Genomic DNA, 54,876 nt, shown 5'->3' with positions numbered 1-54,876 from the left:
TCGATCACCGTGGGCGAGGTCCGAACCTCCCCTGACCTGCGGGTTGCAACCGCCTATGTGCTGCCCCTTGGCGGGCAGGGCCAGGACGAGGTTCTGAAGCTGCTGGCCCGCAACAAGGGGGAACTGCGTCGGGCGGTGTCCAAGAAACTGGCACTGAAGTTTGCCCCGGACCTGCGCTTCCAACTGGATGATACGTTTGACCGCATGGACGATACACGCAGGATGCTGAACCAGGACGCGGTCCGCCGCGACATCGAAGGGTGAAGCGAATTGTCGCCTCCCTGCTGACCCTTCTGATGGCCCCGGTCGCCGCAACGGCGCAGGATTGCCGCGATATCGAACATGGCGGCAACGGCTATACGGTCTGTGACATCGACATGACGCAGGCCGACTTGCGCCTGTTTCTCCAAGACGACACCGGCGCGTTGTACGGGCATTTTTCCAGCATCGACTCCGCACTTGCCGGATCGGGCAAACGGCTCGCCTTTGCGATGAACGCGGGCATGTATCACGATGACCGCACGCCGGTGGGTCATTATCTCGAGAATGGTATCGAGACAAAACGCGTGATTACCAATGAGGGGCCCGGGAATTTCGGGCTTTTGCCGAATGGCGTGTTCTGCATTCGCGAGGGCCGCGCGGATGTGTTCGAAACGCTGGCCTTTGTCGAGGCGCAACCAGCCTGCAAATATGCCACGCAATCCGGACCGATGCTGGTCATCGACGGAGAGTTGCACCCGCGGTTTCTCGTCGACAGCACGTCGCGCTATGTCCGCAATGGCGTCGGAACCAGCGCCGATGGCAGCCGGGCCGTGTTCGTCATTTCACGGAACGCGGTGACATTTCATGAATTCGGCAGCATGTTTCGCGATGCTCTGAACCTGCCCAATGCCCTCTATTTCGACGGCAACATCTCGCGCCTGTATGCCCCGTCCATCGGTCGCAATGACCTGGGTTTTCGGCTGGGGCCGATTGTCGGGCTGGTGGTGGACGCGGAATAGGCGTTCAGAGCGGCCCGAGCACGATACCGCCGACGCCGACGAGCACCACAACGATCCAGGGGGGCGCCTTCCAGACGGTGAGCAGCAGGAACCCCGCAAGCGCCAGCGCAAAGTCGCGTGGAGACAGGATGGCGCTGGTCCAGACCGGATCATAAAGCGCCGCGCCGAGGATCCCCACCACCGCCGCATTGGCCCCGCGCATCGCCGACTGCGCCGCAGGGCGCACGCGAAACACGTTCCAGAAGGGCAGCGCGCCAATGAGCAACAGGAATCCCGGCAGAAAGATCGCCACCAGCGCGACGGCCGCCCCGGCGATCCCGCCAGGCGGCGTTCCCATGATCGCGCCAAGATAGGCAGCAAAGGTGAACAGCGGCCCCGGAACCGCCTGCGCTGCGCCGTAACCGGCAAGAAAGGCATCGTTGGACACGCCGCCAACGCCCGCCACTTCGGCCTGAAGCAGCGGCAGCACCACATGCCCTCCGCCAAAGACCAGCGCCCCGGCGCGATAAAAGCCATCGAACAAGGCCAAGCCCGGCGCGCCTGAGGCCACGAATGGCAACAGAACCAGAAGCGCGACGAAAAGGACGAGTGACAGGATGCCCGCCCGCTTTGAAACGGCAAAGGCCAGATGCCCCTGCACAGGGGCCTGCGCCTCGCGGCACAGGACCAGACCCGCCGCAGCGCCGGCCAGAATGGTGGCGATCTGACCCTGCGAGCCCCCCACAAACACCACGAGAAGCACGGCGGCGAGCGCGATCCCGGCCCGCGCGCCATCCGGCGCAAGGCTGCGCGCCATGCCCCAGACCGCCTGCGCGACCACCGCAACCGCAACCACCTTGAGGCCATGGATCAACCCAGCCCCCACCGGTCCGTCAAAGGCAGCAGCCCCCAGCGCAAACAACACCAGTATCAGCGCAGAGGGGAGCGTGAACGCCACCCACGCGGCCAGCGCCCCCAACGGCCCGCCACGCAACAGACCGAGCGCGAAACCGACCTGGCTGCTGGCCGGGCCGGGCAGAAACTGACACAGCGCCACGAGATCGGCATACCCCGCCTCGTCGATCCACTTGCGCCGCGTGACCAGTTCGTCGTGAAAGTAGCCAAGATGGGCAACCGGCCCGCCGAACGAGGTCAGGCCCAGCTTGAGAAAGGCCCGAAAAACCTCGCCCGGTGACCCGCCAGGCTTGGTCTGCCCGATCACGGTGGTGGCATGTTTCGTCATTGACCCTGTCGCTTCTTCAGGCATCTCCGGTACCGGATCTAGAATTGCCTGATCCCGGGCGCAACCGGACAGATGCGTCAAACACGAGGTAAAGTTTCGTCCGCATCTTGCGCCGGCATCCGGCGGGGTTTGACAGCCCTGCCCGTCTCGGCTACGCCGCCGCATCCTGAACCACGCAGAGGCACCATGGGACGCAAACGCAAAGGCCGCGACATTTCGGGCTGGCTGGTCATCGACAAGCCCGCCGGGCCGACCTCAACCGCTATCGTGAACAAGGTCCGCTGGGCGATGAACGCGCAAAAGGCGGGGCACGCGGGGACGCTTGATCCGGCGGCGACCGGCGTGCTTGCCATTGCGCTTGGCGAGGCGACGAAAACGGTGCCTTACATAACCGACGCGCTCAAGGCGTATACATTTACCGTCCGGCTTGGGCAGTCGACCAATACCGACGACGCCGAGGGCGAGATCATCGCACAAAGCGACCTGCGGCCCACCGATGAAGAGATCAAGAATGCGCTGAACGCGTTTGTCGGCGATATCCAGCAGGTGCCGCCGCAATTCTCGGCCGTCAAGATCGACGGGGAACGCGCCTACAAGCGCGCGAGGGACGGGGAAGACATGGAACTTGCCGCCCGTCCGCTCTGGGTCGAGCAGCTGATCCTGACAGACCGGCCCGATGCCGATCACGTCACGCTGGAAATGACATGCGGCAAGGGCGGTTACGTGCGCAGCATCGCGCGCGATCTGGGCAAGGCGCTCGGGTGTCTGGGGCATGTCGTGTCGCTGCGGCGCATCTGGTCGGGGCCGTTCAATGCCGAGGACGGCCTGTCACTGGAGCGAATCGAGGAACTGGCGCGGACGCCTGAACTAGACGCCCATCTGCAACCGCTCGAAGTCGGCCTCTCCGAACTGCCCGAACTGCGCTGCACCCCCGAAGGAGCGACGCGGTTGCGCAACGGCAATCCCGGCATGGTCTTTGCCTCGGATGTGGAATACGGCGACGACGCCTGGGCCTCGCAGGATGGCAAGGCGCTGGCGGTGGGAGTCTACAAATCGGGCGAACTGCACCCTGCCCGCGTGTTCAACCAATCATGAGATCCGGCAGCAAGAGGCCACCCGGGCTCTTTTCCCGTCGGTTCATTCTGGCTAAACCCGCGCTATGATAACCCGATCTCACACCAAGGGGGATGCCCCCTCGACCGCCATCTATTCCGATTGCGAACGCTATCGCTATAGCCTCACGCGGGTCTGGGATGCAGCGGGCAAGCGGGCGCTGTTCGTGATGCTGAACCCCTCGACCGCCACCGAGATTCAGAACGACCCCACCGTCGAACGCTGCGAAAGGCGGGCACGCGCGCTTGGTTTCGGCGCGTTTCAGGTGACCAACATATTCGCCTGGCGCGACACCGATCCCCGCGCCATGCGCGCCGCCGAGGATCCCGTCGGGCCGGAAAACGACGCGGCGATCCTGGCCGGGGCCGCATGGGCCGATCAGGTGATCGCCGCCTGGGGAACGCACGGCGCGCACCTGTCACGCGGCGATACGGTTGCCACATTGCTGCGCGGTACGGGACGCCCTCTGTTTCACCTCGGGCTGAGCAAGACCGGACACCCGAAACACCCGCTTTACATCGCCTATAGCCAACAACCGGAACCGTGGATCTGATAACCCGCGCTTAACCCTGAGGTCAGCTTTGCTTTGACCCGGACCCCACCGGCATGTCCTAATTCACCGGACGTATTCTGTGGAGAGTTCCGATGTTGATGTTGGCTGGGTTGCTGGGGTTGCTTGCGGTCGGCGGCGCGGCCATGGTCGTTGATCTGTCTGCTGAACCCGACGAAGAGTCCGGGGAGGACATGGGGCCGGAAACCGAAGATGTCGCAACCGGTGAATCCACCGCTGAAATCGTGCCGATCGACCAGATCCTGTCAGGCGGCTCGGCGGCTGAACAGATCGCTGGCGACACCGGGAACGATCAGATCAACGGATATGGCGGGGCCGATTCGATTCATGGCGGTGCCGGAGATGACGACCTGCACGGTGCTGCGGGTGACGACACCCTCTTTGGCGGTGACGGCAACGACACTCTGCATGGCGAGGACGGTCAGGATATGCTCAGCGGTGACATGGGTGCGGACCTGCTCTTTGGCCATGGCGGTGATGACCTGATGCGGGGCGGCGAAGGTGAGGATGTCCTGCAGGGTGGTGACGGCGACGACCTTCTGCATGGCAACGGGGACGACGATGCGTTGCATGGCGGCATGGGCGATGACGTATTGGTCGGCGGTGACGGACAGGATACCCTGTTTGGCGGTTTCGGCGACGACCTTCTCATCGGGTCCGATCACGAAGATCTTGCGGATGACGAAACCGTGGATTACCTCAACGGCGGCGATGGCGACGACACGCTGATCGGAGCTGGTGGAGATGTGTTGTCCGGAGGGGACGGGGCGGATCGCTTTGTCCTTGATGCGCATGACACCGCCGGGGATGGGCAGGAGTCCGAGGCCATCCGCGTGATGGATTATGAGGCCGACGACGACCAGATAATGGTGATGTCCGATCTCGAACAGAACGCCGAGCCGCGAATCGAGGTGATCGCCGATGAAGAGACCGAAGGTCTTAGCCATATCTGGATCGATGGCACCGAAGTTGCCAGCGTGATGGGGGGCTCCACCTTGAGCGCCGATGATATCGTCATCGTGGATCGCGCAACGGGAGTCACCTTGGGTCTGGGCAACGGCTGACCACGGATCGCATCGCAAAACCCTTTGCCTTTGGTGGAAAACGCGTCTATACGCCCCCATCCCTGACGACTCGCGCCCATCGCGATTGGCAGGGACAACTCTCCATGGGCCTGTGCTGGACGACATCCCGGCCTGCGCCATTCATTCCAACCTGCAAAGGAGACCCCGATGTCGATTACGCTGGAAGAAAAATCGCGGATCATGAAGGAATTCGCAACCAAGGAAGGCGATACCGGTTCGCCGGAAGTCCAGGTTGCCGTTCTAAGCTCGCGCATCGCGACCCTGACTGAACACTTCAAGACCCACAAGAAAGACAATCACGGCCGTCGCGGCCTGCTCAAGATGGTCGCCCAGCGCCGCAAGCTGCTCGACTATGTCAAGCGCAAGGACGAGGCCCGCTATCAGGACCTGATCAAACGTCTGGGCCTGCGCCGCTAACGCGTGACATCCCGTCCGCGCGTCCGTTTCAGGGCGTGCAGGAACGGGAAACCCTGATAAAGACAAACACCCGCCGGAAACCCGGCGGGTGTTTTGCGTTCAAGGTTCATGCTGTTTTCACGCAGATCCGCAGCGCGCGGGAGCGACCGGCAGGGTCAAAATGAGAAGGCCCCGGTGCAATGCGCCGGGGCCTTCTCAACAAAGAGCATGACGTCAGCCCTTGGAGAATTCCGGATACGCTTCCATGCCCAGCTCCGCCATGTCGAGGCCGTTGATCTCTTCCTCTTCTCCCACACGGATACCCAGGGCCGCCCGGAGGATCAGCCAGGCCACGGCTGAGGTCACGACCACGAACACACCGACCACGAGGATCGCATAAATCTGTGTGATCAGCGACGCATCGGGATTGGTGAAGACCACCGCGATGGTCCCCCAGATGCCTGCGAAAAGATGGACCGGAATGGCACCGACCACATCGTCGATGCGGAGCCTGTCAAGGAATGGCACCGCAAAGACCACGATCACCCCTCCGACAGCACCGATAAATGTCGACGACAACAGCGTCGGTGTCAGCGGTTCTGCGGTGATCGAAACCAGACCGGCGAGAGCACCGTTCAGGATCATCGTGAGGTCCGGCTTCTTGTAGAGCAGTTGGGTCAGGATCAGCGCAGCCACCGCACCCGCCGCCGCGGCAGCGTTGGTATTGACCAGAATACGGCTGATGTCGGCGACATTGCCCGCCGTGTCCATGTAGAGTTGCGAACCGCCGTTGAACCCGAACCAGCCCATCCACAGAATGAAGGTGCCCAAGGTCGCCAGCGCCAGATTGGAGCCGGGAATCGGGATCACGCGGCCGTCCTTGCCGTATTTTCCGATGCGCGGCCCGAGTATCAGAGCGCCGGTCAGCGCCGCCCAGCCGCCAACCGAATGAACCACTGTCGATCCGGCGAAATCAAGGAACCCGGCATTGTCGAGAAAACCGCCCCCCCATTTCCAGCTGGCCTGGATCGGGTAGATCAACGCCGTCAGGATCACCACGAAGATCAGGAAGGGCCACAGCTTGATGCGCTCGGCCAGCGCACCCGAGACGATCGACGCGGTCGCCGCACAGAACATCAACTGAAAGAAAAAGTCCGAGCCAACCGACGCATAGGTGAGATCCGGTTCTGCCCCGCTCAACCCGACTGGTTCAAGGCTGACCACCGAAAACGCACCAAGCATCCCCGGAATGGCCCATCCATCACCCGGATACATCAGGTTGTAGCCGATCACGAAATAAAAGACCGCCGCCAGCGAAAAAAGCGCCATGTTCTTGGTCAACTGCATGGTGACGTTCTTGGATCGCACCAGCCCGGCTTCGAGCATCGCGAACCCCGCAGCCATCCAGAACACCAGCACACCCATCACGATGAACATGAACGTGGTCAGGATAAAGCCCAGTTCGGCATTTGTCGGCGTTACATCCGCCTCTTGCGCCAGCCCCAGCGACGGCAACGCGACAAGCGCGGCTGCTGTGGCAATCGTTTTGGTCGATGTCATTGTCTCAATTCCCCTTTTCCACCGCGTTTTCACAGCGCGTCTTCGTCGATTTCGCCGGTGCGCACGCGAATGGCCTGCTCCACGTCGAGCACGAATATCTTGCCGTCCCCGATCTTGCCGGTCTTGGCGGTTCTGGTGATGGTTTCGACCACCTGCTCCGCCATTGCCGCACTGACAACGAGTTCAAGTTTGATTTTGGGCACGAAATTCACCGCGTATTCCGCGCCGCGATAGATTTCGGTATGACCGGATTGCGATCCGAACCCTTTGATTTCAGTCACCATCATGCCGCGCACTCCGGATTCGGTCAGCGCCTCGCGGACCTCTTCCAGCTTGAACGGCTTGATTGTCGCTATGATGAGTTTCACCTCGATCCCTTTCCTTTGCAGGCTCCCTGCGTGCAGACACCCCGAGCAAAACGCCGCGATGCAGCGTTGCAAATGGCTTGGGCACCCGAAGCGGGCACCAAACGCGGAAAGATGCACAATTTTTGCACTAAATTTGGCGGTTGACTGTTTTTTGATCATTTGGGAAATGGCATATCCCGATCAATCGGAGGCTCAACAAACCGTCTCAGGCGATGTAGTGTCACCCCAAACACAAAGGCCGAGCAGGGCTGAGCATGACAAACAAGACACCACGCAAGCCGCCTTTGGTAGCCGACAAGCGGTATTCATCCGGGCAACGGAAAACCCGCACGACAACTGCGACCAAGACGCGGAAGACACCACAAAAGGCCAAACCGGCCCCGCGCAAGCGTCAGGCGACCCGCCGCAAATCCGGCGGAGGTGGCGGATTGTTCGGCTTTTTCCGACGGCTGATCGGATGGCTTCTGCGGCTGGTCTGGAGCGTGACGTGGCGCGTCGGGTCGGTCGTATGCCTCATCATCGCGCTGTGGGTCGGTTATATCTATACGACCTTGCCGGACGTGACCGAATTGCTCGACGGGCGCGCGCGCGGGTCGGTGACCATGCTCGATCGCAACGGTGATGTGTTTGCCTGGCGCGGCGATCAATTCGGCGGCGTCATCACGACCGAGACCGTCTCGCCCAATATCCGCAACGCCATCGTCGCGACCGAGGACAAGCGGTTCTACCGGCATTTCGGCGTCAGCCCGCGCGGTATCGCCAGCGCCGTTCGAATCAACCTGAGCGAGGGGCGCGGCCCCTTGTCCGGTCACGGCGGCTCGACGATCACGCAGCAGACCGCCAAGCTGCTGTGCCTTGGCGATCCCTATGACCCTGCATCCGGAATGAGCGAAGCCGAATACGAGGCCGATTGTCGTCGCGGCACGCTGCAACGCAAGATCAAGGAAGCTGTGTTCGCGCTCGCGATGGAGGTCAAATATTCCAAGGATGAAATCCTGACCATCTACATGAACCGGGCCTTTCTGGGCGCGGGTGCACGTGGCTTCGAGGCGGCGAGCCAGAGGTATTTCGGAAAATCCGCGTCCAACGTCACCCCCGCCGAGGCGGCAATGCTGGCCGGATTGCTGGTGGCCCCGACCCGGTATGCCCCCACCAACAGCCTGACCCGCTCGCAAAACCGCGCGACGGTCATCGTGGGGCTGATGGAGGATCAGGGCTATCTCACCGCGGCAGAGGCCGAGCAGGCGCGCGACCATCCGGCACAGCTTTCGGAAGCGGCCGCCGAACGAGCCGGCGGGTATTTCGCCGACTGGGTCATGGCCGCCGGTCCCGAGTACTTTACCCGCAACACCACCGAGGACGTGATCATCCGCACCACGCTTGACCGACGGCTTCAGGCCGCGGCGGAAGAAGCGATGCAATACGTGTTCGAAAACAAGGTGCGCTCAGGCTCCAAGGCACAGGCGGCAATCGTGGTCATGTCTGCGGATGGCGCGGTGCGCGCGATTGTCGGCGGGCGCGAAGCCAAGGTCGCCGGCGCATTCAACCGCGCGGTTCAGGCCAAACGCCAGACAGGATCGGCGTTCAAGCCATTCGTCTACGGGGCCGCGCTGGATCTCGGCTATTCGCCGCTGGATACGGTGATCGACGAACCGTTCTGCATGGACATTCCGGGATCCGGACAGTGGTGTCCCCAGAACTATACCAAGAACTACAAGGGGCGGGTGACGCTCGTGGACGCCCTGAAAGACTCGCTCAACATTCCGGCGGTCAAGGTGTCCGAGCGCGTCGGGCGCGAACTGGTGCGCCAGGTTGCCAGCCAATTCGGCCTCGAGAGCGATCTGGCGGCGGGGCCGGCCCTTGCGCTTGGCGCGTCCGAGAGCACGTTGATTGAAATGACCGGCGCTTATGCCGGCATTCTGAATGGCGGCTCCGCCGTGACGCCATATGGGCTGACCGAGTTGAAGCTGCTCGGCGAACGCGACGCGCTCATGGGGACCGAGGGCGGGATCGGCGAGCGCGTCATCCAGACCAAGGCCGCCGAAGAACTGATCTGGATGATGGAAAAGGTGGTTTCCGAAGGCTCGGGACGGCGCGCGAAATTGCCGAACTGGGAAGCTGCCGGCAAAACCGGAACCACTCAGGCCGCGCGCGATGCATGGTTCATCGGATTTACGTCGCAATATGTTGCGGGTGTCTGGATGGGCTATGACGACAATACGCCGCTGAGCGGTGTGACCGGCGGCGGGCTTCCTGCCGAGATCTGGCACGAAACCATGATCCGGGTGCATCAGGGGCTGGCGCCGACGCCGCTACCGATGCGCGCCCCGGCAGGTCCGGTCGAAAACCGCGACGGCGGCGTTCCCCGCCAGAGCGGCTCGGGTGGAACCGGCTTTGGCGGGGTCGTGGACAAGGTATTGCGCGACATTTTCGGTGGCGGCGGTGGCCGTGGCGGCAATCAAAGCCCGCAGAACTTCAATGACCGATAGGCGCGAAGGCGCCTATCCGAGCTTGGAAAGGTCTGCTGTCAACTGATCGATGTTGCCCTTACGTCGATCAAGCATCGCACCGATCTCGGTCCGCTCGGTCAGCAACAGGTTCACACCTTCGATGAACATGTTGAAAAACTTGTCGCGGCCGGATTTGTCGGACACGAGGAATGTGACCTCAAACGGTGCTTCGCCGCGCAACTTGGCAATGCTGCGAATCTCGTAACCGCTCTTGATCCTGCGGGTCGAAGTGACCTCGACCGTGCCACCGATGAACTCGCGAAAGCGTCGGCCGTATTTGCGCGCGATATATCCCTGAAACGCCTGGGTAAACGCGTTCAACTGGGCCTGGCTCGCGCTGCGCGCATCATTGCCAAGCGCATAGCGCGCCATGATCGACACATCGGCGAACTGAACGAAAATGCGTTCGAAATCGCGAATCATCGCACTTTCGGATTTGCCCGAAGCGATGACGCGATTGATTTCGCCGACGAGTTGGTCGACCAGTTTCTTCGCTCCGGCCTCGGTTAGCGCAAGCGCCGGCATCGGCAGGGCCGCAACGCCGGCGAAGGCAAGAGCCGATCCCAGAAAACTGCGGCGCATCAGAGGTTTATTCGGCATAGGGGTCTGCATAGGAATCCTCGTATGGGTCGGTGTCGGATGTTGCATAGGGATCTACATAGGTATCCCCACTGTTGCCTTCCAGTTCAAAGCGGCGATTCTGCAAATAGATCACGCGCGCGACCGCGTAGCTGTCTTCGCTTTCGTACAGGATCGAGTCGACCGTATCCGAATATCTGCCCCGCGCACTCAGCCGCTCAACGACGTTGGCATAGAAACCGACATTTTCGATCGGCCGGGTGGGCGCAAAGGTCAGGGGATTGGTGAAGAAATCGACCAGCACACCGACCGAATCGCGCTGGGTCGACGGGCCGAAAAACGGCAGTTCGATATAGGCGCCCTCTTTGACCCCCCACGCTGCGAGGGTCGCGCCGAAATCGGTTTCGGTTTCCGGAATACCGAACTCGGATGCGGGATCTGCCAGACCGGCGAATCCGATGGTCGAATTCATCAGGAATCTGCCGATGGAAATCCCCGCCTGTTTCAGATTCCCCTGAAGCAAATAGTTCGCGGCATCGCCGGGTTCGGACAGATTCCTGGCAAAACTGTTGAAGCTGTCTTCGATCGGATCAGGGATAATCTTTGTATAACCCCTTGCAGCAGGCCGAAAAAGCAGCTTGTCCACTCCGAGGTTGAAACGGTGGACCTGGCGGTTGTTCTTCTCGTAGGGATCAAAAGGCACGGCGCTGTCGCGTTCGTCGGGATTGCGAACCGTGCAGGCCGACATCAGGGACAGGCAGAGACCGGCAATGATCAGGGTCTTTGCGCGCGGAGGCAGGTTCATGGAAATCGTGTCCGTTTTCGGTGTGAGGTAATCAAGTGGCAACTCACTAATGCAAACAGGGTAGGTTCACACTCGCTCCAACTTCACTTAATGAAATTGTGGCAGTTTGGAAACAGGCCATGTAAGCGCTCCGCATGAAGATGCCGCTTGCGGACCCAAAAAGAGATTAACAGGACAGGGCAGATTTCAGATGATGACAAAGCCGGGGCGCGACGAACTCCGAGAGGCACTCCGTCAGGGGCGCACGCTCTTCTGGGTTGTCGGCATATTCAGCTTTTTCGCGAACCTGCTGATGCTCACCGGACCGCTTTACATGCTGCAAGTCTATGATCGGGTACTGGGCAGCCGGTCCGAGGAAACGCTAGTGGCGCTGACGCTGCTGGTCGCGTTTCTCTACGGTGTCATGGGCGTACTCGACTATAGCAGAGGCCGCATCATGGCGCGGGTCGGAGCGCGGTTTCAATCGGCGCTCGATCACCGTGTGTTTGACGCGATGGTGCGCCGTTCCGCCGTCGCCCAGGACCCTGCCGCGCAGACGGGTCTCGCCGACCTGGAAGCGGTGCAGCGGCTGATTTCGTCGCCGGTCCTGATGGCCGCGTTCGACCTGCCGTGGACACCGGTTTTCCTCGCCGGGATCATCCTCTTCCACCCCTGGCTCGGGATACTGGCCCTTTCGGGTGGCGCGGTACTGATCGTGATCACCCTGCTGAACCAGCTGTTTTCACGCGGCCCGCAGATGCAGGCCAATTCCGCGACCCACCGCGCGTCGATGCTGTCTGAAGAGATCCGCAACGAAGCCGAGATGATCCAGAGCATGGGGATGCGGGGCGCGGCTTTCGAACGGTGGAAATCGGCCCGCGATGCCTCGCTCGAGGAAAGCATCGGCGCCAACGATGTCGGCGGTACATTCACGTCGATGACCAAGACGCTGCGGCTGTTCCTGCAATCCGCGATGCTGGGTCTTGGCGCCTATCTGGTGTTGCAGAACGAGGTAACGGCGGGCGCGATGATCGCGTCTTCGATCCTGCTGGGCCGGGCTCTGGCTCCGATCGAACTGGCCATCGGTCAATGGCCGCTGGTGCAGCGTGCGACAAAAGGCTGGAACACCCTTGCCGACCTGCTCGAGAAGGTTCCGCCGGAAACGCAGCGCACCGAATTGCCGGTGCCCAAGGCGCGGCTGGATGTGCAGGCGCTTACAATCGTGCCGCCGGGCGAAACCCGCGCCTCGCTCAAGACCGTGAGCTTTCGCGTCGAACCCGGTCAGGCCGTGGGCGTGATCGGCTCGTCCGGGGCAGGCAAATCGACGCTGGCGCGCGCGCTCACCGGCGTCTGGAGACCCGCTGGCGGTTCCATTCGCCTGGACGGCGCATCGCTCGACCAATATGCGCCCGACGATCTGGGGCGCTATATCGGCTACCTGCCCCAGAGGGTGCAGTTGTTCGACGGAACAATCGCAGCAAACATCGCGCGCCTCAGTGGCCAGCCCGACAGCAAGGCGGTTGTTGCAGCCGCCAAGAAAGCCGACGCCCATGACATGATCGTCAAGCTGCCCGATGGTTATGACACCCGTGTATCGGCAGGCGGTGGACGCCTCTCCGGCGGGCAGATGCAACGAATCGCGCTGGCCCGGGCACTTTATGGGGAGCCCGTCATCATCATCCTGGACGAGCCGAACTCGAACCTCGACAACGAAGGCTCGATGGCGCTGAACAAGGCGATTCGCGACCACAAGGCAGCCGGCGGATCGGTCCTGATCATGGCGCACCGGCCTGCGGCGATTCAGGAATGTGATACCCTGCTGGTGATGGACAACGGCACCCGCGCCGCCTTTGGTCCCAAGGACAAGGTGCTGAAAGAGATGGTTGCCAATCACGAACAATTGAAGAAATCGTCCTCGATGGGAGGAGTCCAATGAGCGCGAACAAGTGGTCGGCCCGCAAACCCGTTCTGTTTGGGCTTCTCGGACTGCTGCTGCTGGTGGGGGGATTCGGCACATGGTCGGTGGTGTCCAACATCGCCGGCGCGATCATTGCGCCCGGGCGCCTCGAAGTGGACCGCAACCGACAGGTCGTTCAACATCCTGACGGCGGTGTGGTGGCGGAGATCCTCGTGGATGAAGGCGACAGTGTCACCGAGGGCGCGGTTCTGATCAGGCTGGATGCCAAGTTGCTGTCGTCCGACCTTCTGATTACCGAGGGCCAGCTTTTCGAGCTCATGGCCCGCCGCGGGCGTCTCGAAGCCGAGCGCGACGGCGCAGAGACCATCACCTTTGACCCGGAGTTGATCGAAGCCGCGCGACTCCGCCCGGAGATGCAGGGGCTCATCGACGGGCAGGAGCGGTTGTTCAAGGCACGCAAGGACTCCATCGAAAAGGAAGCTGAACAGCTTGAAAAACGCCGGGGGCAAATCCAGGAGCAGATCAAGGGCATCCGTGCCCAGCAGGATTCGCTCGAACGCCAGATCAGCCTGATCAGCAAGGAACTCGCCAACCAGAAATCGCTTCTGGACCGTGGCCTTGCGCAAGCGGGCACGGTGCTGAACCTGGAACGCTCGGCTGCCGATCTTGACGGTACGCTGGGCGAACTTATCGCCTCCGAAGCGCAGGCCGAGGGCCGGATCACCGAAATCGACATCGAGGTTCTGAAGCTCGTCACCAAGCAGCGCGAAGAGGCGATCACGCGCCTGCGCGACCTGCAATACCGCGAACTCGAACTTGCCGAACAGCGGCGTTCTCTGATCGAACGGTTGAACCGGCTCGACATCACCGCTCCGGTTTCGGGGATCGTCTATGGTCTCACGGTGCAGACGCCGCGCTCGGTGATACGCCCCGCCGACCCGGTTCTGTATCTCGTGCCGCAGGATCGGCCGCTGGTCATCGCCGCACGTGTGGAGCCGATCCATATCGACAAGATTTTTGTCGGCCAGCCGGTCACGCTGCGGTTTTCCGCACTGGATCAAAGGCAGACGCCGGAACTGTTCGGAACAGTTACCCATGTTTCGGCTGATGCGTTCGAGGACAGCAACACCAGCGCGACGTTCTATCGTGCCGAGATCATGCTGGAGGAAGGCCAACAGAACAGGCTGCCAGAGGGGACGATCCTCATTCCCGGCATGCCGGTCGAGACCTTTATCCGCACCGATGCGCGCACACCGCTCGCCTATCTGGTCAAACCCCTGGCAGACTATTTCACCAAGGCGTTCCGCGAATCCTGACTTCGGGCTTTTCGCCGCCGCCGAACCCGGCTAGCGTCCGCGCGCAACACGACTTCAAAGGGGACCCGCCATGAGCATCGAAGACAAACTTGCCGAGCTTGGTGTGACATTGCCAGACGCGCCGGCGCCGGCAGCCAATTATGTACCATTCGTCACGATCGGCGACACCGTCTATGTCTCGGGCCAGATCGCCAGCGATGCGAACGGTCTGATCGTTGGCAAGCTGGGTGACACGATGGATGTCGACGCAGGGGCCGTCGCGGCCAAATCCTGTGCGATCAACCTGCTGGCGCAGGTCAAGGCGGCCTGCGGCGGCAATCTCGACCGGTTGGTCCGGGTGATCAAGCTGACCGCCTTTGTCAACTCGACCCCCGACTTTACCGACCAGCCCAAGGTGGTGAACGGCGCTTCGGATTTCCTTGTGGAGGTGTTGGGCGATGCGGGCCGGCACGCTCGCGCCGCCGTCTCCGCTGCGGCGCTGCCCCTGGGGGTCGCGGTCGAGATCGACGGCATTTTCCAGATCAAATGACGCCACGCCTGCCCAGGGCGTTCACGGAAACCCCAATCGCCCATCGTGCATTGCACGACATCGCGGACGGGCGCCCGGAAAACAGCCGCGCCGCCATTCGGGCGGCCATCGCCGCGGGGTATGGCATCGAGATCGACCTGCAACTGACCGCCGACGCACAGGCGCTCGTGTTTCATGACTATGAACTCGCGCGCCTGACCGAACAGTCCGGCCCGGTGCGCAAACTGACGATGGACGAAGCATGCCGGGTGCCGCTCCGTCATGGCGACGGGGAAGCCATACCGACCCTGACCGAGATCGTCGCGCTGGTGGCTGGCCGGGTGCCGCTGCTGGTCGAGATAAAGGATCAGGATGGCGCAATGGGCACAGGGATCGGGCCGCTGGAACAGGCCACGGCTGCGGCGTTGCGGGGTTACTCCGGCCCTGTTGCCGTGATGTCATTCAACCCGCACAGCGTCGCGAAAATGGCAGAACTGGCACCCGATCTGCCACGCGGCCTGGTGACCAGCGGCTATGATCCCGCAGAATGGCCGTTGCCGGTCGCAACCTGTGAGCGGCTGCGGAACATTCAGGACTTTGCCAGCTCAGGGGCCAGCTTCATCAGCCATGACAAGGCGGATCTGACCCGTCGTCGCGTTGCAGATCTGCGCGCGGCAGGAACCCCGGTGCTGTGCTGGACCGTACGCTCGCACCGCGAGGAGGCAGAGGCCCGCCGATATGCCGACAATGTGACCTTTGAAAGGTATCTGGCGCCTCTTGCGGGTTGATCCGGCGTCTGCCGTGACCAGATATAGGTCACGCGCGAGGAACAGATGGACCAGGCACAGATCGAAATAGAAGTGATCGGCTCGCTGTCGCAGATTGCGCCAGACGACTGGGACAGTTGCGCCTGCCCGGAAGCCGCGGATGGCGGTCGTCCGATCGACCCGTTCACCACCCACCGCTTCCTGTCTGCGCTCGAAGACTCCGGATCCGTCGGACGCGGAACCGGTTGGCAGCCGCAATACCTGACCGCCTATCTCGACGGAATGCTGATTGCCTGTGCCCCGCTCTATGCCAAATCGCATTCTCAGGGCGAGTACATTTTTGATCACAACTGGGCACATGCCTATGAACGCGCGGGCGGGCGATACTATCCCAAACTCCAGATCGCGGTGCCGCACACCCCCGCGACAGGCCGGCGGTTCCTGGTACGACCCGGCTATGACGAGATCGGGCAGTCGGCGCTGGTGCAAGGTGCGGTTCAACTGGCGGCGGACAATCAGCTGTCATCCCTGCACGTGACCTTTTGCACAGAGCAGGAGGCCGCCGCCGGTGAAAAGATGGGGCTTATGGCCCGCGCCAGCCAGCAGTTTCACTGGCTGAACGACAGCTATGCCGATTTCAACGCTTTCCTCGCAAGCCTGTCGTCACGCAAGCGCAAGAATATTCGCAAGGAGCGCGCACAGGCCAACGGTTTTGGCGGCGACATCCATGTCCTGACCGGCGATCGGATCGAACCCGGTCACTGGGACGCGTTCTGGGAATTCTATCAGGACACCGGCGCGCGCAAATGGGGTTCTCCCTACCTGACACGACAGTTTTTCGAACAGGCGCAAGCGCACCTGCGCGACGACCTGGCGCTGGTTCTGGCAGAGCGGAATGGCCGTTGGGTCGCGGGCGCTTTGAACGTGATCGGGCGCAATACGCTCTTTGGGCGCTATTGGGGCTGCATCGAACATCACCCCTGCCTGCATTTCGAACTGTGCTATTATCGGGCTATCGACTTTGCCATCGCGCAAGGCATGACGCGGGTCGAAGCCGGGGCACAGGGGGAACACAAGCTGGCGCGCGGCTATTTGCCAACCCAGACTCACAGTCTGCACTGGGTTGCGGATCCAGGTTTTGCCGGGGCGATTGCCAATTATCTCAGGGCCGAGCGTGAAGCCGTTGCAGACGAGATCGAAATATTGACCGAATACGGTCCGTTCAGAAAACCACAGGTGGAGGAACAGCAATGACCGAGAAACTGTCCGACGAAGCACGCGGCCCTCTGCTGGGACCATTGCTCAAGACCGGCTGGTCCATGTGCGAAGGCCGGGACGCCATAGAAAAGAAATTCGTGTTCGATAATTTCATAGATGCGTTCGGGTGGATGACCCGGGTCGCGATCTGGGCGGAAAAATGGGATCATCATCCGGAGTGGAGCAATGTCTACAAGACCGTGAACGTGGTTCTTACCACCCACGACGTCGGCGGGCTGAGTGCTCAGGACGCCAAGCTCGCCCGCAAGATGGACAGCCTGATCTAGGCGCTGCGGCGCACTGGCCACGCACGATCTCTACCATCCCGATCGCCATTCCGGGCGGCGAGGATGAAAGCTGCGGTCATCGGGAAGCGGCCCCCGATGACCGCGGTGTCACTACATCGACTCAAGCAGCGCTTCGCCGCCCGACACGTCGCAGACACCGGGGTTTTCCTCGACCTGCAACAGCGAGACAGTGCCGTCCTCGACCAGCATCGCATAGCGCCGCGAACGGGCGATCAGCCCGGCGGGAGGCGCGTCGAAATCCATGCCGATTGCCTTGGTGAACGCGCTTTCCGGATCGGACAGCAAGGTCAGCCCGGCCTCTTCCGCGCCGGTTGAGTCGCCCCAGGCCTTCATCACGAAAGGGTCGTTGACCGATACACAGATGATCTCGTCGACGCCCTTGTCGTCGAACTGCGACTTGGTGCGGATAAAGCTGGGCATGTGCGAGGAATGGCAGGTGGGCGTAAAGGCTCCGGGAACCGCGAAAATCACGACTTTGCGTCCCTTAGTCTTGTCCGCGAGCGAGACCGCTTCGGGTCCATCCGCCCCCAATGCGACCAACTTTGCCTCGGGCAGTTTCTCTCCGGTGGAAATCGTCATGCTGAGTTCCTTTCTGAAATTTCGTTTGCGCCAGTGTCACATTTAGGATTTGTGAGCAACGGAACAACCACTTGCAAGGGGCGATGTAGACAGATGAGCCATATCGTTGTGATCGGGGCCGGTCAGGCCGGGGCTTCTCTGGTGGCCAAACTGCGCAATAGCGGATTTGAGGGCGAACTGACGCTTATCGGAGCCGAACCTGTTCCGCCCTATCAGCGGCCACCACTCAGCAAGGCGTATCTGCTCGGCGACATGGAACTGGAGCGCCTCTACCTGCGACCCGAGAGCTTTTACGCCGATCAGAACATAACGCTGCGCACCGGTGCCACCGTGACGGCAATCGATCCGGCGGCCAGAACGGTGGCAATCGGGGACGAGGTGATCTCCTATGACCAACTCGCGCTGACCACGGGGTCGGAACCGCGCCGGCTGCCAGCCGCGATCGGTGGCGACCTGGATGGTGTTCATGTGGTGCGCACCCTGTCGGATGTCGACGCCATGGCGTCTGCCGTCACCGAAGGCGCCCGTGCGCTGATCGTCGGTGGCGGGTATATCGGGCTTGAGGCGGCGGCGGTTGCTGCCAAGCGCGGAGTCAAGGTGACGCTTGTCGAGATGGCGGATCGCATCCTGCAACGGGTCGCCGCGCCCGAGACCAGCGATTATTTCCGCGCGCTGCACAGCGGTCATGGCGTAGAAATCCGCGAAGGAGTCGGGCTGGATCGCCTGAATGGAAGCGATGGCAGGGTCGTTGGGGCGGTCCTGAGCGATGGCAGTGAAATCGACCTTGATTTCGTGATCGTCGGCGTTGGCATCGCGCCGTCTGGCGCGCTCGCCGAACAGGCCGGGCTGACCATCGACAACGGCATTGCGGTTGACGAGATGGGCCGGACCTCTGATCCGTCGATCTGGGCGGCGGGCGATTGCGCGTCCTTTCCCCATGCGGGCGGCCGCATCCGTCTCGAAAGCGTCCCCAACGCCATCGATCAGGCGGAATGTGTTGCGGAAAACATGCTTGGTGCGGCGCGGCCATATATTCCAAGGCCCTGGTTCTGGTCGGATCAATATGACGTGAAATTGCAGATCGCGGGGCTGAACTCGGGCTATGATCGCGTTGTGACGCGCCACGGCGACAAGGGCTCGGTTTCGTTCTGGTACTATGCCGGCGACACGCTGCGTGCGGTTGACGCGATGAACGATCCCCGAGGTTACATGATTGGCAAACGCCTGATCGAGGCGGGAAAGTCGCCCGCCCCGGACGACATTGCCAACCCCCAAACCGACCTGAAATCGCTGCTGCGCCCGTGAGGATCATCGCCGGACGTTTTCGCGGGCGGGCTCTGGCCCCTGTTGGCAAGGGCGATTCCGCAGCGCATTTGCGGCCGACGACGGACAGGGTGCGAGAAAGCCTGTTCAATGTGCTGGCGCACCGCCATGACCTTGAGGGCGCGCGGGTGCTCGATCTTTTTGCGGGCACGGGCGCGCTCGGTCTCGAGGCGCTGTCGCGCGGCGCGGCACATGTCACATTCGTCGATGACGGACGCGCTGCCGGGCAATTAATCCGCAGGAATATCGAACTGACCCGCAGCGAAGGCCAAACCGATCTGTTGCGCCGCGATGCGACGCGGCTCGGCCCCTGCCCCGGCACGGTCTGCGATCTCGTGTTCCTTGATCCGCCCTACGGCAAATCGCTCGGACAAAAGGCGCTTGCCGCTGCGCTTGAAGGTGGCTGGATCGCACCCGCAGCTTTGATCGTCTGGGAAGAAAGCGCCCCAATGCCGGCACCCGAAGACTTCACCCTGATCGACACCCGGAAATACGGCGACACGCATGTGACCTTGCTACAGGCACCCGGCGGCGCGGCCTGAGCATCACGCTGTTCTGTCGGTGCCGGTCAGCCGTCGTAGGTGGGATGAAAGCGCCCGGAAGGTGACAGCGTGAAGATTTCGAACCCGTCCGACGTCACGCCGATCGAATGCTCGAACTGGGCGGACAGGGACTTGTCGCGCGTTACCGCCGTCCAGTCGTCGGCAAGGGTCTTGGTTTCCGGGCGGCCCAGGTTCACCATCGGCTCGATGGTAAAGAACATGCCCTCTTCCAGCGTCGCGCCGGCTCCCGGACGACCATAGTGCAGCACGTTGGGCGGCGCGTGAAACACCCGGCCCAGACCATGTCCGCAGAAATCGCGTACCACGCTCATGCGGTGCGCCTCGACATAGGATTGTATCGCATGGCCGATATCGCCGAACGTGTTGCCCGGCTTCACGATCTCGATCCCCTTCATCAGCGCATCATGCGTGACCTGGATCAGCCGCTCTGCCTTGCGCGGCAGTTTGCCGGCGACATACATCCGGCTTGTGTCACCGAACCAGCCATCAACGATCACCGTGACGTCGATGTTCAGGATGTCGCCATCCTTGAGTTTCTTGTCGCCGGGAATACCGTGGCAGACCACATGGTTCACCGAGATACAGCTCGCATGCTCGTACCCCTTGTAACCGATGGTGGCGGATTTCGCGCCCGCCTCTTCGACCATGCGGGTGATGGCCGCATCAATCGCTCCGGTGGTTTGCCCGACGAACACATGGTCACGAATATCGTCCAGAATTCGCGCCGCGAGTGCACCCGCAGCATGCATTCCGTTGAAATCGGAGCGATCGTAAATTCGGATGCCATCCTTGGTCAGACGGCCGCGCAGCTCGTTGTTCACCGTTGACTCCATGTCTCTTGACTTACCATATAGTTAATGCCCCACACGCAAAAGTGCCAGTGGAGGTCAAATCACGACCGCAACAGGCCACCCCAGGTCAATGCCCTGCGGCGAAATCCTGGTTCCAAAGCACAGTGTTTCAACGCCCCGGTCGCGGGCGGCGTCATAGGCCGCAGCATATTCCGGGTCAATGTCGCGCGCGAGGGCGAACGCCGTACAATCGGTGCGCTGAACCAGATACAGCATCACGGCGCGATGTCCCTGTTCGGCCACATGAGCCAATTCTGCAAGGTGTTTCGCGCCGCGCTTGGTCACTGAATCCGGAAATTCGGCCAGCCCCGGCTGGCGACACAATGTCACGCTCTTGACCTCGACATAGGCATCGGGACGGCCGTCTTGGCGCAGAAGGAAGTCGATGCGGCTCGACTCACCATACCTGACCTCGGGGCGTACGGTGCCGTAGCCCATCAAGCCTTCGACCTGTCCGGCAGTCAACGCGGAGCGAAGCGCGCGATTGGGTACCGAGGTGTCTACACCGGTAAAATGCCCGTTTTCATGATCGACCAGGCGCCAGCCGAATTTCAGCTTTTTGCGCGGATCGTCATTCGGTTCGAGCCAGACCTTCTGGCCCGGCTCCGCCAGCCCCATCATCGATCCGGGGTTGGCGCAATGGGCGGTGATTTCGCGCCCATCCTCCAGCCTGCAATCGGCCAGAAAGCGTTTGTAGCGGCGGATCAGCCGGGCGGGAACAAGAGGGGTTTCAAAGCGCATGGGCAAGGGCCTATACCTGCAGGCGCAACCATTCAAGCGAGGCATGCCATGGCAAATCCTACCGCCGCGATGCTGGTGATCGGTGACGAAATCCTGTCAGGGCGCACGCGCGACTCGAACATGCATTACCTGGCCGGCGAATTGACCAAGAACGGCATCGATCTGAAACAGGTGCGCGTCGTCAGCGACGATCATGATGCGATCATCGACGCCACCCGCGCCTTGTCCGAAACCCACGATATCGTTTTCACCAGTGGCGGAATCGGGCCCACTCATGACGACATCACCGCAGATTGCATTGCCGCCGCGTTTGGCGTGACGATCGATGTCCGTGATGATGCCCGCAAGATACTCGAGGACCATTACGCGAAAAGCGGGCTCGAGCTGAATGCCCCGCGCCTGCGCATGGCGCGCATTCCCGAAGGCGCCAGCCTGATCGACAATCCGGTATCCCGCGCGCCGGGTTTCACACTGGGTAATGTGCATGTCATGGCCGGCGTTCCCCAGGTGTTTCAGGCAATGGTCGCCAGCGTGCTACCCACGCTGACCGGCGGTGCACCCTTGCTGAGCCAGAGCCTGCAGGTGTTTCGCGGCGAAGGCGATATTGCCGAAACCCTTTCAGAATTTGCAGAACGCTATGCCGACCTGTCGATCGGGTGCTATCCCTTTCAGAAAGACGGTGCGTTTGGTGCGAATATCGTAATTCGCGGACAGGACGGCACACAGGTGGATACCGCAATGACACAATTGTCCAAGGTGCTGCTCGGATGAACGAAATGTCATCATCGTGGTACGACGTGATCGACGGCACCTGGCCCGCCGCGCGGTTCCTGGAACATGGCGTCTGGACGCTGCGCGAGGGACAGGGCGGCGGCAGTCGCGTCTCGGCAACCACGCTGACCGACCTGGACGCGGATTTTACCGAATCCGACCTTGATGACGCACAGGCGGCCATGCGCGACATGCAGCAACCGGTAATGTTCATGGTCCGTCAAGGCGAAACCGCACTGGACCAGAGCCTTGCCCAACGCGGTTATGTCATCAAGGATCCCGTCACGATCTATGCCTGCCCCCCTGCGCAACTGATGGATGAACCGATACCGCGCGTCACCGTGTTCTCGCTTTGGGAGCCGCTGGCGATCATGCGAGAAATCTGGGCAGCGGGCGGGATCGGCCCCGCGCGCCTTGCGATCATGGAGCGCGCCGCCGGCCCGAAGACGGGTTTTCTTGGCCGTCACCGCGACAAGCCCGCCGGAACCGCCTTTGCCGCGATGCATGATCGGGTCGCGATGGTGCACGCGGTCGAAGTGCTGCCGCATCAACGACGCTGCGGCATGGCGCGCTGGATGATGCGCGCGGCCGCGTTCTGGGCCGCCGAACAGGGCGCGGAAACGCTGTCGGTGATGTGCACGGTCGACAACACGGCCGCCAACGCGCTCTACACTTCCCTGGGGATGCAGCCTGTGGGACAGTATCATTACCGAAATCTCCCAGATGGAGCCTGAAGCCAAGTGACAACCGAGACACCGCCGACCGCCCTTGATCTTCCGATGGTTGATCCGTTGCCCGAGGAAACGCAGAAGTATTTCGATATCTGCGTCGAAAAACTCGGCATGGTCCCCAATGTTCTCAAGGCAAACGCCTTTGATATCGCCAAGCTCAACGCGTTTACCGGTATGTATAACGACCTGATGCTGGCCGAGAGCGGGCTGAGCAAGCTTGAGCGCGAGATGATCGCGGTCGTGGTATCTTCGATCAACCGTTGCTTTTATTGCCTGGTCGCGCATGGCGCCGCGGTCCGGCAATTGTCGGGCAATCCGCAATTGGGCGAGATGCTGGTGATGAACTATCATGTTGCGCCGCTTGATGCCCGTCAGCGCGGCATGCTCGATTTCGCCGCCAAGATGACCACCGCGAGCGCGACCATCGAGGAAGCAGACCGTCAGGCGCTGCGCGATGTCGGGTTCAGCGACCGCGATATCTGGGACATCGCCAACGTGGCCGGTTTTTTCAACATGTCCAACCGTGTCGCCAGCGCCACCGCCATGCGCCCCAATGACGAGTATCACGCGCAATTCAGATGACAATGTGCCGCCTCGCATCCTGCGCCCTGATCGCTCTGTTGCCGGTTCCGGGGCAGGCACAGGACCTGACTTTGCCAGCCGCCGCGCGGCAGTTGTCGGAACGGACCAGCCCGTTTGCCAGCTACGATTTGCCGACCGGCGGCTTTGCCGATGGCGCAGTTCCTGCTCGCCGCTTTGAAGGGCGTGTGGAGCGCCGGACCTTTCGCATCAACGGCGCGTCGTCAACGACGTTGCAACTGATGGCACCCATGCGGCAGCAACTCGAAGAGGCGGGCTACGATCTCGTGTTCCAATGCGAGGATCGTGGCTGCGGTGGTTTCGATTTTCGCTTTGAAACCGAGGTCGTCCCGGCACCGGATATGCATGTGGATATCCGGAACTACCGGTTTCTCTCGGCCACGCGCTCGGCCGAAGATGCCATCAGCATTCTGGTCAGCCGCAGCGGCAACGCCGCTTATATCCAGACCATCCGCGTGTCATCCCAAACCACAGAGCCCGCTGATGCCCCCGCGCAAACCGCACAAACTGGCGAGGCAACGGCAGATCTCGGCCAGATGTTGCAGCGCGACGGGCACGTGGTGCTGCGCGATCTGGAGTTTGACAGCGGTGCGGGAACCCTCTTGCCCGGGCCACATGCGTCGTTGAAGCAGCTTGCCACATATCTGCAAGATCATCCGGAACATCGTATCGCACTGGTCGGTCACACGGATAGCACCGGGGCGCTGGCGACGAATATCGACCTGTCCAGACAACGTGCAAGCGCCGTCAGAGACAGGCTTGTCAATCAATTCGATGTAGACCCGGCCCGGGTGGACTCAGAGGGGATGGGATATCTTGCGCCGATTGCATCCAACCTGACGCCCGAAGGGCGCGACGCCAACCGGCGCGTCGAAGCCATTTTGCTGTCGACGCGCTGAAAGCCACCTCGGACTGCGCCGGTGCAACCGTTCTTTTACCAGTCGGCCGGACCTTTTTCGGCAAAGGCATGCACCAGAAAGTCAATGAATGCGCGCACCTTGGGTTGGGTGAACCGCCCCGGAGGATAGACCGCATATATGCCCTGGGTTTCCGCTGGCAATGACGGCATCGCGTCTTCGACCAACCCCGCCTGAAGCGCCTCGGAATAAAGGAAGCTCGGCAGATAGGCGATCCCCAGCCCCGAAATCGCGGCGTTCAACAGCGATTGACCGTCATTGACGCTCAGCCAGCCGGCGGTGCGCACCTGGCGCTTTTCACCCGATGGCGCGGTCAGGCGCCAGACATTGCCGCTCGACTGGTTCGAGTAATGCAGCAGCTTGTGTTCGTTCAGGTCGTCAATCTTTTGCGGACGTCCGTATTTCTCGAAATAGGACGGCGAGGCGATCATCCGCTTGGTGGTTTCCGTCAACTTGCGCGCCCGAAGGGTGCTGTCTTCGAGCTCGCCGATCCGGACCGCCATGTCGAACCCTTCGGAAATCAGTTCGACATATCGGTTGTTCAGAACCATATTGACGGTAATGTCCGGGAAATCCGACAGGAACTTGGACAGGACAGGCGACAGGTGGTTGACCCCGAAATCGGTTGCCACGCTGATCCGCAACAGGCCGGATGGCGCGGATTGCATGGATGTCACCAGAGCGTCCGCCTCGCCGGCATCGTTCAGCACACGGCGTGCGCGGTCGTAATAGGCCAATCCGATTTCCGTCGGGCTGACCCGGCGTGTGGTACGGTTCAGCAAGCGCGCGCCCAATCGCGCCTCAAGGCTCGACACGTGTTTGGAAACAGCGGATTTCGATATTCCCATCTTCTTGGCGGCATCGGTAAAACCACCCTGATCCACCACGTTGGCGAAGGCTTCCATTTCTGTCAAACGATCCATACGCAGCACCTCAAGAACTATCGGACGATGCAGATCGTATCGTCCCGAAACTGGGCGAGATCGGGGCGAGCGTGGGATAATATCGGGGTTTCACCGTGGACCGTTCTCGCTATGGAAACGCCTTTAACGCCCTTCCGCCAGCCAGAAATTTACCCTATTCACTTGAATTAAATACATATTTTTCAGGCGCACGAAATTGTGGCAATTCCATGTGATCAAGTACATGTAATTCTCGGTAAATTCGAAGAACTCGTGAGGCGCGCACGCCCGTGCCGCGCATCTGCGCCATGCTGACGTGATCGGCGGCGGCGCGGATCTCGTGGGATATTTCGCGCCGCACGAAGGTTCATCCATTCCTGCCTATGGCATCTACAACATCCCGATCCTTGCCGAATACAAAGCCTGCCGCGCGCGGCTGAGCACCGATGCGCTCGGGCGGGAAAACTATGAATTTGCCCGGCGGGAACGGTTTCTGTTGCGTGAGGACCGGACATGGCTGACGCTGGCATCGACCCCGCACGGAGAACAACAATGATCGCCATCATCTTCGAAGTTGAACCCGCAGAAGGCATGCAGGACAGTTATCTCGACATTGCCGCCGACATGCGCCCCCTCGCGGAACAGGTCGATGGTTTCATCTCGGTCGAGCGGTTTCAGAGCCTGACGAATCCCGGCAAGCTGTTGTCATTGTCGCTGTTTCGCGATGAAGCGGCCGTTCAGGAATGGCGCAGGCTGGATCAGCACCGGCGCGCCCAGGCCAAGGGACGCGGCGGTGTTTTTGCCGACTATCGCCTGCGCGTTGCGCATGTCATCCGCGACTATGGCATGACCGACCGCGACCAGGCCCCGCAGGACAGCATCGCGGCACATGGCGGTTAGAGCGCGGCCGCAAGGCGGGTGCCTTGATCGATTGCGCGCTTGGCGTCCAGCTCGGCGGCAACATCCGCGCCGCCGATCACATGCGGTTTGGCCCCGCGTGCAATCAGCGCATCCGCCAGGCCCCGCTCGGGCAACTGCCCGGCACACATCACGATCGTGTCCGCCTCGATCAGCGTCGGGTTCTCTCGTGCTTCGCCAAAGGATACATGCAGGCCCTTGGCGTCGATGGATTCATAGTTCACGCCACCGACGAACTGCACCCCCTTCATCTTGAGCGTCGCGCGGTGAATCCACCCGGTCGTCTTGCCCAACCCCTTGCCATGCTTGCTGGCCTTGCGTTGCAACAACGTGATTTGCCGCGCCGACGGGTGCGGCCGGGGGCCCTCGGGAGCAAGGCCGCTGCGATTCTCCGCCGGGTCGGACACGCCCCATTCCTGCATCCACAGGGGCAGATCCTCGGTGGGGCTGGAGCCCTCATGCGCAAGATATTCGGACACGTCAAAGCCGATGCCACCGGCGCCGATGACGGCCACGCGCTCGCCGACCTCGGCCTTGTCGCGCAAGACATCGATATAGCTGACCACGTTCGGTGCATCCTGACCGGGGATCTTCGGATCGCGCGGCGTCACCCCGGTAGCGATGATGATTTCGTCGAACCCGTCCAGATCGGCAGCGGCAACCTCGTGGCCCAATTTTGTCTTGACGCCCAGATCGGACACCATCGTGCGATACCAATCGACCAGCCCCCAGAATTCCTCCTTGCCGGGGATCTGCTTGGCCATGTTCAATTGGCCGCCGATTTCCGATGCGCGATCGAACAGGGTCACGTCATGGCCGCGTTCCGCCGCCGTAATCGCCGTGGACAGGCCTGCCGGACCCGCGCCGACAATGGCAATGCGCTTGGCGGCATCGGTCTTTTCGATCACCAGTTCGGTTTCGTTGCAGGCGCGCGGGTTCACAAGACAACTGGTCAGCTTGCCGCCGAAAGTATGATCCAGACAGGCCTGGTTGCAGGCAATGCAGGGCGCGATGCGATCCCCCTCGCCCGCCGCCGCCTTGGCCACAAAATGCGCATCCGCCAGCATCGGGCGCGCCATCGACACCATATCGGCACAGCCCGTCGCGAGTACGTCCTCGGCGACCTCGGGCGTGTTGATACGGTTGCTGGTGACCACCGGGATACCGACCTTGCCCATCAGCTTTTTCGTGACCCATGCAAAGGCCGCGCGGGGCACCGAAGTCGCGATTGTCGGAATCCGCGCCTCGTGCCAGCCGATACCGGTGTTGATGATGGTGGCGCCGGCCTTTTCGATTTCCTGCGCCAGTTGCACAACCTCTTCATGGGTCGAACCATCCGGCACCAGGTCGATCATCGACAGGCGATAAATGATGATGAAATCGGGGCCGCACACCTCGCGCGTGCGCCGGACGATCTCGATCGCCAGCCGCATTCGGTTCTCGTAAGACCCACCCCAGCGATCCGTTCGCTTGTTGGTGTGGGCGACAAGGAACTGGTTGATGAAATACCCTTCCGAGCCCATGATCTCGACCCCGTCATATCCGGCCTCGCGCGCCTTGCGCGCAGCTTCAACGATATCGGCGATCTGTTTTTCGATTCCCTCTTCGTCGAGTTCCGTCGGAGGGAACGGGGAAATCGGTGATTTGACCGGGCTGGGCGCCACGCATTTCGGTCCATAGGCATAACGACCGGCGTGGAGGATCTGCATGCAGATCTTGCCGCCCTCCGCATGGACACGCTCGGTCACGACCGCATGGTTGTCGATGTCTTCCTGCGTCGTCATCATGGATGCCCCGGGCAAGACCGAACCTTCGATGTTGGGGCCGATCCCGCCAGTCACCATCAGCGCGACGCCGCCACGGGCGCGTTCGGCGTAAAACTCGGCCACCCGGTTCCAGTCGCGCGTCTCTTCGAGACCGGTATGCATGGATCCCATCAGAACGCGGTTCTTCAGGGTGGTAAAACCAAGGTCGAGCGGTGCAAGCAGGTTCGGATAGTCAGCCATCGGAGTCTCCTATTTCGCGTGCAACATGGGCTCGGATCGCCGACGTGTCACGTAAAACGCCGCGTCATGCACTTGCACCAGCCCGTGTTGGCGCTAGACAGGAGGCACTATCGCAGGAGCACGAAAATGACCCCCGACGAGATCGCAAAACTGCCCTATCGAAAATGTGTCGGCATCATGTTGGTCAATGACAATGGCGATGTCTTCGTCGGCCAGCGCAATGATCGCCATACCGAAGCATGGCAAATGCCCCAGGGCGGCGTGGACAAGGGCGAATCGCCGAAGGATGCCGCCCTTCGCGAGCTGTGGGAAGAAACCGGGGTCACCTCGGATCTGGTCGAGATCATTGGCGAAACCGAAAACTGGCTGCCCTATGATCTGCCGCATGACATCGTGCCGCATATCTGGAAGGGACGCTATCGCGGACAGGAACAGAAATGGTTCCTGATGCGCTTTCTTGGCCGCGACGAACAGGTCGACATCGCAACCCGTCACCCCGAATTCACCGTCTGGCGCTGGCAGCCGTCGGATCAGCTGGTGCAGGCGATCGTGCCGTTCAAGCGCGCGGTCTATGAACAGGTTCTCGCGGAATTCGGCCCGCGCCTCTGACACTCATCAGCAATATCGTTCCGGCCCGTTCCGCTGCTCGTCGAAATAATGATCGCCATGCGTCCAGCCGACGAAAAGAACCGCTTTTATTTGCGCCGGGTCGCTATCTCTCAGCGTCAGCGGCAGGCAGCGCTCTCTGGACTATGGCAGCGGATAAATCGGCACATGTGCGCCCGCATCAAGCGGCAATTGTCCGTTCAGGCGCGGATCATTCGCGATCTCAACCTGCTGGCGATATGCAACGAAACCGCAGTTTTGATAAAAGCCGAGCGCCTGTGGCGCGTCGAGCGTGCAGGTATGCACATGAAAGCGGGAAATAGGGCGGGCGAACGCTGTGGTGATCGCATGGTTCATCATGTACCGACCGGCACCCTGCCCGATCAGTTCGGAGGTGACGCCGAAAAATGCCAGTTCACACTCATCCGGCTGGCGAAAATCGAGCTCGACCATCCCATGCGCGGTGCCATCGCGCATCAGCGCATAGAGTTCGACCTGCGGATCATCCAGGATTTCACCAAGCGCAGCATCGTCCAGCCCAAGCCGCGAAAACCAGAGCCAATCCAACCCGCCGATCCGCATGAACAGATCGCGATACCAATCGGGCGCGGGCTGCGTCACCTGCTCCAGCTTCAGCCCCTCCGGCACGCGCGCCGGACGTGTTGCAACCCGTTCGCGCATTTCCAGATGCGTGACGATCGACGCGACCTTGCCCGCCGGGATGTCATGATACCCATCCGTGAGCATGGCGTCACAAAAAGCCGTTTTCGCGCAGCAGTTTCGGCATGTCGGCTTCCGGGCGCGGACCAATATGCGAAATCACCTCGCTGGCGCAGACACAGCCGATCCGCGCACAGGTCTCAAGGTCACGCCCCTGCGCCATGCCAAACAGGAACCCGGCAGCGAACTGATCTCCTGCGCCCGTTGCGTCAACCGGTTTGACACGTTCAACCGGAACATCCAGACGCGTGGTGCCCTCCATCACCGTCACGCCATCGCCCGATCTCGTGCAAACCACAAGGGGACACAACGCGGCGGTCATCATCAGCGCATCTCCCAGATGGTCGGTCTCGAAAAGCGATTGAATCTCGGCTTCGTTGCCGATGACGAAATCCAGATCATGCTGGATCAGAGACAGGAAATCCGCGCGATGCCGATCCACGCAAAACGCGTCGGAAATGGAAATCCCGGTCTTGCCACCGCCCGCACGCGTCGCGCGCGCAGCCTCGCGAAACGCGCTCTTGCCGGCATCATGGTCGAAAAGATACCCCTCCAGAAACATGATCTTTGCCTTGCTCGTAACCGCGCGCGGCACATCGTCAGAGGTCAGGCCGGTGGAGATCCCGAGATAGGTGTTCATCGACCGCTCGCCGTCCGGCGAGACAAAGATCATGGAACGAGACGTGGGCAATTCGCCGCCGGATACAGGTGGATTGACGAAATCGATCCCGTTTTCGTTCATTGCGTCGGCATAGAAACGGCCAAGCGCATCGTCGCGGACCCGACCGATAAACGCCGCTTCCAACCCGAGGGCACCGGCCCCGGCAATCGTGTTTGCAACCGAACCGCCCGGCGTTTGCACGCGACCGTCCATGGCACCGTACAGCAGTTCGGCACGGTCCTGTTCGATCAGTTGCATGATCCCCTTCTCGATTCCCATGTGATCAAGAAAGCTGTCATCGGCTTGGGTGATGACATCGACAACGGCATTGCCGATGCCCACCAGGTCGTAATTGCTCATACGGTCTTGTCCTCGTACTGACACAGGTCGCGGATCAGACATGTGGGGCACATCGGTTTGCGCGCCTTGCAGTGATAGCGCCCATGCAGGATCATCCAATGATGGGCATGTTGCTGGAAATCAACCGGAATATTGTCTTCGATGGCACGCTCGACTGCATCCACATCCTTGCCCGGCGCGACGCCGCTGCGATTTCCGAAGCGGAAAATATGGGTATCGACGGCCTGTGCCGGGTAGTGCCACCACATGTTGAGCACGACATTCGCCGTCTTGCGCCCGACACCGGGCAACGATTGCAGCGCAGCGCGTGAGTTCGGCACCTCTCCTCCGTACTGCTCGACAAGAATCCGGGACAGCTTCATCACGTTCCGAGCCTTGTTGCGGTACAGCCCAATGGTCTTGATATGCTCGATCAGCCGTTCTTCGCCCAATTCAAGCATCTGTTGGGGGGTTGTCACGACCTGGAACAACTTGCGCGTCGCCTTGTTGACGCCAGCATCTGTCGCTTGGGCCGACAACGCCACCGCGACAACCAGCGTGTAGGCGTTCACGTGATCGAGTTCACCCTTGGGTTCGGGTTCCGCCGCGTGAAAGCGGGTAAAGATCTCGTGGATCGTATGATAATCGAGCTGCTTTGCCATCCGGGCCTTAATGCCTGCGGTACAAGCGCGAGGCAACGGGCAATCAGCTACCACGCATCAGAAAGAGCCCTGGCATGTCGATCAGTCTGGTTCGGGCCTCCCCGGACGGCGGCACCCGGCCAGATGTCGTAAGACTGGCGCGTGTCAGTTTCCCTGCCGAAGTGCGGATACGTCATTCGCCGCAATCGCCGGTCCCCCATCGAGCACCAACATCACGTCGTTGCCCTCGAATTGCGCTTCGGTGATGCGTCCGTAGACCTCGGTCACGCCGGGTTCGATCTTGTCTCCGTTGCGGAAGCTGTCCACCGAGAATGTATAGACGCCGCTGGCAAATGGCGCTCCGCTGCTATCGACACCAGCCCACTCGACCGGCTCGGCGGACAAGTCGATTTCAGTCCGCTGAACCTCGCGCCCATCCGGTCCGGTCACCACCAGATAGGCCGCATCCGCCGTTGCGGCGACGCCGGGAGATACGGTTACCGGCTGCCCGTCAAAGTAAACAGGGGTGTCGGCCCGGACCTCCATCCCGACCCATCCCGCGAGAGACGCCATGTTGGACGAATCCATCCGGGCGAACAGCGCACTCAGGGTATCGTTTGTCTGAACCTGCTGCTCGACCATCGAGAACTGTGCCAGCTGCGCGGCGTATTCGGTCGAATCGATTGGCTCCAGCGGATCCTGATAGCGGGCCTGCGCCGTCAACATCTTGAGAAATGTCTCGAAATCCGAGGTCAGCCCGGTGCTGCCGGTCGCGCCGGATGTTGCGGAAGTTGCGCCTGCCGCGGTGGCCGCCGTAGCGGCGGCGGGAGAAGTCGTGATCTCGGTCATGTTCAGAGCCTCAGGTCTAGCCCAGTCTGCACCAGGCGGGTTGGAGTGGCGGTCTGCATTTCATCCGTAACATGGGCACCGTCATGGTCCACAAGCTCTTTTCCCGGGGCACTTTCGTCACCATTCGAAGCTTCGCCGCTGAACTCGAAACTTGTCTGCTGATAACCGAGTCTCTGAAATTCCTGGGAAAGTTGATCGATATGACGGCGCATCAGGTCAAGCGTCTCTGGCCGCTCCGACACGATTGACACTGTCATTCCCGCATCGCTCGTCGACAGTGACAGCCGGACCCGACCAAGCTCCTCGGGATTGAGAGCGATTTCCACGGTCTTGCCGGGTTCTTTCGCAAGAATTTCAACGGCCTGAGCGGCAGCGTGTCGCACGGCTTCCGGGCGGGCCACGATGGCATCCGTCGTTGCTTGCAATGCGGTGCCGGCCGTTGCGCTGGATCGCAAAATCTGCGCGTCGGCCACATCACCTGCATGTCCCCCTGGATCAACCATCAGGTCGGTCTCGGCGGGAGTGACCAAGGAAACCGGAGAAGGCGGCACGGCAGGACTGCTTGCAATCGTATGGGCAACAGACTCCGTGGTCGCAGGCATCATCGCTTGCGCGTCCGCGCGTGACGGCAGTCCGACAGAGGCAGCGTGATCAAGACCGACATCGCCTTCCAAATCTCGTGGAAGTGGCGAATGCAACGTATTCTCCTGGGACTTGCGAACAAGAGCCCGCATGTCAACAGGAGCACCCGCATGGTACGTGTTCTCCGGGCGATAGCTCCCGCTCATCAGAATCGGCTGAATGGATTCTGATACCGGAGCACCCGCATAGGCAGTTTCTTCGACAGGAAGGGGCGCTTCAGCTGCCCCATGTCCAAGAGAGACGGTCTCTCCGATCAATTTTCCAACTGATTTCGCCGCAACATTTTCGCCCCGTGATGCCGACACAAGCGACCCCTCCTCGGTCGCGCCGGACCTGCCGGTGGGTTCGGTGGCGTGCTCATATCGGATCGGGTGATCCGTAGCCTTGCGATCCAACCGCTTTGGCAGCGTGATTGCGTCGTCATCGCCCAGAAGCGCGCGCTCGGATGTTGGTGGTTCGGTTTCGGTCCGTTCTCCTGCGTCGTGCACGCCTGCGGGTTCCTTGACAACCGGAATCCCGGCACCGGTTTCGACGGGCACCTGTTTCACGGCGACGTCATTTTCCGCTTCATGCCCACGCCTCGGTTCAGGATCATCGCGCGGCGAGTCAGTCTCCGCCACATCGTGCGCGCATTCTTCATCTGCATGCACGCCGTCGCCCGGATCACAGGGTTCCAAGATATCGCCCGCTTCCGCTGTTTCCGCTTCATCCTCGGCGTCAGACACCTCAGCGGTCCCGGACAGAACGGGATGCGCATCGGCAACAGACGCCTGAAAGAACGCAGCCTCAAACGTGGCTTTCCCATGAGCATCAGCAGCCTCAAGAGCGGCCCCTGAAACAGGCTCCCCCAACGTTTTGACCGCATCGGGGATAAGAAGGGATGTTAACTGCATATGTCACCAGAATTCTCTCTTGATGACACGACGATCAAGCAAATCGGTTACCGATATTTTAACCCGATGGGCATCAGTCTTGAAAAAATTCCGCCAATTCGAGGTATCCCATGACTCCAATTTCCCTTTCCACGACCATCGCCCCAAGGACCGGACCCGACGCAGCACTGCGACAGGCGGCAACCGAGCTCGAGGCCGCGTTTCTGACCGAAATGCTGAAATCCGCTGGCCTTGGGAAATCACGCGATGCCATGGGCGGCGGAGCCGGCGAAGATCAATATGCGTCGCTGCTGGTCCGGGCCCAAGCGGAACAGATCGCGCAATCAGGCGGCGTCGGACTTGCTGAATCACTATTCAATGCACTGAAGGACTCACAACATGACGGATGAAAACCGCCAGGAAATTATCGATTCGCTTGATGAACTTCTGGACCGCGAACGCGAAGCACTGCTCGCCGGACAATTGGATCAGATTGAAATCCTGATGACGACCAAAGAGCAATTGATCGACAGGATCAACAAGTTGCCAGTCGAAGATCGCACTCCTCTCGAGGCGATTCATCAGAAGGTGACCCGTAATCAAGCACTGCTGAACAGCGCACTGGAAGGCATCCGGGCAGTTGCAGACCGCATGGCAGAGTTGAGACGCGTGCGTTCCGGCTTTGAAACCTACGACCACCGGGGCAAACGACAGACCTTTGGCAGCTCTGTCGATTCAAACCTCGAGAAACGCGCGTGATACGCATTTTGAGTTAAATGCAATGCGTCTTGACCGGTCTGTTTAGGATTCCATTAGGACATCGCACGCATGGTCAGGGGGCATCTGAAACAAAGGTGGCGCGAAGCCGAAAGCACGGCGCTCGCAATCGTCAGAAAGACATTTGGGCCACCCGAAAGGGCGGCATGAAACCGGGTAAAACTTGCCCAATGACCAAAGGAACAATGCCATGTCGAGCATTCTGACAAACAACAGTGCAATGGTTGCACTCCAGACCCTGAAATCCATCAACTCCAACCTCGCCAAAACCCAGGACCAGATTTCCACCGGCAAGGACGTCGGCTCGGCCAAGGACAACTCGGCCATCTGGGCAATCTCGAAAGTGATGGAATCTGACGTGAGCGGTTTTCAGGCCGTGTCCGATTCACTGGCGCTCGGTGAATCCACCGTGGCCGTTGCATCCGCAGGTGCCGAACAGATCACGAATGTTCTGAGTGACATGAAAGAAAAGGTCGTCGCAGCCACCGGCGAAAACGTCGACTACACCAAGTTGGCTGCCGATATCAACGAATCGATTGCACAGGTGACGTCGATCATCAACGCGTCGCAGTTCAACGGCATGAATCTCTTGAATGACGACGGCGTGGATCTGACGGTGACCTCGTCGATCGATCGCGACAATACCGGCGCAATCACGGTTTCCGAGATCACTGTGGCGGCGGTGGATTTCACCTCCAACCTCGACCTGAGCGACATCGACGTAAGTGATGCCACGACCGCGGCTGCATCGATCACGGCACTTGAAGCGCACATCCAGACCGCCGTGGATGGCGCAGCGGCGCTCGGTGCATCTGCCAAGCGCATCTCGGATCAGAATGTCTTTGTAGGCAAGGTGATGGACGCCATGAAATCCGGCATCGGCAGTCTCGTGGATGCCGACATGGAAGCCGCATCGGCCCGCCTGCAAGCCCTCCAGACGCAGCAACAGCTCGGCGTACAGGCCCTGTCGATTGCCAACCAGGCGCCGCAGACCATCCTGTCGCTCTTCCGTTAACGCCACCACGGTACCGGTCGGGGCGTCACGCGCCCCGACTTCTCTTCTGAAGCACTCAGATATGTGAGGTCCTGATTTGAACGCCCTGTCCCAGGCGCATCGCGCCTATTCCGCCGCATCGGCTCCGACACGCACAACAAGAGGCACCGAGTACGAGGCGATTGCCCGCATCACGACGCGCATTCGCGCGGCAGAGGCCAAGGGAACAGCCGGGTTCGCGGCACTCGCCGAAGCACTCAATGACAATCGCAAGATCTGGACGATATTTGCCATCGATGTCGCCGACAAGGGAAACGCCCTGCCTTCGGAACTCAAGGCCCGGATCCTGTATCTTGCCGAGTTCACAAATCAACACACCAGCAAGGTTCTGGCCCGGCAAGCAAACAGCGAACCGCTGCTCGAGATCAACACGGCCATTCTGCGTGGCCTGAGAGGCGGAACATGAGATCATGAGCGGATTAATCCTGAAACTCGCCCCGAAGGAACGCGTACTCGTCAACGGTGCTGTCATCGAAAACGGTGATCGGCGCAGTCGGCTCTCGATCGTGACGCCCGATGCTAACATACTCCGGTTACGTGACGCGATCCACCCGGACGAAGCGACTACACCGGTAAGACGGGTCTGCTATGCCGCACAGTTGATATTGACCGGCGACAGCGACCCGGAGACTGCGCGCCATGGCCTTTTGCGCCGCATCGAAGAACTTAGCCAGGTCTTTACCGATGCAGACAGCCGCGCCTCACTGACCGAGGCGACAGATGCCCTCATAGCACAGCACCACTACCGGTGCCTCAAAGCACTGCGCAGCCTCATGCCCCGCGAAGACCGGCTTATGGCAGCGCGTCCGTCATGACCTTCCAGCCCGTCATAGTTGGCTCGGGAATCGCAGGCTGGAATTTTCTTCAACGCACCTACGAGTCTCAGTTCGAAACCTTCTCGAAAACCGCCCAGATTTCACGGGATGTCGACTACTTCCAGGAGAACATCGGCGATGTCAAAAGCGCTGAGGCTCTGGTCAGCGATCGACGCCTCCTCTCCGTCGCTCTCGGCGCTTTCGGGCTTCGCCACGATCTGAACAACACGTATTTTATCCGGAAAATACTTGAAGACGGCACGGTCAGTGATGATGCCCTTGCCAACAGATTGACCGATGATCGCTACAAACGGTTCAGTGCCGCATTCGGGTTCGGGCCGGCAGAACTGAATACAACATCCGATCCGCGAAAAATGTCGACAATCGCTGACGAGTACAAGATTCAATCTTTCGAGGTATCGGTCGGAGAACAGGACGACACGATGCGCATAGCAATGTTCGCGCAGCGTGAACTGACAAGTCTCGCGGCTGAAAACATGAGCGACGAAGCCAAGTGGTTCACCCTCATGGGATTACCGCCGCTCAGAACAATGTTCGAAACCGCGTTGGGGCTGCCTGCATCTTTCGGTCAGATCGACATAGACCAACAACACGAAATCCTGCGCGAAAAGACCCGTTCGGTAACCGGAGACGATACGGTCACGCAATTCTCCAAAAAAGCGAATGTTGAACGAATGACACAATTATTCCTTGCCAGATCTCAAATCGCAGCGTCGAGAAACGCCGCATCCGCCAATGCCAATGCGCTGACTTTGCTCCAATCTGCCTTTGCGCGATGAATCGCGTGTTGCAGAACTCAACCGTTAAAGAATCCACATTACGAATCCAGGCGGTCAAACGAGCCGCATGGACGGGCCGGCAAGCACCCCGACATCAGCAACGACTTTCCTTTGCGCCGCTTATACACCATGGGGTTGTCTAGGCCAAACCCTGCATAGAACGTGTCGCCACAATACAGGTCTTGAAACTGCTACACCGTAAGGCCATCGCCAAGCCCTTGGCCAAATTTGGGCTTATAGGTTGCGCAGACACGAATAGGGGTAAGAACAATGTCCAAGTATTTTTGTTCTTCTGCGTTCAACTGTGAGCCCATCCGATTCCCTGCTACCTCACTAGGGGTAGCACAAGGAAGTGGATGTTGCATCTACATGTGGCAGGCTTTCAATTGAGTTTCGAACCGTCCCCACGCCCGGACTTGAACCGGGAAGCCTTACGGCGGGAGATTTTAAGTCTCCAGTGTTTACCAATTTCACCACGTGGGGTGACGGGTCCGAAACTGCCTTCTACCAATCCCTTTCAGGCCAATCAATTAGGTATAGATGGCTTATGTATGGCCGCCGCTCGCCATATGGGCCATACGGCTATGTAATCGTTACGCTTTTCTGCTCGGAAAGCAGGATTTTAAGTCGCTTGCGTCTACCATTCCATCACGCCCGCATGCGGGCCATTGTTACTGCAAGGGGTCAGACATCTCAACGATCCTTGGGCCGGATTGTGAAGGTTGGGTTCATCTATCTTCTCACCTCGGTACGACCGGTCCCGTTACCTGCGAATCCTGCACTGGTAAATCCGCTGTCTCCACCAACGCACCTGACTGTCCTGTACGGCTCACTTCGCATTGCCGGGCGGCGCGAGTAACGCATCCTCCTTGACCGCCTGCATCGCAACATAGGTCGACGTGCCGGCGACGTGGGGCAACGTGGAGATCTTTTCGGCCAGGACGATCCGGTATTCGGTCATGGACCGGGTTCTGATCTTCATGAGATAGTCGAATTTCCCCGCGATGAGATGAACCTGTTCGATCTCGCCGATCTTTGCCACGGCGGTGTTGAATGCAGCCAGCGCCGCTTCCCGGGTGTCATGCAGGCGCACTTCGACAAACGCCACATGGTCCAGCCCCAGGCGGATGGGGTCGATCAGAGCCCGATAGCCGGTGATGATCCCGTCACGCTCCAGCCGCCGCAGGCGGGTTTGCGTCGGGGATTTGCTCAGCCCGATTCGCCGCGCGAGATCGGCGATGCTCAGACGTCCCTCCTGCGACAGCACCTCGAGAATCTTGCGATCATATCCGTCGATATCCGAACGGTCTGTTTGCATTGCAATACGCTCATCTTTCGGGCCATTCGCCCGCATAACTTGCACAATCGGGCCACTTGCCCGCATTTTACCCGGTATATTGCGCCAACAACCCGGAGGCCAGACATGAACGCACCCCTTCCCCTTCGTCACCGCATCGATGCCGAAAAATTCGCGGATGAATCCGCTGTTGTCGCCCGTCTCATCGCCGAGGCCGGGTTGAGCGAGGCCGACCGCAGCACAATTTGCGCTGCTGGCGCCGATCTTGTGCGCAACATCCGCGCCAGCACCGCACCGGGGCTGATGGAAGTGTTCCTCGCCGAGTATGGCCTGTCCACCGATGAAGGGATCGCGTTGATGTGTCTCGCCGAGGCGTTGCTGCGCGTGCCCGATGCGGACACGATCGATGCGCTGATCGAGGACAAGATCGCGCCAAGTGACTGGGGCAAGCACCTGGGCCACTCCTCGTCGTCGCTCGTGAATGCCTCGACCTGGGCGCTGATGCTGACCGGCAAGGTATTGGACGATGACCGGCCAAGCCCCGTGCGTGCCCTGCGCGGTGCCATGAAGAGACTGGGCGAACCGGTGATCCGCACCGCCACCACCCGCGCCATGAAGGAAATGGGGCGTCAGTTCGTGCTGGGCGAAACCATCGACTCGGCGATGAAACGCGCCGCCGGCATGGAGGCCAAGGGATATACCTACAGCTATGACATGCTGGGGGAAGCCGCCCGCACCGAGGCGGATGCCGCCCGGTATCACCTCAGCTACTCCCGCGCGATCTCGGCCATTGCAGCGGCCTGCACGTCCGGAGACATCCGCGACAACCCGGGGATTTCCGTCAAGCTCTCTGCTCTGCATCCGCGTTACGAGGTGGCACAAGAAGCCCGCGTGATGTCCGACCTCGTCCCGCGCCTGCGCTCGCTGGCGTTGCTGGCGAAATCCGCCGGGATGGGCCTGAACGTAGATGCCGAAGAGGCCGACCGCCTCGCTCTGTCGCTCGACGTGATCGACCTTGTGCTCAGCGAACCGGCGCTTGCCGGATGGGACGGGTTCGGCGTGGTCGTGCAGGCCTATGGCCCGCGCGCCGGAACCGTGATCGACGCACTCTATGACATGGCCAGCCGCCACGACCGCCGCATCATGGTGCGCCTCGTCAAGGGCGCCTACTGGGATACCGAGGTCAAGCGCGCGCAGGTGGATGGGATGACCGCCTTTCCGGTCTTTACCCGCAAGCCGATCACCGATGTTTCCTACATTGCCAATGCCCGGAAACTGCTGGCGATGACCGACCGGATTTATCCGCAATTTGCGACGCACAACGCGCATACCGTGGCCGCGATCCTGCATATGGCAACCGACAAGACCGCGTTCGAATTCCAGCGCCTGCATGGCATGGGCGAAACCCTGCATCAGATCGTCAAGACGCAGAATACCACGCGCTGCCGGATCTACGCCCCCGTGGGCGCGCATCGTGATCTACTGGCCTATCTGGTGCGCCGCCTGCTGGAAAACGGCGCCAACAGCTCGTTCGTGAACCAGATCGTCGATGAAAACGTGCCGCCGGAGACCGTCGCCGCCGATCCGTTCGAACAGATCGGGAGAGATACCCGATCCCTGACGACCGGCGCGGATCTCTATCAACCGGAACGGCCGAACTCGCGCGGCTTTGACCTGACCCATGCACCGACACTGACCATGATAGAAGAGGCGCGGGACGGATTCAGAAACCACAACTGGGCCGCCGTGCCGCTCGTCGCGGGCAGCGTGGCGCCGGATGCGGTGCAGCCGGTCATCAACCCGGCCAATGGCACGCAAACGGGAACCGTTGCTCCGGCAAGCGCGGCGGACATCAAAACCGCCCTTGCCGCAGCGCAGCCCTGGGCCGCACCCACCGCAGAGCGCGCCGCGATCCTCAACGCGGCGGCCGACCTCTACGAGGAGCATTATGGCGAGATCTTTGCCCTGCTCGCGCGAGAGGCGGGCAAGACCATGCGCGACGGCGTCGCGGAACTGCGCGAAGCGGTTGATTTCCTGCGCTACTACGCCGCCAACATACCCGATGCGGCCCCGGCGGGCACCTTTACCTGCATCAGCCCCTGGAATTTCCCCCTGGCGATCTTCACCGGCCAGATCGCGGCGGCGCTGGCAACCGGCAATGCCGTGCTTGCCAAACCGGCCGGGCAGACACCGCTGATCGCACATTTCGCGGTGACCCTGCTGCACCGTGCCGGAGTGCCGGTTGCGGCCCTGCAACTGTTGCCGGGAGAGGGGCCCGTCGGTGCCGCGCTGACCTCGGATCCACGTGTTGATGGTGTGGCCTTTACCGGTTCGACCGCCACCGCCCTTAAAATCCGCGCGGCCATGGCCGACAACCTCGCCCCCGGCGCGCCGCTGATCGCGGAGACCGGCGGGTTGAACGCCATGATCGTCGACAGCACAGCGCTCCCGGAACAGGCGGTACAATCCATTGTCGAAAGCGCGTTCCAATCAGCCGGCCAACGCTGCTCGGCCCTGCGTTGCCTCTACGTCCAGGAAGACGTGGCCGAGGATCTGCTGACCATGCTCAAGGGGGCGATGGACGCCCTCTCGCTGGGCGATCCGTGGCTGCTCTCCACCGACTCGGGCCCCGTCATAGACGAACCGGCCTACAAGAGCATCAGCGCTCATATTGACGCGGCACGCAATGACGGCCGGGTCATCAAGGAACTGCGGCCGCCCGCAGGTGGCACTTTTGTCGCCCCGACCATGATCTCGATTGACGGGATCGGCAGCCTCGAACGCGAGATTTTCGGCCCGGTCCTGCATGTCGTGCGCTTTCGTTCGGGGCAACTCGACAAGGTAATCGCAGATATCAACGCCACAGGGTATGGCCTCACTTTTGGCCTGCACACGCGGATCGACGACCGCGTGCAGCATGTCACCGATGCGATTCACGCCGGCAACATCTATGTCAACCGCAACCAGATTGGCGCAATTGTCGGCAGCCAGCCCTTTGGCGGCGAGGGCCTGTCCGGCACCGGACCCAAGGCCGGCGGACCGAACTATATGCCCCGGTTCTGCGCGCCGGATCGACAACAGGCCGCGTCCGGCTGGACAAAACCCGCCGACAGCCTTCCCGCCCCCACCGGTGGCAAGGCGCAACCGGCTCCCTGCATTCTGCCCGGACCAACAGGTGAGTCCAACCGGCTCAGTCTTGTGCCGCGCGATCCGCTGCTGTGCATGGGCCCCGGCGCCGAAGCTGCCGACGCACAGCTGCGCGCAGTTCACCTGCTGGGCGGCCGGGCAATCCGCTGCGACGGCCAGGTGGACCCCGCCTCGCTGACCAGCCTGCGCGGCATCGGTGGGGTGCTGTGGTGGGGCGACGCCGAAACGGCGCGCGAAATCGAACGGGCTCTGGCGAACCGCGATGGCGCGATCGTTCCGCTGATCCCGGGCACACCCGACATCGCCCGCGTGATGGGCGAACGGCACGTCTGTGTCGACACCACCGCAGCGGGCGGCAACGCGGCGCTGCTCGGCGGCAACGCCTAGGGACCGGAACCTGCCGATCGTCCGGCCGATTGGCAGGTTTTCGGTGCCGGCTGAAAACCTGTCCCGCGACCGCCACCGGCGGGTCCCCACTTGACCCCGCCCCGCTTTCGGGACAGCGTCGCGGCATGTTCCCGATCCGCGATCACAACCCGTCCGGGCGAACGCCCTATGTCGTCTATACCCTGATGGCGGCCAACATACTGATCTTCCTGACATATGCGGGCATCCTGAACGATGATCAGGCACTCTACGCGCTGTTCGGAAAATGGGCGATGATCCCCGCGAACATCAGCAGGGGCATGGATTATCATACCCTGTTCAGTTCGATGTTCCTGCATGCGGGCTGGATGCATCTGATCGGCAACATGTTGTTCCTCTGGATTTTCGGCGACAACCTGGAGGATGAGCTCGGGCACCTGAAGTTCCTCGCCTTCTACCTCGCATGCGGCGTCGGTGCCGGTCTTGCGCATGTCTGGGTCGCGCCCCATTCAAACGTGCTGACCGTCGGCGCATCCGGCGCCATTGCCGGCGTCATGGGTGGCTACCTGCTGCTCTTTCCACGCGCGCGCGTAGACGTAGTCGTCGTGCTGATCATCTTTTTTCGTATCTTCGCCACCCCCGCATGGCTCGTGCTCGTTGCGTGGCTGGGGATCCAGTTCGTGGGCGGGCTCGGGGCCGACCCGGATGCCGGTGGCGTCGCCTACTGGGCCCATGCCGGGGGGTTCGTGATCGGGCTGATCCTGATCACGCCGCTCTGGCTACGCCTCGGCGGACCGGGCTTCTGGCAACAGACCCGCGGCAGGCCACCCCATCCCGAAGCCCAGTACCGCCTGAACGAAAGCAGAATTCCGAAAATCCGCCGAAAGTGACAGTGGACTCGGATTCCGATCCCGCCTCTTCATCTTTGCGAAAAATACTCCCGCCGGAGGCACCCGTCACCAGCCCCGCGCCTAGCCGCGAACGACTTTCGCGAAACTGTCGAAAATCGCCTCATTGGCGCAGACCACGGCACCGTCATCGAGTATGTGTCCTTTCGGATCCATCGGCTGGATCAGACCGCCCGCCTCACGCACGATGACGATCCCCGCCGCCATGTCCCAGGCGTTCAGCTGCCGCTCCCAGTAGCCGTCATAGCGCCCCGCCGCGACATAGGCCATGTCCAGCGACGCCGCGCCCCAACGGCGCACCCCGGCACAGGCAGGCAACAGCCGCGCGAGTTCCTGGAGCGTATTCGGCAGCTCTGGGCGCCCTCCGAAGGGTAGGCCGGTGGCAAAGATGCTCTCGATCATCCGGTGCCGTCCGGACACCCGCAACCGTGTATCGTTCATCCAGGCGCCTGCACCCTTCTCGGCGACGAACATCTCGTCCTTGGCAGCGTCAAAGATCACGCCGGCGACGATCTCGCCCTTGTGCTCAAGCGCGATCGACACCGCCCAATGCGGAAGACCATGCAGGAAATTCGTGGTCCCGTCGAGCGGATCGACGATCCAGCGCCGTGTCGGATCCTTGCCCTCGATTGCACCACCTTCCTCGGCCACCCATCCATAGGTCGGCCGCGCCTCCAGAAGTTCCTTCCTGATGATCGCTTCCGCGGCGATATCGGCCCTAGAGACAAAATCACCCGCGCCCTTCATCGACACCTGCAGGTTCTCGACCTCGCGAAAATCCTTGACCAGGGACCGGCCCGCCTTGCGCGCGGCCTTGATCATCACGTTGAGATTTGCACTGCCTACCATGTCACGACGCTCCTGTCCGGGTCAGGCCGCGCATATACGCTGCGCGGGCGGGCTTGCCAAGCGATCTCTGGGGACGTGACGTTGCGGTCGCCCCTCTTGTCAAAACGCGCAGGGAGCGGCACCGTGCAGGCAGACCGGAAAAAGGACAGTTCCATGCCCGACCAGATGCATCACATCGCATTGGCCAGCCGCCCGAGCGGCGCCCCCACGGCCGAAAATTTCAACTACGAAGCGAAACCCATGCCGGTACCCGGCGAGGGCGAGGTTCTCGTCAGGGTTCACTACATTTCGCTCGACCCCTATATGCGCGGCCGCATGGACGACGCGAAATCCTACGCGGATCCGGTCCCGATCGGCGGGACGATGGAGGCCGGCGGCGTCGGAGAGGTCATTGCTTCGAACAGTCCCGACTACAAACCCGGTGACTTCGTTTTTGGCATGCTGGGATGGGCCACCCACGCGGTGCAACCGGCAAAGATGCTGCGCAAGCTCGATCCGGCACAGGGACCGATCACGGCAGCACTTGGGGTGCTCGGCATGCCGGGATTCACCGGTTGGCACGGGCTGACCGAATATGGCCGGCCCAAGGCGGGCGAAACACTCGTCGTCGCGGCGGCAACCGGTCCGGTCGGTTCGATGGTCGGGCAGGTCGCGAAATCAATGGGCCTGCGCGCGGTCGGCATCGCGGGCGGCGCCGACAAGTGCAAGCTGGCAACCGGGACGTTCGGCTTTGACGCCTGCCTTGACCACCGCGCCTATGACAGCGCATCGGACCTGCGCAAGGCGCTCGCCGATGCCTGTCCGGACGGGATCGACATCTATTTCGAGAATGTCGGCGGCAAGGTGCTGGAAGCGGTGCTGCCGCTGATGAACAATCACGGGCGCATCCCGATCTGCGGCATGATCTCCTGGTACAATGCCGGCGGTCTTGGTGCGGGCGCGTCGGATCAGGGGCTGACCGCTCCCGCCGTCTGGCGGACGATCCTGGTCAGGTTCCTGTCCGTGAACGGCTTTATCATCTCCAACCATTGGGACCGCTACCCCACATTCCTGGCCGAGGTCGGACCGAAGGTCGCCGCCGGTGAAATCGCCTTTCTCGAAGACATCGCGGAAGGGCTCGAAAACGCGCCGGACGCGTTCATGGGCCTGCTTCAGGGCAAGAATGTCGGCAAGCAGATCGTCAAGATTGTCTGAGCGTGACGGAACGTTGATCCGGGAATGGCCCGCCTGCTCCGTCGGGCCATTCCATCAAAGAACCGTCCGGAGGTTTGCAGCCAGTTGGCCGGCGATGGCCTCATGTGCGCATGGGCCGAGTGACAGTTCCGCAATCGGTGCCTGCAACGGGCCATAGAACATGCCATCAAGATCATCAGACTGACCAGCCGGCGTGACGCCGACCTCGATCACACCGCCAGACAGATCGGCCAGTTCGTCCACCATCGCCGCGGTGATCAAAAACGGATCTTCGCCCAACGCGCTATCGGCGTCCACCGGCGCGCGGCGCAGCCACAACAGCCGGGTCTGTGCCCCGAGCCGTTCCAGCAAGACCCGCATACGGGCCAGCCACGCGCGCTGAATTTCCTGCCGCACCATGCGGAACCGCTCGGCGGACAGCTCATGCAAGGTGGTCAACATGTGCTTGTTGAAGTGGAAATCGGTAAAATCCACTTCGGGATAGATCGACCGCAACCTTGCAGAGGCCGACAGGAACCTGTCATTCCGGCGCGGATGCACCCGGTAAAGCGCGTTTGACATGTTCTGCGCCCCGCTGATCTGTACCACGGAAAACCTGGCAGATGCCGCAATCCCGATCACGTCCGGATCGTTCAGCACGGCATCGACCCCCGCATTCGCACAGCCCAGATTGACGCAGGTCATACCGATTTCCGCCTCGGTCAACGCCACGAACGGATGCGCGACAAAGCAGCCATATGTATCGCTGCTGCCGAGAAACGCGATATACGGCTCTCGCAGGGACCTGCGTGGCCCCCTGACCAGCAATCGCGACGTTCCGTATCGACAGGGAATGTCGGCCAGCGCACGCGCGCCTGAAACCTCAAAACTCATGATAGCCACCCATTTTCTGTTCACCCGTTTCCCGTTTTACGGCGAAGACGTTGCGATTCGGCTAACCTGCGAATTTGATGCAAACTGAATTGAACGCTGCCCCTTGTCCCTGACCGTCCGGCACCGATATGGTCGGGCGATACCAGGCGGAAGGCAGGCACATGACAATCAAGTCAATCGGCGTTATCGGGGCGGGGCAGATGGGCAACGGCATTGCCCATGTGATGGCATTGGCCGGCTATGACGTGATGCTGACGGATGTCAGCCAGGACGCGCTGGACGCTGCGATCGCCGGAATCGACGGCAACATGGGCCGGCAGGTCGGGCGCGGCAAGATTGCCGAAGCCGATATGCAGGCGGCGATGAAACGGATCGAAACCACGCTGGCGCTGTCCGATGTCGGGGCCACCGACCTGGTCATCGAGGCCGCGACAGAGCGGGAAAGTGTCAAACAGGCGATTTTCGAGGATCTGCAACCGCATCTGAAGCCGGAAACCATCCTGACCTCGAATACCTCGTCGATCTCGATCACCCGGCTGGCCAGCCGGACCGACCGGCCCGAGCGGTTCATGGGGTTCCATTTCATGAACCCGGTGCCGGTGATGCAGCTTGTTGAACTGATCCGCGGCATCGCCACCGACCAGCAGACTTACGAAGCGTGTCTCGGCGTGGTCGACCGGCTTGGAAAAACCGCTGCCAGCGCCGAGGATTTCCCCGGCTTCATCGTGAACCGCATCCTGATGCCGATGATAAACGAGGCGGTCTATACGCTGTATGAGGGCGTCGGAAACGTCAAATCAATCGACGAGTCGATGAAGCTGGGCGCCAATCATCCGATGGGTCCACTGGAACTCGCCGATTTCATCGGGCTCGACACCTGCCTTGCGATCATGAACGTGCTGCATGACGGGCTGGCCGATACCAAGTACCGCCCCTGCCCGCTCCTGACCAAATATGTCGAGGCCGGATGGCTGGGACGCAAGACCCAGCGTGGCTTCTATGATTATCGTGGCGAGGCGCCGGTGCCGACCCGGTGACGAACTTCGGTCGCCGCGTCAAGCGGTCTGACAGGCCGAAGGTTGCGCCATCTTCAATGCGTGGGGTCAGGATTTTCCGAGATCTAGCGTGTGCTGACGCAGCCAGGCCATGAAGCCGCGCGGATCCTTTTCCAGCAGTTCCATATCCTTGTCGCTGATCGGTTCACCCACCACGGGGGCCTGCGGTTTGTTGCAGGACCGGACAATCTCATGCAGCAACAGGCCCTGACGCAGGACCGGCGAAACCTGGCAGGCGATCTGGTAGGCCCGCGAGTTACGGCCGGGGAAGAACAGCGGCACCACCCTGGCATTGGAGCGGCGGATCATCTTGGCGGTAAAGACGTTCCACTCCCGTTCAACCGGATCCCCCCACCAACTGTCCGAGGACATCACCACACCGGAAGGAAACAGCGCGACGACCCCGCCATTCTTGAGATGGTCCATCGCGGCGGCGCGCATCTCGACCATCTTTCTCTGGGCATCCGGATCATGCGGGAAGGGCACCGGGATCATGAACGAGGTCGCGGCCTCATCCAGCCCCGTCAGTACCGACCGCGTCAGAATCCGGTAATCCTGCCGCACGCGGCCGATAAGATCGGCAAAGATCATGCCGTCGACCATCCCGTGCGGATGGTTGGCCACAACGACGACCGGGCCTTCCTTGGGGATGTTCGCAAGCTGCTCTTCCGGGGTCAGAAGGTCGATCCCCATGACGTTCAGCGCTCCGCGCCAGAATTTCTGACCACGGTATTTCTCGTTGGATTTCTCGAAAGCGCTGACCATGCGCAAGATCGTGATCTTGCCGGTGCACCACTCGATCGCCTTGATCGCAAACGACGTCCAGGGATCGTCAAAGGAATTGGCATAGGTCAGCGTACGGCGATCATATACCTCGCCCTTGGGCGACTCGGCCTCGGGCAGCGCGGTGTCGCGCGTGTGATCTGTGGAGTCCGCCAAATCGCTTATCCTGCTATCCTGTCGCCAGACGGCGTCAGAACCCCTCGCCAAACTTGTCTGCAACCAGTATTTCCAACGCATCCGCAAGTGCCTCAGCATCGGGACCGCTGGTCTGAACGTCAATAGTCTTTCCCTTTGACGCTGCCAACATCAAAAGCCCCATGATGCTGTCGCCCGAGGCGGACAGACCGTCGCAAGAAACCTCTGCGCGCGCATCGAAGCCTTCGACCACCTCGACCAGCTTGGCCGAGGCACGGGCATGCAGCCCCTTTTCATTGACGATCTTGAATTTGCGTTCGGTCATCTTGATCTGGGGCTTTCACTCGGAACTTATATTCTTGGAATAGATGTACTTCTTGCCAGCGTCGATAGCGATGCGCACGGCATCCGCAACCGGTTCGTCGCGATGTTTCGCCAATTGGACAAGAAGCGGCAGATTGATGCCGAACAGGATGCGGCGGTTGTCCGGACGCACCGCCTTGAGCGCGAGATTGCACGGCGAACCGCCATGCAGGTCGACGGCCACGACGACGCCGTCACCGGTGTCGACCTCATCGGCGGCGTCGCAGATTTCCTGCTCGACAGCGTCCCTGTCGTGAACGGCCTCGATCCCGATGGCACGTATACCGGCCGGCTTGCCGATTATATGTTCGGTCGCAGCAAGAAACTCTTTTGCCAGCCCACCGTGCGCCACGATCACAATTCCGATCAACCCGGCCTCTCGTCCCTGTCATGTCGTTAACGTTCGCGGTGCCTAATTGACACCTGCTGTCCATCATCCGCAAGGGCTTTGGCCAAGGTTTCCGCAAGGAAAACCGACCGATGTTGTCCGCCGGTGCACCCGAACGCGATCGACAGATGCGATTTTCCCTCTTCCTCGTAGGCCGGGAGCAGCAAACGCGTCAGGTCGAGCACCCGCTCAAAGAACGGCTGAAACCGGGCATCCGCACGAATATGGTCTCCGACCTCGCGATCCCGACCGTCCAGCGCGCGCAAATCCCTGTTCCAGTACGGGTTTGACAGGAACCGGCAATCGAACACCATGTCGACACCACGGGGGACACCGCGCTTGTAGGAAAAGGACTGAACCGAAACCGCCAGCCGGGGGCTTCCCGCGACGCTGAACCATTGCTCGATCTCGGCGCGCAACTGGTGCACGTTGAGATCGGAGGTATCGATCAGGATATCCGCGAGTTCGCGGATGGGGGCCATCAGGTCGAGATCGCGCTCGATCCCGATCTCCGGGCTTTCCGCCGGTGCAAGCGGATGACGCCGGCGGGTCTCGGAAAAACGGCGCAGCAGCACGTCGCGATCGCAATCCAGATACAGGACCTTCAGAACCGCTTCGGCCTGAGCACCCAGCCGGTCGATCAGTTCAAGCAGCGCCGCCGTGGAAAAGTCGCGGTTGCGGGTGTCGACCCCGAGCACCAGCGGGCGATCGGGCGCCGGCCCTTCGAGCAGTCGCGGCAACAGATGAAGCGGCAGGTTGTCGATGGACTCGAACCCGAGATCCTCGAGCACGTTGATCGCGGTCGACCGACCGGCCCCCGAAGGACCGGTGACGAGCACGACCGATGTCGGCGAAGCGGTGGCGGTTTCGGTCATGGGCTATGTCGTCCCGATCTGAGATATTGCATGAGTGCCGGAGCAAAATGTGGCCCATCCACACGGCGCAGCAAGGCGACAGGTTGTCCGAGCAGTTCGGTTTCGTGGGCCTGCGGCAGTCGTTCGGTCTCCGGGCTGTCCATATCGACAACCACCTTGATCGCCACCCGTTCCGCCATATCGCAGGTCAATATCCCGACACCGCGCGCCTCGATCAGCCCCCGAAGCGGGTCTGGCGCAGAGGCCATGACCGCATTGTCGATACGTGTAAGGACGACACGGTCGTCGGCCACCAGGGTGGCCCCATGTGCCATCATCGACAGGGCAAGCGCCGATTTACCGCTGCCCGATGCGCCCAGGATCAGGCATCCCTTTTCCGCGACCGCGACACAGCTGGCATGCAGAATGCTGGCGTGGTTGGTCATCGCGTCAGACCGGCAGCCCCACGACAAAGCGCGCGCCCAGCGGCGCCGAGGTGATGTCGGCCTCGGTCGGGCGGATGTTCTCGGCCCAGATCACCCCGCCATGCGCTTCGACAATCTGTTTCGAAATCGCCAGTCCAAGACCGGAATTGTTGCCGAAATGCTCTTGTGGACGTTGCGAGTAGAACCGCTTGAACACCTTTGAAAGCGAGTCATCGGGAATGCCCGGCCCGGTATCCTCGACCACGACCAGCACGCGATTTTCGCGTTTGCGCGCCCAGACCCGGATCGCATCGCCATCTTCGCAGAAGGAAATGGCATTCGTGATGAGGTTGACAAAGACCTGCGCCAGTCGCGCCTCGAGCCCCTGGATCATGACCGGTTCATCCGGCAGATCGGTGATGTAGTCGATATTCTTGCTCTTGGCATCCTCGCCCAGAAACTGGTTCAGGTTCTCGATCAGCTTTACGAGGTCAAAGGTCTCTTCTTCCTCCTTGACCAGTTCGGCATCCAGCCGCGATGCGTTGGAGATATCGCTCACCAGCCGGTCGAGCCGGCGCACGTCATGCTCGATGACACCCATCAGTTTTTCCCGCTGGTCTTCGCGCGTCACCATGCGCAGCGTGCCAACTGCGGATTGCAGGCTGGCCAGCGGGTTCTTGATTTCATGCGCCACGTCGGCGGCGAACTGTTCGTTGCCTTCGATCCGGTTATAGAGCGCGCCGACCATTCCCCGCAGCGCGCGCGACAACCGGCCAATCTCGTCCGGGCGACCGGTCAGATCCGGGATGCGGATCCGCCCCAGCTTGCTGTTTCGCGCATTGCGGTCGCGGCCGAGTTCGGCGGCCTCGGCCAGTTCCGCCAGCGGATTGGCGATGGTGGAGGCGAGTACAAGGCTCAACCCGATGGAAACCAGGGTCGCCACCACGAACATCTGCAACACCCGCTCCCGCTCGCCCCTCACCAGCGCGTCGATCTCGCCCGACGGGCTGGCCATGCCGACGGTGCCAACCACACTGTCGCCCCGCATGATCGGAGTGATTGCGGAGATCACCGTCGCGCCGAACAGATCCTGCCCAGAATCAAGCCGGGTTTGTCCATCCACGATTTTCGGGATCATGCCGCGCAGTTGCGACTCGACCGATCCGCCGACCTCTTCTTCCGTGTCATCGGCGAACGGTCCGGAGACCAGCTTCCACAATGCGGTCAACCCATCGCTGATATAGGTCGCCCGGGTCTCCTTGGCGGTCAGAGCGGTCAGCGCCGCGCTCTGGTTGACCCCCTCGGTGCGCCCGATGAGAACCTGTTCGTTGTCAAAAACATAGACCTCGATGCCATCGCGCAGACTCAGATTGCCAAGGATGGTCTTTACCCGCTCTCGCTCCGCCGCCAGCGACACCGGGCCGGTTTCTGGCAATTGCGCCTCGAACACGTTGGCCACCAGTTCCGCATCGCCAACCAGGGCTCCAGCGCGCTGCAGCACAAGGTTGTCACGCGTTCCATTGAGATAGAGGATGCCGGCCACGAGAATGTTCAACGCGATCAGGTTGAACATCACGATCTTGCGGGTCAGTGGCGACGCTCGAAGCGACAGGAACCCCCGGTTCGACCAGCGACCGCGCGCGCCACCTTCGCCGTCGTCCGGCGAAACCCAGTCATCGCCCAGCACGACATCGCCACTGCGTCGTCTCAGGTTGGAAGAGTCGGTTTTGCGCACGAAGGTCCTTTCAGCACTGACCCGGAGAGACGCCTATTCCTCGTTATACCGGTAACCGATACCATAGAGCGTTTCGATGGCCGAAAATTCGCTGTCGGCGGTCCGCATTTTCTTGCGCAGCCGCTTGATGTGGCTGTCGATGGTGCGATCGTCGACATAAACCTGATCGTCATAGGCGACGTCCATGAGCTGATCGCGGCTCTTGACGAAGCCGGGGCGCTGCGCGAGCGCCTGCAGCAGCAGGAACTCGGTCACCGTCAGCGACACGTCCTTGCCTTTCCAGCTGACCGAATGGCGCAGCGGATCCATGCTCAGGTTGCCCCGCTCCATCACCTTGGTTTCGGGGCCCGTGCCATCCGCATCGCGGTCGACCGCCTCCTGCCGGCGCAGCAGAGAGCGGATCCGTTCAACCAGAAGTCTCTGTGAAAACGGCTTTTTCACATAGTCATCCGCGCCCATCCGAAGCCCGAGAACCTCGTCTATCTCATCGTCCTTGGAGGTGAGAAAGATGACCGGCATCTGAGTCTTCTGGCGAATCCGCTGCAACAGTTCCATACCATCCATCCGCGGCATCTTGATATCCAGCACCGCGAGATCGGGCATCTTCTTGTTGAATGCCTCAAGCGCGGCCAGACCGTCATTATAGGTTTCAACGTCAAAGCCTTCTGCCTCGAGCGTCATCGAAACCGACGTCAGGATATTCCTGTCGTCATCCACCAATGCGATCTTTGACATTCGAACTGCCCCTCTTTTTACCCACTCGTCACAGCTTTATCCAACTCTTCCTGACTTTGGAAATCCGAATCAATCCAAAACCGAGAATCGCGCACCCCAAAACAACCAGTCCGTGCGGAAATATCATGGGAATGGCCGAATTGTCGCACTTTTGAGATCGGTGTCAGGTCGATCCGTGATATGGTTGCGCTAAACGTTGCGGTGGTGGCGCTAACTCGGGAAAGCGCCCTGTTCACCGTGTCTTACCGCATGCTAAAGGCAGCGTACATGGTGCCCGAACCTTGCCGTCGGTTGTGCGGTCATCGTCGAGCCGGGCGCTGAAACAGGAGATACGACCTAATGACATCTGGACGGGTAAACCCGAATTTTCGCCTGGAAGACCAGGGCATCGAAGGGGTTGAGAACGTACACTACAACCTTCTGGAGCCCGCTCTCATCGAGAACGCACTGCGTCTCGGCGAAGGCGCGTTGGGCCAGGGCGGTGCGTTCATGGTCGAAACCGGCAAGTTCACCGGTCGCTCGCCCAAAGACAAACACGTCGTCATGTCCGACACCACGCGCGACACGATCTGGTGGGACAACAACGCCGCGATGGAGCCGGACGCCTTCGACCGCCTCTATGAAGATATGATCGAACACATGAAGGGGCGCGAATATTTCGTCCAGGACATGTATGCGGGGGCCGACCCGATCTATCGCGAGAACGTCCGCCTCGTGACCGAACTGGCCTGGCACGGGCTGTTCATCCGCCACATGTTCCGCCGCCCCGATCGCGAGGATCTCGACAGCTTCGTGGCTGATTACACGGTCATCAACTGCCCCAGCTTCAAGGCCGATCCCGAGCGCCACGGCTGCCGCAGCGAGACGGTGATCGCGATGAATTTCGACCGCAAGCTGATCCTCGTGGGGAGCACCGAATACGCGGGCGAGAACAAGAAATCGATCTTCTCGCTGCTGAATTACCTGTTGCCGGAAAAAGGCGTCATGCCGATGCACTGCTCGGCCAACCACGCGGTCGGCAACGCGGTGGACTCGGCGATTTTCTTTGGCCTGTCGGGCACCGGCAAGACCACGCTTTCGGCCGATCCCGACCGGATCCTGCTTGGCGATGACGAGCATGGCTGGTCAGATCGCGGCATCTTCAACTTCGAAGGCGGCTGCTATGCCAAGACCATCAACCTGAGCGCCGAGGCCGAGCCGGAAATCTATGCGACGACCACCAAGTTCGGCACGGTCATCGAGAACATGGTCTACGACCCGGACACCCGTGAACTGGACTTCAAGGATGACCGGCTGACCGCGAACATGCGCTGCGCCTATCCGCTCGAATATATTTCGAACGCCTCGCCCACCGCGATTGCCGGGCACCCCAAGAACATCATCATGCTGACATGCGATGCCTTTGGTGTTCTGCCGCCGATCGCGCGGCTGACCCCGGCACAGGCGATGTATCACTTCCTGTCGGGCTTCACCTCCAAGATGGCCGGGACCGAGCGCGGGATCACCGAGGCTCAGCCGACCTTCTCGACCTGCTTCGGCGCACCCTTCATGCCGCGCCGTCCGGAGGTCTATGGCAACCTGCTGCGCGACAAGATCGCCCAGCACGGCGCGACCTGCTGGCTGGTCAACACCGGCTGGACCGGCGGCGCCTATGGCGTCGGAAGCCGGATGCCCATCAAGGCCACCCGCGCCCTGCTGACCGCGGCGCTGGACGGCTCGCTGAGCGAAGTCGAATTCCGCAAGGACCCGAATTTCGGCTTCGACGTGCCTGTCGACGTGCCCGGTGTTCCCGAAGTGCTTCTCGACCCGCGCCGCACCTGGAACGATACCGCCGGCTATGACAAGCAGGCTGCCAAACTGGTCGAGATGTTCTCGAACAATTTCGAACAGTACCTGCCCTATATCGACGAAGACGTAAAAGCCGCCGCAATCGGCTGACCTCCGTCTCTGCAAGGCCCAAGCCGCCCCGATATTCGGGACGGCTTTTTGTTGGCCGGTGTTGGATAACGGGATTTAATCTCAAGAATGGCACTTGCTTGGGGTAACCTCTCGGAAAAAGTCTGCAATCAGCCCGGAGCTGCCCCTCGGCCCGTGACACGCTTCGCAATAGCGGACCTTCGCTGCGTGGTCGGCGAACTTGTAAAATGCGAACTTAGTTGCCGCTTCACGATGCGGGAAGAACGCCCGCTCTAGCATCTCACGCCTATTTCTAACATAACCTGATTGTAACTCTGACCACAGCGAGCAGAGACTAATCGACAAGGGACGAGATTGGATCAGATCGCTTTCATACTGATAGCATTTGTTGCGTCATTCGCGTCTGCGATCTTCGGCTTCGGTTCGGCGCTTCTGGTTCTGGCATTTGGATCTCTGGTTCTGCCCGTGAAGGAGACGATTGCATTGGCAACGGTTCTATTTACGGCCTCGGCAGTCACGAAATCGCTTCTGTTTCGCGACCATATCGAGTGGAAAATGGTCGGAGTGATGAGCTTCGCATGTCTACCCTTTACCTATCTCGGCGCACAGTTGCTGGCCGTGGCATCCGCCGAAGTCGTGAAGCCGATGCTTGGCGTGATGGTACTTATCTATTTAGCCGTCACGGCAACCAAGCGTCTTCCATCTATCAGTTTCGGTATGTCTGGTCTCTTCGCTGGGTCAGCCCTTTATGGGTTCGTTTCCGGTTTTCTTGTGACCTGCCCCCCTTCGGTCCCTCGTTCATAACGAGAGTCTGCGGGTTTGATCTTGATAATCATGGGTTTCGGTTTGGGCAAGCGCGCCGGGCGCGGAGCCCTCAAATTGCTCAAGCGCTCGGCGCGCTTGCAGTGGCG

Annotated in this window: 58 protein-coding genes, 1 tRNA gene and 1 pseudogene (1 of these 60 only partly in view); 34 read left to right on the top strand and 26 right to left on the bottom strand. The window is 61.0% G+C overall.

From position 1 onward, the window contains the following. Both rbfA and AB9K34_RS06950 read left to right on the top strand, forming a co-directional pair. Positions 1–264, top strand: partial view of a 30S ribosome-binding factor RbfA gene (gene rbfA / locus AB9K34_RS06955; RefSeq protein ID WP_369953696.1) — the 3' portion only. It extends 132 nt beyond the left edge of the window; the window shows 264 of its 396 coding nt (coding positions 133–396); its start codon lies beyond the left edge, outside the window; its stop codon occupies positions 262–264. Between the two features lie 32 nt (positions 265–296). Continuing rightward, positions 297–1,001, top strand: a complete 705-nt coding sequence (locus AB9K34_RS06950; protein ID WP_369953726.1) for a phosphodiester glycosidase family protein — start codon at positions 297–299, stop codon at positions 999–1,001. 4 nt (positions 1,002–1,005) lie between these two features. Here AB9K34_RS06950 and chrA read toward each other — a convergent pair whose 3' ends face one another. Then, the gene (gene chrA, locus AB9K34_RS06945) at positions 1,006–2,223 is read right to left on the bottom strand and encodes a chromate efflux transporter (protein WP_369953695.1); all 1,218 of its coding nucleotides are present in this window, start codon (positions 2,221–2,223) and stop codon (positions 1,006–1,008) included. A 186-nt stretch (positions 2,224–2,409) separates the two neighbouring features. On the opposite strand from chrA, the gene truB reads away from it, so the two are divergent. From truB to rpsO, 4 genes are all read left to right on the top strand, one after another. Then, positions 2,410–3,318 (top strand): tRNA pseudouridine(55) synthase TruB, encoded by a 909-nt coding sequence (truB, locus tag AB9K34_RS06940; RefSeq protein WP_369953694.1) that lies wholly within the window; start codon positions 2,410–2,412, stop codon positions 3,316–3,318. A 64-nt stretch (positions 3,319–3,382) separates the two neighbouring features. Next, positions 3,383–3,889: a DUF1643 domain-containing protein gene (locus tag AB9K34_RS06935; protein WP_369953693.1), complete on the top strand. Its 507-nt coding sequence runs from the start codon at positions 3,383–3,385 to the stop codon at positions 3,887–3,889. A gap of 92 nt (positions 3,890–3,981) precedes the next feature. Beyond that, positions 3,982–4,971, top strand: a complete 990-nt coding sequence (locus tag AB9K34_RS06930) for a calcium-binding protein (RefSeq protein WP_369953692.1) — start codon at positions 3,982–3,984, stop codon at positions 4,969–4,971. A 168-nt stretch (positions 4,972–5,139) separates the two neighbouring features. Beyond that, on the top strand, positions 5,140–5,409 hold the full coding sequence (gene rpsO / locus AB9K34_RS06925) for a 30S ribosomal protein S15 (protein WP_369953691.1): 270 nt from the start codon (positions 5,140–5,142) through the stop codon (positions 5,407–5,409). A 213-nt stretch (positions 5,410–5,622) separates the two neighbouring features. Here rpsO and AB9K34_RS06920 read toward each other — a convergent pair whose 3' ends face one another. Together AB9K34_RS06920 and AB9K34_RS06915 are read right to left on the bottom strand one after the other, a co-directional pair. Next, positions 5,623–6,948: an ammonium transporter gene (locus AB9K34_RS06920; protein WP_369953690.1), complete on the bottom strand. Its 1,326-nt coding sequence runs from the start codon at positions 6,946–6,948 to the stop codon at positions 5,623–5,625. A gap of 29 nt (positions 6,949–6,977) precedes the next feature. Further along, positions 6,978–7,316, bottom strand: coding sequence for a P-II family nitrogen regulator (locus AB9K34_RS06915; protein ID WP_369953689.1), 339 nt, complete (start codon positions 7,314–7,316; stop codon positions 6,978–6,980). Positions 7,317–7,570: 254 nt separating this feature from the next. On the opposite strand from AB9K34_RS06915, the gene AB9K34_RS06910 reads away from it, so the two are divergent. After that, the gene (locus AB9K34_RS06910) at positions 7,571–9,805 is read left to right on the top strand and encodes a transglycosylase domain-containing protein (RefSeq protein ID WP_369953688.1); all 2,235 of its coding nucleotides are present in this window, start codon (positions 7,571–7,573) and stop codon (positions 9,803–9,805) included. 12 nt (positions 9,806–9,817) lie between these two features. Here the strand turns inward: AB9K34_RS06910 and AB9K34_RS06905 are convergent, their stop codons facing one another. Next, positions 9,818–10,426 carry a phospholipid-binding protein MlaC gene (locus tag AB9K34_RS06905; protein WP_369953687.1) on the bottom strand — a complete coding sequence of 203 codons (609 nt, stop codon included), beginning with the start codon at positions 10,424–10,426 and terminating at the stop codon, positions 9,818–9,820. Continuing rightward, complete coding sequence (locus AB9K34_RS06900) at positions 10,416–11,210, bottom strand: VacJ family lipoprotein (RefSeq protein WP_369953686.1); 795 nt, start codon at positions 11,208–11,210, stop codon at positions 10,416–10,418. The genes AB9K34_RS06905 and AB9K34_RS06900 overlap by 11 nt, the downstream gene beginning before the upstream one ends. Positions 11,211–11,400: 190 nt before the next feature. Here AB9K34_RS06900 and AB9K34_RS06895 point away from each other — a divergent pair, with 190 nt between their 5' ends. The 6 genes from AB9K34_RS06895 (at position 11,401) to AB9K34_RS06870 (ending at position 17,242) form a co-directional block, all read left to right on the top strand. Beyond that, positions 11,401–13,125, top strand: coding sequence for a type I secretion system permease/ATPase (locus tag AB9K34_RS06895; protein WP_369953685.1), 1,725 nt, complete (start codon positions 11,401–11,403; stop codon positions 13,123–13,125). Continuing rightward, positions 13,122–14,423, top strand: a complete 1,302-nt coding sequence (locus AB9K34_RS06890) for an HlyD family type I secretion periplasmic adaptor subunit (protein WP_369953684.1) — start codon at positions 13,122–13,124, stop codon at positions 14,421–14,423. The genes AB9K34_RS06895 and AB9K34_RS06890 overlap by 4 nt, the downstream gene beginning before the upstream one ends. Positions 14,424–14,493: 70 nt before the next feature. After that, on the top strand, positions 14,494–14,952 hold the full coding sequence (locus tag AB9K34_RS06885; RefSeq protein ID WP_369953683.1) for a RidA family protein: 459 nt from the start codon (positions 14,494–14,496) through the stop codon (positions 14,950–14,952). After that, the gene (locus tag AB9K34_RS06880; protein ID WP_369953682.1) at positions 14,949–15,719 is read left to right on the top strand and encodes a glycerophosphodiester phosphodiesterase family protein; all 771 of its coding nucleotides are present in this window, start codon (positions 14,949–14,951) and stop codon (positions 15,717–15,719) included. The genes AB9K34_RS06885 and AB9K34_RS06880 overlap by 4 nt, the downstream gene beginning before the upstream one ends. 45 nt (positions 15,720–15,764) lie before the next feature. Continuing rightward, positions 15,765–16,952 (top strand): GNAT family N-acetyltransferase, encoded by a 1,188-nt coding sequence (locus AB9K34_RS06875; protein ID WP_369953681.1) that lies wholly within the window; start codon positions 15,765–15,767, stop codon positions 16,950–16,952. Beyond that, positions 16,949–17,242: a 4a-hydroxytetrahydrobiopterin dehydratase gene (locus AB9K34_RS06870; RefSeq protein ID WP_369953680.1), complete on the top strand. Its 294-nt coding sequence runs from the start codon at positions 16,949–16,951 to the stop codon at positions 17,240–17,242. Before AB9K34_RS06875 ends, AB9K34_RS06870 begins: the two co-directional genes overlap by 4 nt. Before the next feature lie 111 nt (positions 17,243–17,353). Here AB9K34_RS06870 and AB9K34_RS06865 read toward each other — a convergent pair whose 3' ends face one another. Then, positions 17,354–17,842 carry a peroxiredoxin gene (locus tag AB9K34_RS06865; protein ID WP_369953679.1) on the bottom strand — a complete coding sequence of 163 codons (489 nt, stop codon included), beginning with the start codon at positions 17,840–17,842 and terminating at the stop codon, positions 17,354–17,356. A gap of 93 nt (positions 17,843–17,935) precedes the next feature. Between AB9K34_RS06865 and AB9K34_RS06860 the strand changes: the two genes are divergently transcribed. Together AB9K34_RS06860 and rsmD are read left to right on the top strand one after the other, a co-directional pair. Then, positions 17,936–19,147: an NAD(P)/FAD-dependent oxidoreductase gene (locus AB9K34_RS06860; protein WP_369953678.1), complete on the top strand. Its 1,212-nt coding sequence runs from the start codon at positions 17,936–17,938 to the stop codon at positions 19,145–19,147. Then, positions 19,144–19,707, top strand: a complete 564-nt coding sequence (rsmD, locus tag AB9K34_RS06855) for a 16S rRNA (guanine(966)-N(2))-methyltransferase RsmD (protein ID WP_369953677.1) — start codon at positions 19,144–19,146, stop codon at positions 19,705–19,707. Before AB9K34_RS06860 ends, rsmD begins: the two co-directional genes overlap by 4 nt. Before the next feature lie 26 nt (positions 19,708–19,733). Here rsmD and map read toward each other — a convergent pair whose 3' ends face one another. Both map and sfsA read right to left on the bottom strand, forming a co-directional pair. Next, a complete protein-coding gene (gene map, locus AB9K34_RS06850) occupies positions 19,734–20,561 on the bottom strand; it encodes a type I methionyl aminopeptidase (RefSeq protein ID WP_369953676.1) in 828 nt (275 codons plus the stop codon). A 54-nt stretch (positions 20,562–20,615) separates the two neighbouring features. Continuing rightward, entirely contained in the window at positions 20,616–21,320 is a 705-nt protein-coding gene (gene sfsA / locus AB9K34_RS06845) for a DNA/RNA nuclease SfsA (protein WP_369953675.1), read from the bottom strand. A gap of 48 nt (positions 21,321–21,368) precedes the next feature. Here sfsA and AB9K34_RS06840 point away from each other — a divergent pair, with 48 nt between their 5' ends. Genes AB9K34_RS06840 through AB9K34_RS06825 form a run of 4 tightly spaced genes read left to right on the top strand, consistent with a single transcriptional unit; the run spans position 21,369 to position 24,321 of the window. After that, positions 21,369–22,091 carry a competence/damage-inducible protein A gene (locus AB9K34_RS06840; RefSeq protein WP_369953674.1) on the top strand — a complete coding sequence of 241 codons (723 nt, stop codon included), beginning with the start codon at positions 21,369–21,371 and terminating at the stop codon, positions 22,089–22,091. Between the two features lie 5 nt (positions 22,092–22,096). After that, a complete protein-coding gene (locus tag AB9K34_RS06835; RefSeq protein WP_369953725.1) occupies positions 22,097–22,825 on the top strand; it encodes a GNAT family N-acetyltransferase in 729 nt (242 codons plus the stop codon). A gap of 6 nt (positions 22,826–22,831) precedes the next feature. After that, positions 22,832–23,404 carry a peroxidase-related enzyme gene (locus AB9K34_RS06830; RefSeq protein ID WP_369953673.1) on the top strand — a complete coding sequence of 191 codons (573 nt, stop codon included), beginning with the start codon at positions 22,832–22,834 and terminating at the stop codon, positions 23,402–23,404. Continuing rightward, a complete protein-coding gene (locus AB9K34_RS06825) occupies positions 23,401–24,321 on the top strand; it encodes an OmpA family protein (RefSeq protein ID WP_369953672.1) in 921 nt (306 codons plus the stop codon). Before AB9K34_RS06830 ends, AB9K34_RS06825 begins: the two co-directional genes overlap by 4 nt. A 35-nt stretch (positions 24,322–24,356) precedes the next feature. On the opposite strand, the gene AB9K34_RS06820 is transcribed toward AB9K34_RS06825, so the two are convergent. Beyond that, entirely contained in the window at positions 24,357–25,262 is a 906-nt protein-coding gene (locus tag AB9K34_RS06820; RefSeq protein ID WP_369953671.1) for a LysR family transcriptional regulator, read from the bottom strand. Positions 25,263–25,569: 307 nt separating this feature from the next. Here AB9K34_RS06820 and AB9K34_RS06815 point away from each other — a divergent pair. After that, positions 25,570–25,797: pseudogene (locus AB9K34_RS06815) on the top strand (NIPSNAP family protein); the annotation flags it as partial. After that, entirely contained in the window at positions 25,794–26,141 is a 348-nt protein-coding gene (locus tag AB9K34_RS06810) for an antibiotic biosynthesis monooxygenase (protein WP_369953670.1), read from the top strand. The pseudogene AB9K34_RS06815 and the gene AB9K34_RS06810, both read left to right, overlap by 4 nt. Here AB9K34_RS06810 and AB9K34_RS06805 read toward each other — a convergent pair. Further along, positions 26,138–28,165 (bottom strand): FAD-dependent oxidoreductase, encoded by a 2,028-nt coding sequence (locus AB9K34_RS06805; RefSeq protein ID WP_369953669.1) that lies wholly within the window; start codon positions 28,163–28,165, stop codon positions 26,138–26,140. The genes AB9K34_RS06810 and AB9K34_RS06805 overlap by 4 nt on opposite strands. 126 nt (positions 28,166–28,291) lie before the next feature. Between AB9K34_RS06805 and AB9K34_RS06800 the strand changes: the two genes are divergently transcribed. Further along, positions 28,292–28,774, top strand: a complete 483-nt coding sequence (locus tag AB9K34_RS06800) for an RNA pyrophosphohydrolase (RefSeq protein ID WP_369953668.1) — start codon at positions 28,292–28,294, stop codon at positions 28,772–28,774. Between the two features lie 141 nt (positions 28,775–28,915). On the opposite strand, the gene AB9K34_RS06795 is transcribed toward AB9K34_RS06800, so the two are convergent. The 5 genes from AB9K34_RS06795 to AB9K34_RS06775 all read right to left on the bottom strand — a co-directional run bounded on the left by AB9K34_RS06795 (position 28,916) and on the right by AB9K34_RS06775 (position 33,516). Continuing rightward, positions 28,916–29,518 carry a GNAT family N-acetyltransferase gene (locus AB9K34_RS06795; protein WP_369953667.1) on the bottom strand — a complete coding sequence of 201 codons (603 nt, stop codon included), beginning with the start codon at positions 29,516–29,518 and terminating at the stop codon, positions 28,916–28,918. 4 nt (positions 29,519–29,522) lie between these two features. Beyond that, positions 29,523–30,512, bottom strand: coding sequence for an adenosine kinase (locus AB9K34_RS06790; protein WP_369953666.1), 990 nt, complete (start codon positions 30,510–30,512; stop codon positions 29,523–29,525). Continuing rightward, entirely contained in the window at positions 30,509–31,153 is a 645-nt protein-coding gene (nth, locus tag AB9K34_RS06785; RefSeq protein ID WP_369953665.1) for an endonuclease III, read from the bottom strand. The genes AB9K34_RS06790 and nth overlap by 4 nt, the downstream gene beginning before the upstream one ends. Positions 31,154–31,297: 144 nt before the next feature. Next, positions 31,298–31,981 carry a flagellar hook capping FlgD N-terminal domain-containing protein gene (locus tag AB9K34_RS06780; protein WP_369953664.1) on the bottom strand — a complete coding sequence of 228 codons (684 nt, stop codon included), beginning with the start codon at positions 31,979–31,981 and terminating at the stop codon, positions 31,298–31,300. Between the two features lie 2 nt (positions 31,982–31,983). After that, a complete protein-coding gene (locus tag AB9K34_RS06775) occupies positions 31,984–33,516 on the bottom strand; it encodes a flagellar hook-length control protein FliK (protein ID WP_369953663.1) in 1,533 nt (510 codons plus the stop codon). Between the two features lie 110 nt (positions 33,517–33,626). Between AB9K34_RS06775 and AB9K34_RS06770 the strand changes: the two genes are divergently transcribed. The 6 genes from AB9K34_RS06770 (at position 33,627) to AB9K34_RS06745 (ending at position 36,941) form a co-directional block, all read left to right on the top strand. Beyond that, positions 33,627–33,905, top strand: a complete 279-nt coding sequence (locus AB9K34_RS06770) for a rod-binding protein (protein ID WP_369953662.1) — start codon at positions 33,627–33,629, stop codon at positions 33,903–33,905. Next, positions 33,895–34,254: a flagellar biosynthesis protein FlgN gene (locus tag AB9K34_RS06765; protein WP_369953661.1), complete on the top strand. Its 360-nt coding sequence runs from the start codon at positions 33,895–33,897 to the stop codon at positions 34,252–34,254. Before AB9K34_RS06770 ends, AB9K34_RS06765 begins: the two co-directional genes overlap by 11 nt. Positions 34,255–34,462: 208 nt before the next feature. Further along, positions 34,463–35,287, top strand: coding sequence for a flagellin (locus tag AB9K34_RS06760; RefSeq protein WP_369953660.1), 825 nt, complete (start codon positions 34,463–34,465; stop codon positions 35,285–35,287). Between the two features lie 76 nt (positions 35,288–35,363). Next, positions 35,364–35,732 carry a flagellar biosynthesis regulator FlaF gene (gene flaF, locus AB9K34_RS06755; RefSeq protein ID WP_369953658.1) on the top strand — a complete coding sequence of 123 codons (369 nt, stop codon included), beginning with the start codon at positions 35,364–35,366 and terminating at the stop codon, positions 35,730–35,732. 4 nt (positions 35,733–35,736) lie between these two features. Continuing rightward, positions 35,737–36,141 carry a flagellar biosynthesis repressor FlbT gene (gene flbT, locus AB9K34_RS06750; RefSeq protein WP_369953657.1) on the top strand — a complete coding sequence of 135 codons (405 nt, stop codon included), beginning with the start codon at positions 35,737–35,739 and terminating at the stop codon, positions 36,139–36,141. Then, positions 36,138–36,941 carry a DUF1217 domain-containing protein gene (locus AB9K34_RS06745; RefSeq protein ID WP_369953656.1) on the top strand — a complete coding sequence of 268 codons (804 nt, stop codon included), beginning with the start codon at positions 36,138–36,140 and terminating at the stop codon, positions 36,939–36,941. Before flbT ends, AB9K34_RS06745 begins: the two co-directional genes overlap by 4 nt. 401 nt (positions 36,942–37,342) lie before the next feature. On the opposite strand, the gene AB9K34_RS06740 is transcribed toward AB9K34_RS06745, so the two are convergent. Both AB9K34_RS06740 and AB9K34_RS06735 read right to left on the bottom strand, forming a co-directional pair. Continuing rightward, positions 37,343–37,424, bottom strand: a tRNA-Leu gene (locus AB9K34_RS06740). Between the two features lie 346 nt (positions 37,425–37,770). Beyond that, positions 37,771–38,259, bottom strand: a complete 489-nt coding sequence (locus AB9K34_RS06735) for an Lrp/AsnC family transcriptional regulator (RefSeq protein WP_369953655.1) — start codon at positions 38,257–38,259, stop codon at positions 37,771–37,773. Between the two features lie 105 nt (positions 38,260–38,364). Between AB9K34_RS06735 and putA the strand changes: the two genes are divergently transcribed. Continuing rightward, positions 38,365–41,772 carry a bifunctional proline dehydrogenase/L-glutamate gamma-semialdehyde dehydrogenase PutA gene (putA, locus tag AB9K34_RS06730; protein ID WP_369953654.1) on the top strand — a complete coding sequence of 1,136 codons (3,408 nt, stop codon included), beginning with the start codon at positions 38,365–38,367 and terminating at the stop codon, positions 41,770–41,772. Between the two features lie 125 nt (positions 41,773–41,897). Continuing rightward, positions 41,898–42,641, top strand: a complete 744-nt coding sequence (locus AB9K34_RS06725; protein ID WP_369953653.1) for a rhomboid family intramembrane serine protease — start codon at positions 41,898–41,900, stop codon at positions 42,639–42,641. 81 nt (positions 42,642–42,722) lie between these two features. Here the strand turns inward: AB9K34_RS06725 and AB9K34_RS06720 are convergent, their stop codons facing one another. Next, positions 42,723–43,508, bottom strand: a complete 786-nt coding sequence (locus tag AB9K34_RS06720; RefSeq protein WP_369953652.1) for an inositol monophosphatase family protein — start codon at positions 43,506–43,508, stop codon at positions 42,723–42,725. Positions 43,509–43,661: 153 nt separating this feature from the next. Between AB9K34_RS06720 and AB9K34_RS06715 the strand changes: the two genes are divergently transcribed. Continuing rightward, the gene (locus tag AB9K34_RS06715) at positions 43,662–44,702 is read left to right on the top strand and encodes an NADP-dependent oxidoreductase (RefSeq protein WP_369953651.1); all 1,041 of its coding nucleotides are present in this window, start codon (positions 43,662–43,664) and stop codon (positions 44,700–44,702) included. 54 nt (positions 44,703–44,756) lie between these two features. Here the strand turns inward: AB9K34_RS06715 and AB9K34_RS06710 are convergent, their stop codons facing one another. After that, entirely contained in the window at positions 44,757–45,575 is an 819-nt protein-coding gene (locus tag AB9K34_RS06710; RefSeq protein ID WP_369953650.1) for a DUF6473 family protein, read from the bottom strand. Between the two features lie 161 nt (positions 45,576–45,736). Between AB9K34_RS06710 and AB9K34_RS06705 the strand changes: the two genes are divergently transcribed. Continuing rightward, positions 45,737–46,612, top strand: coding sequence for a 3-hydroxybutyryl-CoA dehydrogenase (locus tag AB9K34_RS06705; protein WP_369953649.1), 876 nt, complete (start codon positions 45,737–45,739; stop codon positions 46,610–46,612). Positions 46,613–46,678: 66 nt separating this feature from the next. Here the strand turns inward: AB9K34_RS06705 and AB9K34_RS06700 are convergent, their stop codons facing one another. Genes AB9K34_RS06700 through AB9K34_RS06670 form a run of 7 tightly spaced genes read right to left on the bottom strand, consistent with a single transcriptional unit; the run spans position 46,679 to position 52,048 of the window. Then, positions 46,679–47,569: a lysophospholipid acyltransferase family protein gene (locus AB9K34_RS06700; protein ID WP_369953648.1), complete on the bottom strand. Its 891-nt coding sequence runs from the start codon at positions 47,567–47,569 to the stop codon at positions 46,679–46,681. A 34-nt stretch (positions 47,570–47,603) separates the two neighbouring features. Next, positions 47,604–47,873 carry an HPr family phosphocarrier protein gene (locus AB9K34_RS06695; protein ID WP_369953647.1) on the bottom strand — a complete coding sequence of 90 codons (270 nt, stop codon included), beginning with the start codon at positions 47,871–47,873 and terminating at the stop codon, positions 47,604–47,606. 15 nt (positions 47,874–47,888) lie between these two features. Further along, complete coding sequence (locus tag AB9K34_RS06690) at positions 47,889–48,281, bottom strand: PTS sugar transporter subunit IIA (RefSeq protein WP_369953646.1); 393 nt, start codon at positions 48,279–48,281, stop codon at positions 47,889–47,891. Positions 48,282–48,307: 26 nt separating this feature from the next. After that, the gene (gene rapZ, locus AB9K34_RS06685; protein ID WP_369953645.1) at positions 48,308–49,174 is read right to left on the bottom strand and encodes an RNase adapter RapZ; all 867 of its coding nucleotides are present in this window, start codon (positions 49,172–49,174) and stop codon (positions 48,308–48,310) included. Continuing rightward, positions 49,171–49,599 (bottom strand): HPr kinase/phosphorylase, encoded by a 429-nt coding sequence (locus AB9K34_RS06680; protein ID WP_369953643.1) that lies wholly within the window; start codon positions 49,597–49,599, stop codon positions 49,171–49,173. The genes rapZ and AB9K34_RS06680 overlap by 4 nt, the downstream gene beginning before the upstream one ends. A gap of 4 nt (positions 49,600–49,603) precedes the next feature. Beyond that, complete coding sequence (locus AB9K34_RS06675; RefSeq protein ID WP_369953642.1) at positions 49,604–51,313, bottom strand: sensor N-terminal transmembrane domain-containing protein; 1,710 nt, start codon at positions 51,311–51,313, stop codon at positions 49,604–49,606. Positions 51,314–51,346: 33 nt separating this feature from the next. Beyond that, entirely contained in the window at positions 51,347–52,048 is a 702-nt protein-coding gene (locus tag AB9K34_RS06670) for a response regulator transcription factor (protein WP_369953641.1), read from the bottom strand. Positions 52,049–52,387: 339 nt separating this feature from the next. Here AB9K34_RS06670 and AB9K34_RS06665 point away from each other — a divergent pair, with 339 nt between their 5' ends. Then, complete coding sequence (locus AB9K34_RS06665) at positions 52,388–53,986, top strand: phosphoenolpyruvate carboxykinase (RefSeq protein ID WP_369953640.1); 1,599 nt, start codon at positions 52,388–52,390, stop codon at positions 53,984–53,986. A 333-nt stretch (positions 53,987–54,319) separates the two neighbouring features. Next, positions 54,320–54,769 carry a TSUP family transporter gene (locus AB9K34_RS06660; RefSeq protein ID WP_369953639.1) on the top strand — a complete coding sequence of 150 codons (450 nt, stop codon included), beginning with the start codon at positions 54,320–54,322 and terminating at the stop codon, positions 54,767–54,769. Positions 54,770–54,876: the final 107 nt, after the last annotated feature.

Source organism: Sedimentitalea sp. XS_ASV28 (assembly GCF_041224545.1).
In the GTDB taxonomy this organism is placed as follows: domain Bacteria; phylum Pseudomonadota; class Alphaproteobacteria; order Rhodobacterales; family Rhodobacteraceae; genus Sedimentitalea.
This window is presented reverse-complemented; position numbering and strand designations above follow the sequence as displayed.

Coding starts and splice junctions, on each gene's coding strand:
- AB9K34_RS06720 (WP_369953652.1), bottom strand. CDS start 43,508: ATGGTAGGCAGTGCAAATCTCAACGTGATGATCAAGGCCGCGCGCAAG.
- AB9K34_RS06935 (WP_369953693.1), top strand. CDS start 3,383: ATGATAACCCGATCTCACACCAAGGGGGATGCCCCCTCGACCGCCATC.
- AB9K34_RS06920 (WP_369953690.1), bottom strand. CDS start 6,948: ATGACATCGACCAAAACGATTGCCACAGCAGCCGCGCTTGTCGCGTTG.
- AB9K34_RS06860 (WP_369953678.1), top strand. CDS start 17,936: ATGAGCCATATCGTTGTGATCGGGGCCGGTCAGGCCGGGGCTTCTCTG.
- AB9K34_RS06665 (WP_369953640.1), top strand. CDS start 52,388: ATGACATCTGGACGGGTAAACCCGAATTTTCGCCTGGAAGACCAGGGC.
- AB9K34_RS06930 (WP_369953692.1), top strand. CDS start 3,982: ATGTTGATGTTGGCTGGGTTGCTGGGGTTGCTTGCGGTCGGCGGCGCG.
- AB9K34_RS06715 (WP_369953651.1), top strand. CDS start 43,662: ATGCCCGACCAGATGCATCACATCGCATTGGCCAGCCGCCCGAGCGGC.
- AB9K34_RS06745 (WP_369953656.1), top strand. CDS start 36,138: ATGACCTTCCAGCCCGTCATAGTTGGCTCGGGAATCGCAGGCTGGAAT.
- AB9K34_RS06890 (WP_369953684.1), top strand. CDS start 13,122: ATGAGCGCGAACAAGTGGTCGGCCCGCAAACCCGTTCTGTTTGGGCTT.
- AB9K34_RS06790 (WP_369953666.1), bottom strand. CDS start 30,512: ATGAGCAATTACGACCTGGTGGGCATCGGCAATGCCGTTGTCGATGTC.
- AB9K34_RS06705 (WP_369953649.1), top strand. CDS start 45,737: ATGACAATCAAGTCAATCGGCGTTATCGGGGCGGGGCAGATGGGCAAC.
- AB9K34_RS06670 (WP_369953641.1), bottom strand. CDS start 52,048: ATGTCAAAGATCGCATTGGTGGATGACGACAGGAATATCCTGACGTCG.
- AB9K34_RS06840 (WP_369953674.1), top strand. CDS start 21,369: ATGGCAAATCCTACCGCCGCGATGCTGGTGATCGGTGACGAAATCCTG.
- AB9K34_RS06875 (WP_369953681.1), top strand. CDS start 15,765: ATGGACCAGGCACAGATCGAAATAGAAGTGATCGGCTCGCTGTCGCAG.
- AB9K34_RS06950 (WP_369953726.1), top strand. CDS start 297: ATGGCCCCGGTCGCCGCAACGGCGCAGGATTGCCGCGATATCGAACAT.
- rpsO (WP_369953691.1), top strand. CDS start 5,140: ATGTCGATTACGCTGGAAGAAAAATCGCGGATCATGAAGGAATTCGCA.
- AB9K34_RS06810 (WP_369953670.1), top strand. CDS start 25,794: ATGATCGCCATCATCTTCGAAGTTGAACCCGCAGAAGGCATGCAGGAC.
- AB9K34_RS06825 (WP_369953672.1), top strand. CDS start 23,401: ATGACAATGTGCCGCCTCGCATCCTGCGCCCTGATCGCTCTGTTGCCG.
- AB9K34_RS06765 (WP_369953661.1), top strand. CDS start 33,895: ATGACGGATGAAAACCGCCAGGAAATTATCGATTCGCTTGATGAACTT.
- AB9K34_RS06735 (WP_369953655.1), bottom strand. CDS start 38,259: ATGCAAACAGACCGTTCGGATATCGACGGATATGATCGCAAGATTCTC.
- AB9K34_RS06710 (WP_369953650.1), bottom strand. CDS start 45,575: ATGAGTTTTGAGGTTTCAGGCGCGCGTGCGCTGGCCGACATTCCCTGT.
- AB9K34_RS06725 (WP_369953653.1), top strand. CDS start 41,898: ATGTTCCCGATCCGCGATCACAACCCGTCCGGGCGAACGCCCTATGTC.
- AB9K34_RS06780 (WP_369953664.1), bottom strand. CDS start 31,981: ATGACCGAGATCACGACTTCTCCCGCCGCCGCTACGGCGGCCACCGCG.
- AB9K34_RS06805 (WP_369953669.1), bottom strand. CDS start 28,165: ATGGCTGACTATCCGAACCTGCTTGCACCGCTCGACCTTGGTTTTACC.
- AB9K34_RS06910 (WP_369953688.1), top strand. CDS start 7,571: ATGACAAACAAGACACCACGCAAGCCGCCTTTGGTAGCCGACAAGCGG.
- AB9K34_RS06795 (WP_369953667.1), bottom strand. CDS start 29,518: ATGCTCACGGATGGGTATCATGACATCCCGGCGGGCAAGGTCGCGTCG.
- AB9K34_RS06770 (WP_369953662.1), top strand. CDS start 33,627: ATGACTCCAATTTCCCTTTCCACGACCATCGCCCCAAGGACCGGACCC.
- AB9K34_RS06835 (WP_369953725.1), top strand. CDS start 22,097: ATGTCATCATCGTGGTACGACGTGATCGACGGCACCTGGCCCGCCGCG.
- map (WP_369953676.1), bottom strand. CDS start 20,561: ATGGAGTCAACGGTGAACAACGAGCTGCGCGGCCGTCTGACCAAGGAT.
- AB9K34_RS06865 (WP_369953679.1), bottom strand. CDS start 17,842: ATGACGATTTCCACCGGAGAGAAACTGCCCGAGGCAAAGTTGGTCGCA.
- AB9K34_RS06820 (WP_369953671.1), bottom strand. CDS start 25,262: ATGGATCGTTTGACAGAAATGGAAGCCTTCGCCAACGTGGTGGATCAG.
- AB9K34_RS06895 (WP_369953685.1), top strand. CDS start 11,401: ATGATGACAAAGCCGGGGCGCGACGAACTCCGAGAGGCACTCCGTCAG.
- AB9K34_RS06775 (WP_369953663.1), bottom strand. CDS start 33,516: ATGCAGTTAACATCCCTTCTTATCCCCGATGCGGTCAAAACGTTGGGG.
- AB9K34_RS06800 (WP_369953668.1), top strand. CDS start 28,292: ATGACCCCCGACGAGATCGCAAAACTGCCCTATCGAAAATGTGTCGGC.
- AB9K34_RS06885 (WP_369953683.1), top strand. CDS start 14,494: ATGAGCATCGAAGACAAACTTGCCGAGCTTGGTGTGACATTGCCAGAC.
- AB9K34_RS06905 (WP_369953687.1), bottom strand. CDS start 10,426: ATGCCGAATAAACCTCTGATGCGCCGCAGTTTTCTGGGATCGGCTCTT.
- AB9K34_RS06870 (WP_369953680.1), top strand. CDS start 16,949: ATGACCGAGAAACTGTCCGACGAAGCACGCGGCCCTCTGCTGGGACCA.
- AB9K34_RS06680 (WP_369953643.1), bottom strand. CDS start 49,599: ATGACCAACCACGCCAGCATTCTGCATGCCAGCTGTGTCGCGGTCGCG.
- putA (WP_369953654.1), top strand. CDS start 38,365: ATGAACGCACCCCTTCCCCTTCGTCACCGCATCGATGCCGAAAAATTC.
- nth (WP_369953665.1), bottom strand. CDS start 31,153: ATGGCAAAGCAGCTCGATTATCATACGATCCACGAGATCTTTACCCGC.
- rapZ (WP_369953645.1), bottom strand. CDS start 49,174: ATGACCGAAACCGCCACCGCTTCGCCGACATCGGTCGTGCTCGTCACC.
- chrA (WP_369953695.1), bottom strand. CDS start 2,223: ATGACGAAACATGCCACCACCGTGATCGGGCAGACCAAGCCTGGCGGG.
- AB9K34_RS06760 (WP_369953660.1), top strand. CDS start 34,463: ATGTCGAGCATTCTGACAAACAACAGTGCAATGGTTGCACTCCAGACC.
- AB9K34_RS06900 (WP_369953686.1), bottom strand. CDS start 11,210: ATGAACCTGCCTCCGCGCGCAAAGACCCTGATCATTGCCGGTCTCTGC.
- AB9K34_RS06880 (WP_369953682.1), top strand. CDS start 14,949: ATGACGCCACGCCTGCCCAGGGCGTTCACGGAAACCCCAATCGCCCAT.
- flbT (WP_369953657.1), top strand. CDS start 35,737: ATGAGCGGATTAATCCTGAAACTCGCCCCGAAGGAACGCGTACTCGTC.
- AB9K34_RS06695 (WP_369953647.1), bottom strand. CDS start 47,873: ATGACCGAACGCAAATTCAAGATCGTCAATGAAAAGGGGCTGCATGCC.
- truB (WP_369953694.1), top strand. CDS start 2,410: ATGGGACGCAAACGCAAAGGCCGCGACATTTCGGGCTGGCTGGTCATC.
- sfsA (WP_369953675.1), bottom strand. CDS start 21,320: ATGCGCTTTGAAACCCCTCTTGTTCCCGCCCGGCTGATCCGCCGCTAC.